The 55,650-nt window shown below is 43.8% G+C and carries 43 protein-coding genes (1 of these 43 cut by a window edge); 22 read left to right on the top strand and 21 right to left on the bottom strand.

Going from position 1 to position 55,650, the window contains the following annotated elements; all coding sequences use genetic code 11:
• The 5 genes from MWG72_RS03690 to MWG72_RS03670 form a co-directional block, all read right to left on the bottom strand.
• A protein-coding gene (locus MWG72_RS03690) for an IS3 family transposase (RefSeq protein WP_247143250.1) occupies positions 1-1,144 on the bottom strand; the annotation gives its coding sequence in 2 pieces (ribosomal slippage) (positions 1-910 and positions 910-1,144; 1,145 coding nt annotated over the 2 pieces). This gene is flagged as partial in the annotation.
• Positions 1,145-1,179: 35 nt separating this feature from the next.
• Positions 1,180-1,977, bottom strand: a complete 798-nt coding sequence (locus MWG72_RS03685) for a DUF2971 domain-containing protein (RefSeq protein ID WP_247143249.1) — start codon at positions 1,975-1,977, stop codon at positions 1,180-1,182.
• 228 nt (positions 1,978-2,205) lie between these two features.
• Positions 2,206-3,222 carry a ketol-acid reductoisomerase gene (gene ilvC, locus MWG72_RS03680; protein WP_004278368.1) on the bottom strand — a complete coding sequence of 339 codons (1,017 nt, stop codon included), beginning with the start codon at positions 3,220-3,222 and terminating at the stop codon, positions 2,206-2,208.
• Positions 3,223-3,328: 106 nt separating this feature from the next.
• Positions 3,329-3,820, bottom strand: coding sequence for an acetolactate synthase small subunit (gene ilvN, locus MWG72_RS03675; RefSeq protein ID WP_004278369.1), 492 nt, complete (start codon positions 3,818-3,820; stop codon positions 3,329-3,331).
• Positions 3,817-5,544 (bottom strand): acetolactate synthase 3 large subunit, encoded by a 1,728-nt coding sequence (locus MWG72_RS03670; protein ID WP_004278370.1) that lies wholly within the window; start codon positions 5,542-5,544, stop codon positions 3,817-3,819. Before MWG72_RS03670 ends, ilvN begins: the two co-directional genes overlap by 4 nt.
• Positions 5,545-6,230: 686 nt before the next feature.
• Here MWG72_RS03670 and MWG72_RS03665 point away from each other — a divergent pair.
• From MWG72_RS03665 to MWG72_RS03635, 7 genes are all read left to right on the top strand, one after another.
• Complete coding sequence (locus tag MWG72_RS03665) at positions 6,231-6,584, top strand: DUF4124 domain-containing protein (protein ID WP_005250747.1); 354 nt, start codon at positions 6,231-6,233, stop codon at positions 6,582-6,584.
• A 123-nt stretch (positions 6,585-6,707) separates the two neighbouring features.
• Positions 6,708-9,329 (top strand): leucine--tRNA ligase, encoded by a 2,622-nt coding sequence (leuS, locus tag MWG72_RS03660; RefSeq protein ID WP_247143248.1) that lies wholly within the window; start codon positions 6,708-6,710, stop codon positions 9,327-9,329.
• Between the two features lie 207 nt (positions 9,330-9,536).
• Positions 9,537-10,070 carry an LPS-assembly lipoprotein LptE gene (locus tag MWG72_RS03655; RefSeq protein ID WP_153567027.1) on the top strand — a complete coding sequence of 178 codons (534 nt, stop codon included), beginning with the start codon at positions 9,537-9,539 and terminating at the stop codon, positions 10,068-10,070.
• 9 nt (positions 10,071-10,079) lie between these two features.
• On the top strand, positions 10,080-11,066 hold the full coding sequence (holA, locus tag MWG72_RS03650) for a DNA polymerase III subunit delta (protein ID WP_247143247.1): 987 nt from the start codon (positions 10,080-10,082) through the stop codon (positions 11,064-11,066).
• 124 nt (positions 11,067-11,190) lie between these two features.
• Positions 11,191-12,552 carry a MacA family efflux pump subunit gene (locus MWG72_RS03645; RefSeq protein ID WP_191112064.1) on the top strand — a complete coding sequence of 454 codons (1,362 nt, stop codon included), beginning with the start codon at positions 11,191-11,193 and terminating at the stop codon, positions 12,550-12,552.
• A 2-nt stretch (positions 12,553-12,554) separates the two neighbouring features.
• Positions 12,555-14,531, top strand: a complete 1,977-nt coding sequence (locus MWG72_RS03640; protein ID WP_005245974.1) for a MacB family efflux pump subunit — start codon at positions 12,555-12,557, stop codon at positions 14,529-14,531.
• Positions 14,532-14,541: 10 nt separating this feature from the next.
• On the top strand, positions 14,542-15,960 hold the full coding sequence (locus tag MWG72_RS03635) for an efflux transporter outer membrane subunit (RefSeq protein ID WP_247143246.1): 1,419 nt from the start codon (positions 14,542-14,544) through the stop codon (positions 15,958-15,960).
• Positions 15,961-16,028: 68 nt separating this feature from the next.
• On the opposite strand, the gene MWG72_RS03630 is transcribed toward MWG72_RS03635, so the two are convergent.
• Positions 16,029-17,861 (bottom strand): tetratricopeptide repeat protein, encoded by a 1,833-nt coding sequence (locus tag MWG72_RS03630; RefSeq protein ID WP_247143245.1) that lies wholly within the window; start codon positions 17,859-17,861, stop codon positions 16,029-16,031.
• Between the two features lie 98 nt (positions 17,862-17,959).
• Positions 17,960-18,730, bottom strand: a complete 771-nt coding sequence (locus tag MWG72_RS03625) for a tRNA threonylcarbamoyladenosine dehydratase (RefSeq protein ID WP_114542006.1) — start codon at positions 18,728-18,730, stop codon at positions 17,960-17,962.
• A 182-nt stretch (positions 18,731-18,912) separates the two neighbouring features.
• On the opposite strand from MWG72_RS03625, the gene MWG72_RS03620 reads away from it, so the two are divergent.
• Positions 18,913-19,158 (top strand): hypothetical protein, encoded by a 246-nt coding sequence (locus MWG72_RS03620; RefSeq protein ID WP_005107898.1) that lies wholly within the window; start codon positions 18,913-18,915, stop codon positions 19,156-19,158.
• Positions 19,159-19,199: 41 nt separating this feature from the next.
• On the opposite strand, the gene orn is transcribed toward MWG72_RS03620, so the two are convergent.
• Positions 19,200-19,757, bottom strand: coding sequence for an oligoribonuclease (gene orn / locus MWG72_RS03615; RefSeq protein ID WP_005107901.1), 558 nt, complete (start codon positions 19,755-19,757; stop codon positions 19,200-19,202).
• Positions 19,758-19,882: 125 nt separating this feature from the next.
• On the opposite strand from orn, the gene rsgA reads away from it, so the two are divergent.
• The 4 genes from rsgA (at position 19,883) to secB (ending at position 22,216) form a co-directional block, all read left to right on the top strand.
• The gene (gene rsgA, locus MWG72_RS03610; protein ID WP_114542008.1) at positions 19,883-20,941 is read left to right on the top strand and encodes a ribosome small subunit-dependent GTPase A; all 1,059 of its coding nucleotides are present in this window, start codon (positions 19,883-19,885) and stop codon (positions 20,939-20,941) included.
• Between the two features lie 93 nt (positions 20,942-21,034).
• Positions 21,035-21,442, top strand: a complete 408-nt coding sequence (locus tag MWG72_RS03605) for a rhodanese-like domain-containing protein (protein ID WP_004278386.1) — start codon at positions 21,035-21,037, stop codon at positions 21,440-21,442.
• 21 nt (positions 21,443-21,463) lie between these two features.
• Entirely contained in the window at positions 21,464-21,718 is a 255-nt protein-coding gene (gene grxC / locus MWG72_RS03600; RefSeq protein WP_004278388.1) for a glutaredoxin 3, read from the top strand.
• A gap of 39 nt (positions 21,719-21,757) precedes the next feature.
• Positions 21,758-22,216, top strand: coding sequence for a protein-export chaperone SecB (gene secB / locus MWG72_RS03595; protein WP_004278389.1), 459 nt, complete (start codon positions 21,758-21,760; stop codon positions 22,214-22,216).
• A gap of 175 nt (positions 22,217-22,391) precedes the next feature.
• Here secB and MWG72_RS03590 read toward each other — a convergent pair whose 3' ends face one another.
• From MWG72_RS03590 to MWG72_RS03560, 7 genes are all read right to left on the bottom strand, one after another.
• Positions 22,392-23,198: an enoyl-ACP reductase FabI gene (locus MWG72_RS03590; RefSeq protein WP_005107902.1), complete on the bottom strand. Its 807-nt coding sequence runs from the start codon at positions 23,196-23,198 to the stop codon at positions 22,392-22,394.
• Between the two features lie 127 nt (positions 23,199-23,325).
• Positions 23,326-24,147: a TatD family hydrolase gene (locus tag MWG72_RS03585; RefSeq protein WP_247143244.1), complete on the bottom strand. Its 822-nt coding sequence runs from the start codon at positions 24,145-24,147 to the stop codon at positions 23,326-23,328.
• Positions 24,144-25,106 (bottom strand): RsiV family protein, encoded by a 963-nt coding sequence (locus MWG72_RS03580; protein ID WP_086044113.1) that lies wholly within the window; start codon positions 25,104-25,106, stop codon positions 24,144-24,146. Before MWG72_RS03580 ends, MWG72_RS03585 begins: the two co-directional genes overlap by 4 nt.
• Positions 25,107-25,150: 44 nt before the next feature.
• Positions 25,151-25,975 (bottom strand): hypothetical protein, encoded by an 825-nt coding sequence (locus MWG72_RS03575; protein ID WP_138743101.1) that lies wholly within the window; start codon positions 25,973-25,975, stop codon positions 25,151-25,153.
• Between the two features lie 111 nt (positions 25,976-26,086).
• Positions 26,087-27,679: a peptide chain release factor 3 gene (locus tag MWG72_RS03570; protein WP_004647433.1), complete on the bottom strand. Its 1,593-nt coding sequence runs from the start codon at positions 27,677-27,679 to the stop codon at positions 26,087-26,089.
• 143 nt (positions 27,680-27,822) lie between these two features.
• Positions 27,823-29,685 carry a putative bifunctional diguanylate cyclase/phosphodiesterase gene (locus MWG72_RS03565; protein WP_247143243.1) on the bottom strand — a complete coding sequence of 621 codons (1,863 nt, stop codon included), beginning with the start codon at positions 29,683-29,685 and terminating at the stop codon, positions 27,823-27,825.
• 435 nt (positions 29,686-30,120) lie between these two features.
• Positions 30,121-32,307 (bottom strand): carboxy terminal-processing peptidase, encoded by a 2,187-nt coding sequence (locus MWG72_RS03560; protein ID WP_004729560.1) that lies wholly within the window; start codon positions 32,305-32,307, stop codon positions 30,121-30,123.
• Positions 32,308-32,507: 200 nt separating this feature from the next.
• Here MWG72_RS03560 and nagZ point away from each other — a divergent pair, with 200 nt between their 5' ends.
• Both nagZ and MWG72_RS03550 read left to right on the top strand, forming a co-directional pair.
• Positions 32,508-33,530 carry a beta-N-acetylhexosaminidase gene (gene nagZ / locus MWG72_RS03555; RefSeq protein ID WP_247143242.1) on the top strand — a complete coding sequence of 341 codons (1,023 nt, stop codon included), beginning with the start codon at positions 32,508-32,510 and terminating at the stop codon, positions 33,528-33,530.
• A 123-nt stretch (positions 33,531-33,653) separates the two neighbouring features.
• Positions 33,654-34,517 carry a class I SAM-dependent methyltransferase gene (locus MWG72_RS03550; protein ID WP_247143241.1) on the top strand — a complete coding sequence of 288 codons (864 nt, stop codon included), beginning with the start codon at positions 33,654-33,656 and terminating at the stop codon, positions 34,515-34,517.
• A gap of 28 nt (positions 34,518-34,545) precedes the next feature.
• Here MWG72_RS03550 and MWG72_RS03545 read toward each other — a convergent pair whose 3' ends face one another.
• Positions 34,546-35,883, bottom strand: coding sequence for an alpha/beta fold hydrolase (locus MWG72_RS03545; RefSeq protein WP_247143240.1), 1,338 nt, complete (start codon positions 35,881-35,883; stop codon positions 34,546-34,548).
• A gap of 322 nt (positions 35,884-36,205) precedes the next feature.
• Here MWG72_RS03545 and MWG72_RS03540 point away from each other — a divergent pair, with 322 nt between their 5' ends.
• The 3 genes from MWG72_RS03540 (at position 36,206) to pta (ending at position 41,341) form a co-directional block, all read left to right on the top strand.
• A complete protein-coding gene (locus tag MWG72_RS03540; protein ID WP_004278400.1) occupies positions 36,206-37,471 on the top strand; it encodes a glutamate-5-semialdehyde dehydrogenase in 1,266 nt (421 codons plus the stop codon).
• A 456-nt stretch (positions 37,472-37,927) separates the two neighbouring features.
• The gene (locus MWG72_RS03535) at positions 37,928-39,148 is read left to right on the top strand and encodes an acetate/propionate family kinase (RefSeq protein ID WP_086044120.1); all 1,221 of its coding nucleotides are present in this window, start codon (positions 37,928-37,930) and stop codon (positions 39,146-39,148) included.
• A gap of 54 nt (positions 39,149-39,202) precedes the next feature.
• The gene (gene pta / locus MWG72_RS03530; protein WP_247143239.1) at positions 39,203-41,341 is read left to right on the top strand and encodes a phosphate acetyltransferase; all 2,139 of its coding nucleotides are present in this window, start codon (positions 39,203-39,205) and stop codon (positions 41,339-41,341) included.
• Between the two features lie 231 nt (positions 41,342-41,572).
• Here pta and MWG72_RS03525 read toward each other — a convergent pair whose 3' ends face one another.
• On the bottom strand, positions 41,573-41,812 hold the full coding sequence (locus MWG72_RS03525) for a DUF2171 domain-containing protein (protein WP_005107915.1): 240 nt from the start codon (positions 41,810-41,812) through the stop codon (positions 41,573-41,575).
• 734 nt (positions 41,813-42,546) lie between these two features.
• On the opposite strand from MWG72_RS03525, the gene MWG72_RS03520 reads away from it, so the two are divergent.
• Entirely contained in the window at positions 42,547-44,073 is a 1,527-nt protein-coding gene (locus tag MWG72_RS03520) for a fumarate hydratase (RefSeq protein ID WP_004278405.1), read from the top strand.
• Positions 44,074-44,141: 68 nt separating this feature from the next.
• On the opposite strand, the gene MWG72_RS03515 is transcribed toward MWG72_RS03520, so the two are convergent.
• The 4 genes from MWG72_RS03515 to tig form a co-directional block, all read right to left on the bottom strand.
• A complete protein-coding gene (locus MWG72_RS03515; protein WP_180087108.1) occupies positions 44,142-44,858 on the bottom strand; it encodes a DUF2846 domain-containing protein in 717 nt (238 codons plus the stop codon).
• A 169-nt stretch (positions 44,859-45,027) separates the two neighbouring features.
• Positions 45,028-46,338 (bottom strand): ATP-dependent protease ATP-binding subunit ClpX, encoded by a 1,311-nt coding sequence (gene clpX, locus MWG72_RS03510; protein ID WP_004278407.1) that lies wholly within the window; start codon positions 46,336-46,338, stop codon positions 45,028-45,030.
• 29 nt (positions 46,339-46,367) lie between these two features.
• Positions 46,368-46,973: an ATP-dependent Clp endopeptidase proteolytic subunit ClpP gene (clpP, locus tag MWG72_RS03505; RefSeq protein ID WP_004647427.1), complete on the bottom strand. Its 606-nt coding sequence runs from the start codon at positions 46,971-46,973 to the stop codon at positions 46,368-46,370.
• A 194-nt stretch (positions 46,974-47,167) separates the two neighbouring features.
• Positions 47,168-48,499, bottom strand: coding sequence for a trigger factor (gene tig / locus MWG72_RS03500; RefSeq protein ID WP_004647426.1), 1,332 nt, complete (start codon positions 48,497-48,499; stop codon positions 47,168-47,170).
• A gap of 266 nt (positions 48,500-48,765) precedes the next feature.
• Between tig and MWG72_RS03495 the strand changes: the two genes are divergently transcribed.
• The 4 genes from MWG72_RS03495 to leuA form a co-directional block, all read left to right on the top strand.
• Positions 48,766-51,021 carry a TonB-dependent receptor domain-containing protein gene (locus MWG72_RS03495; RefSeq protein ID WP_005245956.1) on the top strand — a complete coding sequence of 752 codons (2,256 nt, stop codon included), beginning with the start codon at positions 48,766-48,768 and terminating at the stop codon, positions 51,019-51,021.
• 314 nt (positions 51,022-51,335) lie between these two features.
• Positions 51,336-53,693 carry a TonB-dependent receptor gene (locus MWG72_RS03490; protein ID WP_247143238.1) on the top strand — a complete coding sequence of 786 codons (2,358 nt, stop codon included), beginning with the start codon at positions 51,336-51,338 and terminating at the stop codon, positions 53,691-53,693.
• Between the two features lie 71 nt (positions 53,694-53,764).
• Complete coding sequence (locus tag MWG72_RS03485; RefSeq protein WP_224216997.1) at positions 53,765-54,448, top strand: Fe2+-dependent dioxygenase; 684 nt, start codon at positions 53,765-53,767, stop codon at positions 54,446-54,448.
• A gap of 427 nt (positions 54,449-54,875) precedes the next feature.
• A protein-coding gene (gene leuA, locus MWG72_RS03480; RefSeq protein WP_247143237.1) for a 2-isopropylmalate synthase crosses the window boundary here: on the top strand, positions 54,876-55,650 show its beginning. It continues 923 nt past the right edge of the window; 775 of the gene's 1,698 nt are visible here — the first part of the coding sequence; it begins with the start codon at positions 54,876-54,878; its stop codon lies beyond the right edge, outside the window.

The following is a 55,650-nucleotide window of genomic DNA, read 5'->3' as shown; positions in this document are numbered from 1 at the left end:
ACAATCGATCCCTCTAAATTCTTGAAATATTTCTGTTCAAAGGCTTCTGGACTTAACCAGCCGTTTGCAGAATGCCTTCTGACCCGATTGTAATAAATCTCAATATAATCAAACAAGACCGCATTCGCCTCTTTTCGAGTCGAAAACACACTGCCATGTACCACATGACCTTTTAATGTATGAAAGAAGCTTTCAGTCACTGCATTATCCCAACAGTTTCCACGTCTAGACATACTCTGAGTACAATCATTTTTCAGTAACAGCGCTCTAAAATCACGACTACAGTACTGTGAGCCTTGGTCCGAATGAACCATAACACCAGTTGGATAACCCTGACGAGCCATTGCATAGTTAAACGTATCACACACCAACTGGCGGTCTATTCGATGGCTGGTTTGCCACCCCACGATACGACGGCTAAATAAATCTAGCATCACACATAAATACAACCAACCTTCTTTAGTGCGGATATAGGTAATGTCTGTTGTCCAGACTTTATTAGGCTGAGTAACTGTAAATTGGCGATCCAACAAGTTGGGTGCTGTAGGCAAACGATGGGTTGAATCAGTCGTATGCTTGTATTTACGCGCAATCCTGCTACGTAAACCAAGCTTTTTTAGCATCCTTCCAATAGTACGTTCGCTCATGTTGTAACCTAAATCATGCATGTCATGTACTAATGAAGGTGCACCCAATCGTGCATGATGCTGCCAATATACGGCTTTTAAGTCATTATATTTCTGTGCCGTATTGGCTTGACGTTTTCGCCAGGCATAATAGCCTGAAGTGCTGACACCTAGGTATTTACAGGCAGAAGATACGGTGACTTCATTCATATCTAGATCTTGAATTACCGTGTACTTTTCTTGGCATGATCTGTTAGAAAGTACACATGCGCTTTTTTTAAGATGTCATTGGCTTCCTTGAGCTGTTTGACTTCTTTCTCTAATTCCACGATCCGCTGTTGTTCTGGTGAAAGTTGACGTTTGCTTGAACCTGCCGGATTGGTTTCACGAATCCATTTATCTAATGTTGAATAACCCACACCTAATTTCTGGGCGATTGCAGCTACAGACTCGTGTGAGTTTGAAAGTGCATAATCAATCGCTTGCTGTTTAAATTCGGGACTAAAACGTTTAGCCATTTCTTGAATCTCCAAAGATTAAAGTTACGTTATCTTTAGAGGGACGTGCTGTCCATTATTTTGTCTAGGATCATATTTCGACTAAACTCTTTTAGCTGTTCGATTTTATAAACTTTATAATTATCAATTAAATTATTACATTGCCTTCTTTGATCACGATAACCATTTTCTCCAAGATATATCTCAACAAATGCATCTGATGGAATTTTTTTTAAGAAGATTCCCCTTAATCCAATATATTTTCTTCCCCACTTTTCTCCATCCAACTCAAATTCGTAATCATCTTTTGAATAATAAGAATGGTATTGATCACTTTCCAAGCATTTCACAACTCTTACTTCTTCTTCATAAGCCCAATGTAATTGCTTATAAAGAAAAGCATGTTTCAGTAATCTCTCATGAGATTCCCACCATATATGATGCTTACTTCCAATTTGCATTAATTGCACGGCATCTATTGAATTAATATGTTGTGGCACTGTATTCACATAAATCATCTCTCCTCTCTGAGCAGGAATCGTATAATTTTCAAAACTTTCTAAACCTGCCTTCTCTGTATCAATCCCGATCACCATTCCTTTATGACTATCTGCATAATGAGACCACATTAAAGGATTTAAGGGGGCTCGAGTTAAAGACAATACTGCATATTTATTGATAAACCGACTTCTTACAGCTTGCGTTTCTATACCAACATTTACCGTTTCCCCCATTAAAGCTAAAGCCGTCACCTCAAATGGATCATTAAAATCGCGCGGCAAAGAAAAGCCTAAAGTACTTGTTTCTAATATTTTTAAACCAGCATCAAAGCCAACATATTTATATAAAATCATTATTCTTATCCAATAAAAAACCCCGCTTTCGCAGGGCTTTTATAGCATACAAATCAGCCAATTAAGAGATTAGTTTTTCTCTTTATCAACGATTTTTTTGTTTGAATCCAAGGTATGAAAAAATGAAAAAGCACTGCTTTCCCATTTTTTAATGGCACGTAAACATAGAAATAAAAAACCCACTCAAATTAAGTGGGTTTTCGCATTCAAATCAATTGATTCGAGAAATTAATTTTTCTCTTTATCAACGATTTTGTTTGCTTGAATCCAAGGCATCATTGCACGAAGTTTGTTACCAGTTACTTCGATACCGTGAGCAGCGTTTTGACGACGACGAGCAGTCATAGATGGGTAGTTCAACGCACCTTCTTGAATGAACATCTTCGCGTATTCACCAGATTGAATACGCTTAAGCGCATTACGCATTGCTTCACGAGACTGTTCGTTGATTACTTCAGTACCCGTTACATATTCGCCGTATTCAGCGTTGTTTGACACTGAGTAGTTCATGTCCGCGATACCGCCTTCGAACATCAAGTCAACGATCAATTTAAGTTCGTGTAGACATTCGAAATACGCCATTTCTGGAGCATAGCCAGCTTCAACAAGAGTCTCGAAGCCCATTTTAACCAATTCAACAGCACCACCACAAAGAACTGCTTGCTCACCAAAAAGGTCAGTTTCAGTTTCTTCACGGAATGAAGTTTCGATGATACCTGTACGGCCGCCACCTACACCTGAAGCGTAAGAAAGAGCAACGTTACGCGCATTACCAGAAGCATCTTGGTGAATCGCGATAAGATCAGGAACACCTGAACCACGTTGGTATTCAGAACGTACTGTGTGACCAGGAGCTTTAGGCGCAACCATGATTACGTCTAAGTCAGCACGTGGAACAACTTGGTTATAAAGAATCGAGAAACCATGAGCAAATGCTAAAGTCGCGCCTTGCTTGATGTTTGGCTCAATTACGTCACGGTAAAGTTGAGATTGGAACTCATCTGGAGTCAAAATCATCACTACGTCAGCTTGTGCTACAGCAGCAGGAACTTCAGCAACTTTAAGACCTGAATTTTCAGCTTTCTTCCAAGAAGCAGAGTTCGCACGTAAACCTACAGTTACGTCAACACCAGAATCTTTCAGGTTAAGCGCATGCGCGTGGCCTTGTGAACCGTAACCAATGATCGCTACTTTCTTAGATTGGATGATAGATAAGTCACAGTCTTTATCGTAAAAAATTTGCATTGCTGTCTCCGCTTAAATGCTTGTTTGTCCGTTAAATCAGGCAATGACCCTTAAATTTACATTGCCTGATACCCTCTTCTTATTCAGATGAGGAAATACTTAAAATTTAGATGGTGAGTACTTTTTCGCCGCGTGCGATACCTGATACACCTGAACGAACCACTTCTAAAATCGTGTGTTCTGCAAGTGCATCAATAAACGCATCCACTTTTTCAGTGGTACCCGCGATTTGAATGGTATAGGTCGTTGGTGTTACATCGACAATCTGACCACGGAAAATATCTGCCGTACGTTTGATTTCGTCACGCGATGAACCCAATGCTTTGACTTTAATCAGCATCAATTCACGCTCAATATGTGCACCTTCAGACAGGTCAACCACTTTCACCACTTCAACCAACTTGTTAAGCTGTTTGGTAATTTGCTCAATCTTGTGATCATCACCATAAGTGGTCAATGTCAAACGTGAAAGCGTTGGATCTTCAGTCGGAGCAACATTCAATGTTTCGATATTGTAGCCACGCTGTGAAAACAAACCCACTAAACGGGAAAGCGCGCCTGATTCGTTTTCTACGAGTACAGAGATAATATGTCTCATTTCGTGCGCTCCCCTTTAGCCAACCACATATCCTGCATCGACTGACCCGCAATCAACATCGGATAAACGTGCTCGGTACGATCTACCATAACGTTAATAAATACGCACTTGTCGTTAATCGCCATCGCTTCTGCAAGCTTCGACTCTAGCTCATCGGCATGATTAATCTGAATACCGACATGACCATAGGCTTCCATCAGTTTGGCAAAATCAGGCAATGAATCTACATAAGAACTTGAATGACGTCCTTCATAGTTCATATCTTGCCACTGCTTCACCATCCCTAAAGACTGGTTATTCAGGCACAGGATTTTTACATTCAGGCCATATTGCTTACAGGTCGACAGTTCCTGGATACACATCTGAATCGATGCTTCACCGGTGATACACACCACTTGCTGTTCCGGGTATGCAAGCTTCGCAGCCATTGCATACGGCAAGCCTACACCCATGGTGCCTAGACCACCTGAGTTGATCCATTGACGTGGACGTTTGTATTTGTAATACATCGCACCAAACATCTGATGCTGACCGACATCAGAAGTAATGATCGCTTCGCCATTGGTCACTTTATCCAATGCCTGAACCACTTGTTGTGGCTTCATCACGCCATCAACACCCGCTTCAAAACGACCGCCATGAACCTTGCGCCATTCATTGATCTGTTTCCACCATGCCGCAATCGCTTCAGGATTTGGCTTAGAAACATTAAGCTGTTTCAACTGGTTCAACATCTCATTCAGTACAGGCTCTACAGCACCGACAATTGGAATGTGCGCCATAATGGTTTTTGAGATTGTCGCTGGGTCGATATCTATATGAATGACTTTAGCATTTGGACAGAATTTTGCAGGATTGTTGGTCACACGGTCATCGAAACGCGCACCCACACACAGAATTACATCTGCATTGTGCATGGTCATGTTAGCTTCATAAGTACCGTGCATACCCAACATACCGATGAACTGTTCATCATCACCCGGGAATGCGCCAAGACCCATCAAGGTATTGGTCACTGGATAACCCAATAGATGCGCAAGCTCTGTCAATTGTGCTGAAGCATTGCCTTGAACCACACCACCGCCTGAGTAAATAACTGGGCGTTTAGCATGGATCAGTTCTTCAATCGCTTTACGAATTTGACCTGAGTGACCACGGAACGGTGGCTGATACGAACGCATCTTCACTTTTTCTGGGTATTCGTAAGCAAATTTCTCTGCAGGATTGGTCGCATCCTTTGGAATATCAATCACTACAGGACCTGGACGACCTGAAGACGCAATATAGAAGGCTTTCTTGATAATCGCAGGAATTTCGCTGGCATGACGCACCTGGAAGCTATGTTTCACGATAGGACGTGAAATACCGACCATATCGGTTTCCTGAAATGCATCTTCACCAATCAGATGACTCGCAACCTGACCTGACAAAATCACCATCGGGATTGAGTCCATATAGGCCGTTGCAATTGGGGTCACCGTGTTGGTTGCGCCCGGACCTGAAGTCACCAGCACAACACCGGTCTTGCCTGTCACGCGTGAGTAAGCATCGGCCATGTGACCAGCAGCCTGTTCGTGACGTACGAGATAATGATTGATTCTGTCTTGTTGAAATAGCGCATCATAAATATGAAGAACTGCGCCGCCTGGGTATCCAAAAACATGTTCAACGCCTTCGTCCGCTAATGCGCGAACAAGCATTTCACCACCAGATAGAAGTTCCAACGTGATTCACCCTAATATTATTCACTGCACAAATGGGAGGCATTTGCAGTGTTTCATTTGTTAACTGTCTGCACTGTTATAGCACACAAACTTCATAGTTTTCATAGCAATAGGAAAAAAATCTGATCTCTTTGCTGTTCGAGCAATACAAGACCTAAAACATGTTGGGATAAACATATTTTGCTTAGCTTTGTTCAATTTCTCGGCTAGAGAAATCGCCCACTGCATGAAATGACACTTAGTCGAAGGGTGATCGATCTAAGGCATATAAAACTATTGCAGCATTCTTGTGTTTTCAGGCTTTAAAGTCAAGTTTAAAAAACAGGCAATCCATGTTTATAGCGCCTAGATCTGCTGTTTTTTACAGCAATATCAGTTTACAGCCATGCATTGACTCTCTTCTTTCTTAATCTAATCCAATAAAATTCATAGGGTTAATGGTTTAATTTTATAAATTTTTAATATGTCTTATATAAAAAAAATGAATGAATTTTTATTAAATGAAAGGAAATTGTTTATCAATAAATTTTGTATACGAAGATTTGTCTCTGATTTCTTATACGCTAGATTGAGCTTATTTAAGCAGTTAGCTTTGAATAAAGCAGATAAAAATCCATCATTTTTACTGAAAATATCACTACAATAATTGCAGTATTCCATGCCTAGCAAGCCGAGGCCCAAAAACAATGAAAATATCTTTTTTAACCGCCTTCAGTTTGAGTTGCGCAGTTGTTTTGAGCATCTGTAGCACCAGCGCTTCCGCGATCCAGTATCATAAATGGGTCGATGCGAAAGGTGTCACGCATTATACCAAGACGCCACCACCGAAATCTGCGAAAAAAGCCACCACAGTGGATACCTATGGCTGGAAAAATTCAGCACCAGCATCATCTAGAACGACTGAAACTGAAGTTCAAACCGAGAACACACCTCAAGAACAACAGCAACAAGCCCCTCAAGTTCCTGCGAATCAGGACCAGCAACAACGTGAAGCCAACGAAGCCTTGCAGCAATCTAAAAATCGTGCAGTTGCTTTATAAGACACCTCTATATAGAACAGCAGGTTTTTTCTTCGGGAAATGCCGGCGCAAAATTCACTTTTAGGTACATTTTGCGCTATGCTGTGCAACAGACTTTTTTCACCGTAATTCACTGATACGTTTATGACTACTCACATTGATTCCGAATATCAAGCCAGTGCGATTGAGCCTCAAGTCCAACAGGATTGGGAATCTCGCAAAGCCTTTAAAGTTGCCGACAAAGTAGAAGGTCCACGTCGTTATATTCTCTCGATGTTCCCTTACCCAAGTGGCAAGCTACATATGGGTCATGTGCGTAACTATACGATTGGTGACGTGATCAGCCGTTTCCATCGCTTAAAAGGTGAAACGGTCCTACAACCAATGGGTTGGGATGCTTTCGGTCTACCTGCTGAAAACGCAGCGATTGCACATCAGGTTGCACCAGCAAAATGGACATTTGAAAATATTGCTTACATGCGCGACCAGTTAAAAAAACTCGGTCTTGCAGTGGACTGGGATCGCGAATTTGCGACCTGTACCCCTGAATACTATCGCTGGGAACAATGGTTATTTGTTCAACTTTATAAAAAAGGCTTGATCTACCGTAAGCTTTCAACCGTGAACTGGGATCCAGTTGATCAGACTGTTCTTGCCAACGAACAGGTTGAAAATGGTCGCGGCTGGCGTTCAGGTGCATTGGTAGAAAAACGTGATATTCCAATGTACTACTTCCGCATTACCGATTATGCGCAAGAGTTACTTGACGACCTAGACACGCTTAAAGATGGCTGGCCACAACAGGTCCTGACCATGCAGCGTAACTGGATTGGCCGCTCACAAGGGATGGACATCACCTTCCCTTCAGCAAATCCAGAAATCTATGCAGACGGTTTAACGGTATTCACTACCCGTGCCGATACCTTGATGGGCGTGACCTATGTTGCAGTTGCAGCAGAACACCCGATGGCGCTGAAAGCGGCTGAAACAAACCCAGAATTGGCTGCATTCATTGAAGAATGCCGTATGGGTTCTGTGGCAGAAGCAGATCTTGCGACTGCCGAGAAGAAAGGCATGGCAACCGGTCTTTCTGTGAAGCATCCTGTGACTGGCGAAGAAGTTCCGGTCTGGATCGCCAACTATGTATTGATGTCTTATGGTTCAGGTGCGGTGATGGCAGTTCCATCACACGATGAACGTGACTTCGAATTTGCCAATAAATATAGTTTGACCATCAAGCAAGTGATTGATGCCAAAGGCGCAGATGATGCTGAGTTCTCTGAGACAGAGTGGCAAGAATGGTATGGCTCTAAAGAAGGTAAACTGGTTAATTCAGGCGAATTTGACGGTCTAGATTTCCAGGGTGCATACGATGCATTCCTTGCCAAATTAGAACCAACAGGCCTGGCAAGTTCTAAGGTTCAATTCCGTTTACGTGACTGGGGTGTTTCCCGTCAGCGTTATTGGGGTTGTCCAATTCCAATGATTAACTGTCCATCATGTGGTCAAGTGCCAGTACCTGAAGAGCAGCTTCCTGTGGTTCTTCCGACTGACGTTGTTCCAGATGGTTCAGGTAACCCGTTGAACAAAATGCCTGAATTCTACGAAACGTCATGCCCAAGCTGTGGTGGCGATGCTCGTCGTGAAACAGATACGCTAGATACCTTCGTGGAATCATCTTGGTACTATGCACGTTATGCATCTCCAGACTTTACGGGTGGCATGGTGAAACCTGAAGCGGGTCAAACTTGGTTACCTGTCAACCAATACATCGGTGGTGTTGAACACGCGATTCTGCATTTGCTTTATGCACGCTTCTTCCACAAATTGATGCGTGATGAAGGCGTGGTACAAGGCAATGAACCATTCACTAACTTGTTAACGCAAGGGATGGTGCTTGCAGATACCTTCTATCGTGAAGCTGAATCTGGCAAGAAAACCTGGTTTAACCCGGCAGATATCGAACTTGAAAAAGACGAAAAAGGCCGTGTGCTTTCTGCAAAATATAAAGAAGATGGCCAGGAAGTTGTGGTTGGTGGTCAGGAAAAAATGTCGAAATCGAAAAATAACGGTATCGACCCACAATCGATTATTGACCAGTACGGTGCAGATACGGCACGCGTGTTCATGATGTTCGCAGCACCACCTGATCAATCACTGGAATGGTCTGATGCCGGTGTTGAAGGTGCAAACCGCTTCCTGAAACGTGTATGGCGTTTAGCAACAGGTTTCCTTGAAAAAGCGAATACTGCTGCAAACATCGACAAATCGGCACTGTCTACGGCTGCGCAAGACCTACGTCGTAAGACACACGAAACCATCCAAAAAGTCGGTGATGACATCGAACGTCGTCATGCATTTAACACTGCCATTGCTGCATTGATGGAACTTCTAAACGCCAACAACAAGTTTGAAGCCCAAGATGACAATGACGTTGCTGTTGCACGTGAATCAATTACCACGCTGTTAACTTTACTTGCACCATTTGCACCGCATTTAAGCCAGACTTTATTGGCTGAATTTGGGATTGAATTGAATTCAACTTTGTTCCCTGCGGTAGATGAGTCTGCGCTGACACGTAATACGCAAACCATCGTGGTTCAAGTCAACGGTAAACTCCGTGGCAAGTTAGAAGTATCTGTAGATGCCTCTAAAGATGACATCTTGGCTCAAGCCAAAGCATTGCCTGAAGTTCAGCAATTCTTGACGGGTCCAACCAAGAAAGAAATTGTGGTACCGAATAAATTAGTGAATTTGGTGGTTTAAATCCTTAAGTTCCTTCTCCTCTCAGGAGAGGGCTAGGGAGAGGTAAATATATAACCCCTCATCCTAACCTTCTCCCAAAGGGAGAAGGAACTTTATGAAGGATTTCACAATTCCCAAACAAAGCCCGTTGCCAGCCAACGGGCTTTGACTTTACAATCCAGTTCAGGATTTCAAATATTCCCCTTCGGGAAGCATAGAGGGCAACACATGCATTTGGGCAAACGTTTAGCAGCAATTGTTTTAACTTGTGGTCTGAGTGCAGGCTTAGTCGGCTGTGGTTTTCACCTGAAAGGAACCAATCCGAGCTCCGCACCTGTTGCTTACTCTGTCATGAGCCTGTCTTTACCGCCCAACACTGAAGAACTGCAAGAGAAACTGGCAGTTTACCTCGGTGCTGCAGGCGTACAGCTAAGTAATGCACCTAAAGCTTATGTGTTACGTGTCCTGGATTACACTCCTCGCCGTCTGGAACTGAACGGTAAACTGGTTGAAACCTTATTACGTTTAAACGTGACTTTCCGGATTGAAGATGCACAAGGCAATCCGATCACTGAACCACGCACTGTCGTGGCAACACGTACGTATCAATATGATATTGAAACGGTCAACACCGATGACCAGGAACAAAAATATCTGAATCAGGTCATTATTGATGATGTGGCGCAGCAGATCGCGCGTCAGATTTCATCGAACCGCTTACCCTTAGCCAAACAAAATACCTCAGCGCAACCTGCTCAATAAGACCTCTTTATGAAACTTGATTATCTGCAAGCCCTGAAACGTGTCGATGAAGCTCGCGGTGCTTGGGTCTTGCATGGTCAAGAGCCTTTGCTGGAACAGAATTTAATTGATGCCTTTCGGGCCAGCTGGCAAAAGCAGGACATTGAACGTCAACGCTATGACATTAGTTCGGTCGCCGACTGGAAAACCGTCTTTAATGCCTTGAACAGCTTGTCGCTGTTTTCAACCCAGTTGGCGATTGAAGTACATGGCAATATCAAACCGGATGCCAGCGCAATCAAGTTACTGAAAAACTATTTGCAGCATAATGAACAAAACCTGCTGTTGGTGGTGATGCCCAAACAGGATAGTAACAGCCTGAAATCCAGTTTCTTTCAGCTGATTGATGCCAATGGTGTGAATGTTTCGCTGGTGGCCAATTATCCAAAAGACCGGCAGCAGATTCTGGGTATTGAAGCTGAAAAACTCGGCATTCGTTTAGCCAATGATGCCTGGCAATGGCTGGAACAACATCATGAGCACAACCTGCTTGCAGCAAAGAACAGCCTGATGCGGGTTAGCGATACCTTTGCTGAAGTCGATATCATTCAGGTTGATCATTTATATGCATGTTTACAAGATCAGTCACGTTATAGCACCTATGATTTGAGCGATGCCCTGCTACAAGGTAATCTTTCCCAGTCGATCAAAATTTTTCAGTATCTAGTCGTTTCAGGTGAACCGATGAGCCTGATTTTATGGAGTCTCAGCAAGGAAATGCGTCTGTTGATGCAGCTGTTTGAACAACCGCAAAATGCCTTGCAAATCGGGATCTGGAAAACCAAAGTCGGGTTATATCAACAAGCCTTGCGCCGTCTCAGCCCACAGACTTTTCTGGCCTGGCCGGAGTTATTATTAAGAATTGATGCCTCAATTAAAGGACTCGGACATGAAAATCCGGAGCATTTGGTACTACAGGCGATTTCCAGTATCTGTGGCAAGCCCCTATTTCACTAAGTCTTTGTCAAAATTCGAAAAATAAAATAATAATCATTCCTATTAGTTTAAAAAAATACACGATTTATCCTAATTTCGCTTTTATAATCGTTCACAATTCTCTGATTTTGAACCGATATTGATCATGCCAAAAATAAAACCGACGAAATTGATTATGGCCGCCGTGATTGCCATTGCGCTCATCGCTGCGGGGTGGTACTTCCTCAAACCCAAAGAACAGCCTCCGCAATATATTACGGCTGAAGTCACCCAGGGCGATATCGAAAGCTCTGTACTGGCGACTGGTATTCTGGAAGCGACCAAGATGGTCAGCGTGGGGGCGCAGGTTTCGGGTCAGGTCAGAAAAATGTATGTAGAACTGGGCGATCAGGTCAAGCAAGGTCAGCTGATTGCGCGGATTGACTCCGTTCGTCAGGAAAATGATTTAAAAACCGCTGAAGCCAGCATTAAAAATCAGATGGCACAACTTGCAGTAAGACAGGCGAATTTGGCTAAAGTTGAAGCTGAATACAACCGTCAGAAAGCCATGTATGCACAGGATGCCACTTCTCGCTCAGAGCTGGAATCGGCATTTGCGAACTATAAAACGGCGCAAGCGGATATCACCGCCATCAATGCACAGATTGAACAGTCGCGTTTGACGCTGGCGACTGCCAAAGAAGATCTTGGTTACACCCAGATTGTGGCGCCGATGGATGGCACGATTGTGGCGATTGTGACCGAAGAAGGTCAGACTGTAAACGCCAACCAGAGTGCGCCGACTATTGTGAAACTGGCAAAACTGGACACCATGACCATTAAAGCTGAAATTTCTGAAGCAGATGTCATGAAAGTTGAAGAAGGTCAAACGGTTTATTTCACTACCTTAGGCAATAACGAGAAAAAGATTTACGCCAAACTGCGTCAAGTTGAGCCTGCACCCAATTCAATTAATACCGATAGCAATACCTCAAGCTCATCGTCAAGTTCTGCGGTTTATTACAACGCATTGTTCGATGTCCCGAATGAAGATGGAAAATTGCGTATTGATATGACGGCGCAAGTTTATATCGTGCTGGATGAAGCCAAAAATGTACTGACCATTCCTGCTGCAGCCATTCAAGGTTCAAACCGTCTGCCACGTGCCAATCGTGGTGAAGCGCGTGGTGAGGGTTCTCGCGGTGAAGGCGGCCCGGCATCACGTTCTGAAGCTGAATCGGCTCAAGGCAACCGCCCTGCCGGTGAACGTCCAGCGCGTCTAAACCTGTCTGAAGCAGAACTTGCGCTGATTGAGCAAGGTAAAGCACAGCGTGGCATGGTTCGTGTCTTGCAAGCCGATGGTACTGCAAAACCAACCCCTGTATTAATCGGTTTGAATAACCGCGCGACTGCGCAAGTGCTGAAAGGTTTAAAACGTGGTGATCAGGTGGTGATTGCCGATGGTTCTGATACCTCCAATGATGCAGCAAAACGCGGTGGCAATAGCCGTGGCCCAATGAGAATGTAAGCATGAATTCACAACAACAGCCTCTCCTCGAGGTGAAAAATCTGGTTCGTGAATTCCCTGCGGGTGAAAGCACGGTCCAGATTTTAAAAGGGGTGAATCTAGAGATTTATCCGGGTGAACTGGTGGCGATTGTCGGTCAGTCCGGTTCCGGTAAATCGACCCTGATGAACATTCTGGGTTGTCTGGACAAACCGACCACGGGTAGCTACAAGGTCAAAGGCCGTGAAACCCGGGAACTGGAAGCGGATGAACTGGCGCAATTACGCCGTGAATATTTCGGCTTTATTTTTCAGCGTTATCATCTGCTGGGCGATTTAAATGCAGCAGGCAATGTCGAAGTCCCTGCGATTTATGCCGGTGCGGATTCATCTGAACGGCATGCGCGAGCCGTCAAGATTCTGACTGATCTCGGTCTGGGTGAAAAAACCCAGAACCGTCCGAGCCAGCTCTCTGGTGGTCAGCAGCAACGGGTTTCGATTGCCCGTGCGCTAATGAATGGCGGTGACGTGATTCTGGCCGATGAACCGACAGGTGCATTGGACAAGAACAGCGGTATTGAAGTGATGCGTATTTTGCGTGAACTGAATGCCAAAGGTCATACCATCATTCTGGTCACGCATGATCATAATGTAGCGAAAAATGCGACCCGGATTATCGAGATTTCAGACGGTAATATCATTTCCGACCAGCCCAATGTTCCTGAAGTCGAAGAGCATCTGGAAAAACAGCCGCTGATCCGCAGTGAACAAAAAAAGATTTCTTCATGGCGTTCTGCAGTTGACCGTCTGGGTGAAGCCTTCCGGATGGCCTTGCTGGCCATGAATGCACATCGCATGCGGACTTTCCTCACCATGCTCGGAATCATTATCGGTATTGCTTCGGTGGTCTCGGTGGTGGCACTCGGTAATGGCTCACAAAAGCAGATTCTGGAAAATATCAGCAGTCTGGGGACCAATACCATTACCGTATTTCAGGGTCGAGGCTTTGGGGATAATTCCAGATCTTCACAGTCCAAAACCCTGATTCCGGCCGATGCCGATGCGCTAGCTGAACAACCGTATGTCGATGGCGTCAGCCCATCGGTGAATAGCAGTGTCACCGGCCGTTATAAAGAAATCGAAGCTTCAGCTACGGTCAACGGCGTCAGTGAAGATTTCTTCTACGTGCGTGGCATGACTTTCCAGTCCGGTCAGCCTTTTGACCGCAGTAGCGTCATGCAACAGGCGCAAGATGTCGTCATTGACACCAATACCAAAAACACCTTCTTTAAGGATGGCACCAATCCGGTGGGTCAGGTGATTTTACTCGGGAGCGTACCGAGCCGGATTATCGGGGTGATTGACGCGCAAAAAGGCATGATGGGCAATAATGACAGCCTGAATGTCTATCTGCCGTATTCCACCGTCATGAGCCGTATGCTGGGGCAATCCAATGTGCGTAGCATCATTGTGCGGATTAAGGATGAATACCCAAGTGCGGCGGCTGAAAATGCGATTCTGAATCTGCTGGTACAGCGACATGGCGCGCAGGATGTGTTTACCCAGAATGCCGACAGTATTCGTGAAACCATTCAGCAAACCACGGCGACCATGACTCTGCTGATTTCAGCAATTGCGGTAATTTCACTGGTGGTCGGCGGGATTGGCGTAATGAATATCATGCTGGTATCGGTAACCGAACGTACTCAGGAAATTGGTGTGCGTATGGCGGTGGGTGCCCGTCAAAGTGATATTTTGCAGCAATTCCTGATTGAAGCCGTTCTGGTCTGTATCTTGGGTGGTATTTTGGGTGTGCTGCTTTCCCTCGGGATTGGCCAATTAATTACCCATTTTGCCGGCGGTACTTTCCAGATGGCGTATTCAACCACTTCGATTGTAGCGGCCTTTGTCTGCTCAAGCCTGATCGGGATTGTGTTTGGCTTTATCCCGGCACGTAACGCTGCTCGTCTGAATCCAGTCGATGCGCTCTCTCGCGAATAAGGAATCTGATATGCAAATGAATTTAACCAAGCTTGCCAGTGCCCTGTTGCTGGGAAGCTCGCTGGTCGGTTGTGCCGCAGTGGTGAAAACCCCCTATGAACAGCCTGCGATCAATATGCCGGGTAGCTTTCAAAACAATAAGGTGCTTAGTCAGCAGATTCATGCCGATATTTTGGCAGATCAATGGTGGACTTTATTTAAAGATCCGCAATTAAATAATTTGGTGAATGAAGTATTGGCGCAGAATACCGATCTGGCAGTGGCCGGCATCAGTTTACAACAGGCCCGTATTCAAGCCAGACAAGCTCAAAGTCAGCAAGGCGTTCGCGTCGGTGATGCAAGAATTTCAACGGGCCATCGTTTTAGCCTAGATGGTGGCGGCGATTCTTCGACGGGTCTTTCACTGGGTTATCCGGACTTAAGCTATGAGCTGGACCTGTTTGGTAAACTGGCCAATCAGACTGAAGCGGCACGCTGGGAAGCACTGGCCTCTGAAGAAGACTTGCAGGCAACCGCACAAAGCCTGATTGGCACCACGGCACAATTGTACTGGCAACTGGCTTATCTGAATGAACGTTATAGTGTGGTACAGCAAAATCTGGCGACCGCGCAAAAAACCTATGATCTGGTGCGGGTGCAATATCGTGCCGGCGCAGTATCCGGTCTGGATTTAACCCAGGCGGAACAGGCAATTCAAAGTCAACAGGCGACTTTAAGCCAGATTGAACAGCAACGTGTGGAAACACGTACCGGACTCGCGGTATTGCTGCACATGCCGGTTCAACAGCTCGCGATTCAAGAGCCAAGCCGTTTACCGAATATTCAATTGCCGAGTATTCAGGCTGACTTACCGGCGAGTTTGTTGTCACGTCGCCCTGACCTTCGAGCCACTGAACTGCGCTTGCGTAAGGCACTAGCCAATAAAGATGCCAACAAAGCCAGCTACTATCCATCCATTAGTTTGACCGGTAATCTGACCACCGGTATTGGCAGCAGTACTTCCCTCTCGAATGCCCTGAAAAATCCGGTTGCAACTTTAGGTGCTGGTCTGACTTTGCCTTTCCTACAATGGAATGACATGAAACGTGATCTACAAGTCAATGAGCTGGAATATGAAAAAGCCATTATCCAGTATCGCCAGACCATGTATGAAGCCTTTGCCGATGTGGAAAATGCCTTGTCGAATCGGACTGAGCTCACTAAGCAGGTGGCTTTGCAGCAACGCAATGTTGAGCTGGCAGAAAGAACTGAACGCTTGACTGAAGTGCGTTATCGTAATGGTGCAGTCGCTTTAAAGAACCTGCTGGATGCACAGGAAACTACGCGCAATGCGCGGCTGTCTTTGGTGCAAACCCGACAGAATCAATATAATGCCTATGTCACCTTGATGCAGGCATTGGGTGGTAGCCCGATTAAACAATTGCCTTAACAAAGCTTGATTCATAAAAAAACCGCTGTTAGACAGCGGTTTTTTTAGCTCGTATGATTTGAGCCAGTTTATTTCATTTGCAAATACGCATTCACATTTTTCAATAATTCAATTGATCGTTCATGTCCGAGCAAACTGCCCTTTTCCAGCCAGTCCCGTGCAATCCCAATATCACGCTCCACGCCAATGCCTTTGGTATATAAACGCCCAAGATGACTATAGGCATCTGCATTCACCTGCGCTGCCGCCTGCTGATAATACTGTACGGCTTGCTCAATATTATTCTCAACACCTTGACCTTGCTCATAGGCTTCACCCAGAGCATTTAGCGCCACACCATTCTGCTGAGCGGCTGCTTTTTGCAGATAGCTCAAGCCTAAGGCAATATCCTGCGCAATCTGTTGCCCTTCAAGATACTTCAAGCCCAATTCTGCTTGTGCCTGGGCATGACCCAATTGCGCAGCTTGATGCAGATAGCGATTTGCCAACTCTAAATTGTTCACAAAGACAGGATAAATACCTGACAGAGCCTGATACAGGAACCAGGCTGCTTCCTTGGAGCCTTTCGCAACCGCCTGATTCAGATACTGGACGGCTTTGTCGCGTGTCGGCAATGGATATTCCGCCAGACTATAAAAACGCCCGACGATATAAATTAAATCCGCTTCAGACTGAGCCACAATCTGCCAATAGTGCTGTGCCGCGCTCTGAATCATTTGTGTGGCTTTGGCAATGTCTTTTACTGTACCGACACCATTTAAATAACACAGCGCCAGCCCCATCTGTGCAGACACATCATCAGGACTAAGCTGATAGGCAGCCTGATATAACTCAAATGCTTTTTGCGGTTCGTTGGCCACCAGGTGCTGCTCAAAATACAGCGCAGCAATCATGCATAATGCAGGCGCATGCTGACTGTTGGCCGCTTCCGACCAGTAACGAAATGCCATGGTTTCATTTTTATCAACATACCAGCCATGAAAATAGGCCAGCCCGATTAAGGTCTTAGCGTGTGCATCGGCGTGTTCTTTGGACTGCTGTAATAAATGCTGGAACACGCGCTGACGCTGGTCGGTATCGATACGGCCCTGTAGCACACCGGCATAATAATCATAGAGACCTTTCTGGTCACCGAGACTGATACAGCGTTTAATAAATTGCAGCGATTGCTTCAGGTCTTGAGGCAGAATCTGGCCACGCGCATAAGAGTTCGCAATCTGCTGATTGGCAGCCAAATGATCTTGTTGCGCCGCCAGAAACAGATAATGAATTCCTTGCACTAAATCCTGGGTCGCTGAATCTGTTAAATAATATTGAGCCAGCTGATACTGCGAATTGGCATGACCCTGCCCGGCATTTTGTATTAACAAGGCCAGACGCTGTGTCTCTGCAGCGGTCTCATTTTGATGGTCTTCGGTCGAAGAAAGTTCAGTGATGCGGTACTGGGCATCCAGATTGCCACGTGCTACCGCATGTCGGTACCAATACAAAGCTTTTTCCGGGTCAGCCTGTTGATACGCCTCCCCTTCATGAATCTGCCCCAAATGATAGGCTGCATCATCACTGCCCAGACGAAAGGCTTTTTCTAGATAACTAATCGCCTTTTCGGTATTCTGCTCATGTCCCAGACCTTGCAGATGCATCAGGCCCATGCCTACATAAGCTTGTGGAATTTCCTGTTGCTGGGCCAGCCCCTGATAAATCTGATAGGCACGTTCATAATTCGGATGTTCCGGATCTGAACTCAAACGTGCTGCATGTTTCAGTTGAGCATCAATCTGCTCAATCCATAAATCATGTTGTACAGCCTTCGCCTGATCACGTTTCACCGGATCCGGACGTTTCCACATCCAGATCGCCAACGCCCCTATCCCCAAAATCAGTACCAGCAAGAACCACATAGCTGCTCCAAAACATTATTTTTGTTCTGCGAATGAATCCTTTCATTCTAAACGCCAGTTTAAAAAAAGCACATAGATTGTGCTTTTTATTTTTTAAATCAGGCTTTTGCTCTTTTATTATCGAGTTTTTTCAAGCCTTCTGCTACAGCGACCATGGCAAAGCTTGAAGTTACCACCACGGCAGAGCCATAACCACCACAGCGCAAGCCGGCACTGGCGCAGACATCGGCACTGGAGAATGGATTATCGATGGAATAGACACAAGTAATGCCGAATTTTTCTTTGGGCTTTTTGCAGATGCCTTTGCTGCGTAACTGGGCACGTAATTTGGCCAGCATCGGATCCTGTTCGGTTTTAGATAAATCGGCGACCCGAATTTTCAGCGGGTCCAGTTTACCCCCTGCCCCGCCCGATACAATTAAAGGAATCTTGTTAAAGCGACAATGTAGCATCAGAGCAAATTTGGCTTTGACATCGTCAATACAGTCGAGGATTAAATCTGGATCACCTGCTAAAGTTTCTTTGATATTTTCAGGCGTCAGGTAATCATCAATCAGATTAATTTTAATGCGTGGATTAATTGCGCGGCAACGCTCGGCCATGACTTCAATTTTTTCATGACCCAAGGTGGTACTCATGGCAGGTAACTGACGATTAATATTAGACGCGGCCACCACATCCATATCGACCAAGGTCAGCTCGCCCACACCGCTACGTGCCAGTGCTTCTACCGCCCATGAACCGACACCACCGATACCAATCACCATCACATGACTTTTTTCATAATGGTTAAAGCTGTCTTCTCCATAAATTTTGGCAACACCAGCAAAACGGCGGTCATATTCATCATCTTGAAGCAGGTCAGTCATAGGTCATCTATAGCAATAAAAATACCGGATCATTTTAGCAAAATCCGCTTTTCTTTACCGCCACTAAATTTTTGATCGATTTAAATGACATTCAGATTGGATGAGAGCGACAACCGACTCGCGATTGATTAAAATATCAACAAATTAATTCTATGTCATTTGGCCAAAAGGAGTGGAATGTCATGCTATTTAACACCCTTTTGGGTTTGAACATTGTTTGTATCGGGCTTTATTTTTATGTTCTGATCAGCCAAAAGAACAAAAATTATTATCTCAGCATTCTCATTCGTTTAATGACTTTAGGATTATTTGGCTTAGTTATTTTCGATCGTTATGAAACACAGAATCATCTGATTGTGTTATTACTCTTGTGGGTAGGCTTTGAAAGCATGGAGCAGTTTTACACTAGAAAAAATCCAGTTCAGTAAAATAAAAAAAGAGGCTTTCGCCTCTTTTTCATCTATCGGAATTAATCTTTATTCATGATGAAAAAATATTCACGATAGTATTTCAATTCCGCAATCGAATCACGAATGTCATCCATCGCCAGATGCGAGGCATTTTTCTTGAGACCGCTCATGATTTCCGGGCGCCAGCGTTTGGCCAGTTCTTTCACTGAAGATACATCCAGATTACGGTAATGGAAATACTGCTCCAGTTCAGGCATCAGGCGGTGCAAGAAACGGCGATCCTGACAGATCGAGTTACCACACATCGGTGAAGATTTTGGATTGACCCATTTTTTCAGGAATTCAATAGTTTGCTGTTCGGCATCCTGAGCGGTCAGTTTACTGCGACGTACACGTTCAATCAGACCAGACTGGCCATGCTGGCGAGTGTTCCACTCATCCATGGCATTTAACAGACGTGCAGGCTGATGTACCGCAAGCACAGGACCTTCTGCCAAAATATTCAAATTGTCATCGGTTACAATTGTTGCAATTTCAATAATTTGATCATTGTCTGTGTCTAGACCTGTCATTTCAAGGTCAATCCAAATCAGGCGGGTATCAGCGGTGCTGCTCATAAATGTGCAATCTTATTGGGTTTAAAAACAACTATAGTAGCAAATTAATTACATCTTGGGTGTCATTCGGGGGCTGCTTCATGCTATTTTTGCCATCTGATTTACCCGGTTTTTTTAGGATATGAATGGCCTTAATACGTAAGCGTCGTCTGACAGAGCAACAACAGCGCCGCATTCAGAAACAACAGAAAACACGTCAAGAAGATCTCGATACCTCCAGTGATCTTGAAGGTTTAGTGGTGCAACATTATGGCCGCCAACTTGAAGTGCAAGCTTTGTCTCGCCCTGACATTCACCCTGAAAAACCTGTGGTCGCCGATGGTGAGCCTGAACCTTTCTGGAAAGAGATTGAACTGGACAGCGTCTGGCGCTGTCATACTCGAACCAATCTGGATTTATTGGTCACGGGTGACCGGGTCAAATGGCAAGCCGATCCGAATACCGGTTTAGGAATTATCACCGCGATTCATCCCCGAAAATCCTTATTGACACGCCCCGACCGCTATCACAAGGTTAAACCGGTAGCGGCCAACATTTCACTGATTGTGATCGTGTTTGCACCATTGCCTGAGCCAGCGCCGGGCCTGATCGACCGTTATCTGGTGGCCTGTGCTGATGCTGATATTCCTGCGCTTCTGGTAATGAATAAAGCCGATTTGTTAAAAGAAAACGATCCGATTCTGACTCTGCTACAAGAATATCAAAACCTCGGTTATGAAGTAATGCAGACCCAATCCGATGGCGACCTAAGCGCTTTATCTAACCGTCTGGAAAATGAAACCGTGGCCTTTGTCGGTCAGTCCGGTGTCGGGAAAAGTACGCTGATTAATGCGATCGTGCCGGATGCGGCACAGAAAACCAATATTATTTCGGAAAACTCGGCGCTGGGTCAGCACACCACGACCTCAACGCGTTTGATCGGTTTTGGGGAAGGCGCGGCCCTGATTGACTCTCCGGGAATTCGTGAATTTGGCCTGTGGCATCTGACTTTAGATAAGGTACAAAGCGGCTTTCCTGAAATTGAAAATCTGCTCGGACATTGTCAGTTCCGTAACTGTACCCATAAGCATGAAAAACAATGTGCTTTACGCCAGGCCGCCGCAGCAGGTGAAATTTTACCGCGCCGACTGGACAGCTATTTACGTTTAATCGACGAAATCACTGAAGCACAGCAAAAAAATTAATTTTCTTAACCCTTGGCCCTTGAAGCGGTGATTTTGATCACCATATTTATGAGCTATACTCTTGGCAATTTTAAAATTGTAATTAGGTGAATTGTGGAACGTTGGTTCGAGTTTATGGGGAATCACCCCTTCTTATTTGGAACACTCGCGGTATTAGTGGTTTTGTTCTTCATTATCGAAGGTCAACGTAACGGTCGTAAAATTTCTCCGCAATCGCTGGGAATTTTAGTCAAAGCAAAAAATGCTATGCTGATTGATTTACGCGATGCCAAAGACTTCCGTGAAGGTCATATCAGCGGCAGCCGTAATATTCCATATAGCCAGATTACAAAACATGTTGAAGAGCTAAAAGCATCTGATCGCCCTTTGGTGTTCATTTGTAACCTTGGACAGGTGGCTGGTACTGCGTTACAGCAGGTCGGTCATGCCGATGCCTACCGTCTTGATGGCGGCGTCAGCAACTGGAAAGCTCAAGGTTTACCTTTGGTGAAAAGCAAATAATCCACGAACAGGAGATTGATCATGGCTGAAGTTACTATTTATTCGACGACAGTGTGTCCTTATTGCGTGCGTGCAAAACAGCTACTGGAACGTAAAGGTGTGGCATATAAAGAGATTAACTTGTCTCAAGAAGCACCAGAAGTCCGTCTTGAATTGATGCAGCGTACTAATCACCGTACCGTGCCACAAATTTTTATCAATGATCAGTTCATTGGTGGTTTTGACCAACTTTATGCTTTAGAGCGTGAAGGCAAGCTTGATGAATTGCTGGCTTAACTTTTATTAAAATTATCACTTCATATTAAGGATCAAAAAATGAGTGAAGAACAACAAGCTCAACCACAATTGGCATTAGAGCGTATTTATACCAAAGATATTTCTTTTGAAGTTCCTGGGGCGCAAGTTTTTACCAAGCAATGGCAACCTGAGTTAAACATCAACCTTTCTTCTTCTGCAGAAAAAATTGATGAAACTCATTTTGAAGTAGCTTTAAAAGTCGTGGTTCAAGCGACCAACGAAGGTGATACCGCGTTTATCGTTGATGTAACTCAAGCCGGTATTTTCCTGGTAGATGGCGTTGAAGAAGAGCGTCTGCCATATATCCTGGGTGCATACTGCCCGAACATCCTGTTCCCGTTCCTACGTGAAGCAGTGAATGATATGGTAACTAAAGGTAGCTTCCCACAGTTGCTACTTACACCAATCAACTTCGATGCTGAATTTGAAGCCAATATGCAACGTGCGCAAACCGCCGCTGTGGATGGTCAAGCTTAATCGCTATCCTTCAAATCTAAAAAAGACCGCTTATGCGGTCTTTTTTATTGCCTTGAGTGGCCTCCCCCTTTATCAAAGGGGGAATGAGGGGGATTTTAATCATTTCCTCACTCAGAGGAAGAAGTCATTTCCCTCTCTCTAACTCTCTACCTGAGGCAGAGAGAACTTATAGGATTTATTCCGAATCCGCCATTAAATCAGCGCTCATACCAACAGTGTTAAAGCCGGCATCAACATACAGGATTTCACCAGTGATTCCGTTAGCCCATGGCGAGCACAGGAATAATGCGGCATTACCGACATCTTCAATTGTCACATTACGTTTCAGTGGAGCAACTTTCTCATTCAGGTCAAGCATTTTACGGAATGATTTAATACCTGAAGCTGCCAAGGTACGGATCGGACCCGCAGAGATCGCATTCACACGAATACCTTCCTGACCCAAGCTAGACGCCAAATAACGTACGCCTGCTTCTAAAGAGGCTTTGGCCATACCCATCACGTTATAGTTTGGCATTACACGCTCAGAACCTTGATAGGTCAATGTCAGCAAACAGCCTTGACGGACTTGCAGCAAAGGTTTTGCCGCACGTGCCATTGCAATAAAGCTATAAGCACTGATGTCATGTGCAATATTAAAGCCTTCACGATCCGTGATCTCGGTGAAGTCACCATCTAGCGTATGTGCCGGTGCAAAACCGATAGAATGCACTACGCCGTCCAGACCATCCCAGTGTTTAGCCAGTTCGGCAAATGCATGGTCAATTTCAGCATCGACTGCCACATCACAAGGAAAAACCAGTTTCGAACCAAACTGTTCAGCAAAGTCATCTACCCGCTTTTTCAGCTTTTCATTTGGATAAGTAAAAGCCAATTCAGCACCTTCACGATGCAATGCTTGAGCAATACCAAAAGCAATCGATAATTTACTCGCAATGCCCGCGATCAAGAAGCGCTTACCCGCCAAAAGTCCTTGTGCCATGTGAATCTCACCTAAAAAAATGTATATGGCATGATGCCAAGTCTGGAGCATTTTAGAAATTGCATAATGCACCTTTTTTTCGATTTATGATGAACTGGGAATTTAAGACTGAGTTAAGAGTATTAACTTAAATGATCAAATGTAGGGCCTGATGAGTATTTTGCCAGAGCTGTTCAGCCAGTTCCTCTTTGTGCATATGTAGACTCTTTGCCAGTCCTTGCAGCACATAAGTTAAATTTGCAGGTGTATTTCGGGTACGTTGCTTGGTCGAGCTTTGACAACAGAGTGGCGTCATATCCGGACAGTCAGTTTCCAATACCAGATGTTCTGGCCCCACATACTGCGCCACTTGATGCAATTTTTTGGCATTTGGATTGGTGATTTGCCCGGTGATACCCAGTTTGAATCCCAGCTTGATAAAAGCTTTGGCTTCCTCAATTCCACCACCAAAGGCATGCGCAATGCCGCCCTGTTTAAATCGGTGCTGTTTTAAAATCTGCAAAACCTCCGCATGTGATTTGCGGATATGCAGCAAAACTGGCTTATTGAATTGTTGTGCCAATTCAAGCTGTGCAGTAAAAAAATCTTTTTGTTTCTGAAAAATTTCAGCCTGTTTGTGCTGTTTTAAAAAGGTATCCAGACCGATTTCGCCAATGGCAATACAATGCTCATTTTTAAGCAGCTGTTCCAGCTCCTGTAAATGATCAGTCTGATGCTGTTCAATATAAAATGGATGCAAGCCCGGGGCTAAATGACTTTGCGGTGCATTTCCCAGGTCATTGATAAAGTCGTGAGTTCCTAACAGATCAGCAAAACGGTTTTGCAAAAAACCAATTAAAACCAGATGCTCGACACCTGCCGCTTTTGCCGCATACGCCAACTGTTCCCGATCAGGATCAAAATCGGGAACATCAAAATGGGTATGCGTATCAAACAGTTTTAAGGTCATTTAGTTTTTTCAGCAGGCGCTGGCTGTGCCTCAGAGGCAGCTTTTTCAGTTTGAGGCAAATATTCAGGTTTCAGCACACCTTGTAGCTGTTCATAAGGAATCATTAAACGTGGCAAGCCAACTACATATGGCCCAATTTCATATTCGGCATATTGCAAGACCAGACCTTGCTGGGCCAGATAAAAATTATCAGTAAGCTTGAACTTCCAGGCTTGTTCATATTCCGCCACATCTTTGGCCAGATTGGATTCTACCACCCAGTTTTTAAACGCATCATAAGCACGCGCTTCCAGTTGGGCTTTCTGTTTGGCCGCAATAATGTCATCCAGCTTGACCAGTTTTTTCTGCTCCAGATCAAAATTATAATAAGTCTGTGCAGATGCGCCGTGTGCTCCTCCCAGATAATAACTGCTGTTCAGAACCACGGTCGCCAAAGGATCTCCTGAATTCAAAATCTTGGGCTTAATCATCAGGCTAATACTATGACTGGCACTCAGGGCCTTGAGCTCTTTATCCAGATTCAAGAAAGTTTGCATATAAGGTTGAGTTTGCTGCTCAAGCTGCTGTTTTGGTGTCACCACTGTTGCTAAAGCAGCTTTGGGTTCAGAGGCGGCAACGTCTGCTTCGCTGGCAGCGCTCACTTTTGCCGGTTCAATCGCATCAAGAGACAGGATATTTTTCAACTGTTGCAGAATCTGCTGGTCGATCCATTCATCAATAAAGCTCTGATTACTGTTCAGACGTTCGATCGAAATTTCCGGACAGCTTTTGTCTTCACATTCTGGAATCGCCAGCTTGAGCTTTTCGGTATCGCCACTGAGTTTAAGTGCTTCAGCTTCGGCTTGTAGTACCTCGGAAGCACTTGATTCTTCCGGCTCATTACTCTTCGGCTGACAGGCACTCAGCAAGATCGCTGATGCCAGGATGGATAGACAAAAGATATTCTTGTATTTTGGCATTCATTCACCTTTTTGGAACCTGTACGCTTGCAGGATCATGAGCTTTAAAACATATGCTGATAGATATCAGCTTTCAAGACCTGTTGTGTTTGTTGTTTTGTTAAATAAATATCCAGTTGTTTGGCATCTTTGCTAATTTCATGGCTGCGAAAATGCAGCCCAATGCCTTCCTGATCAAAGAACCAGTCAGCCTGTCCCCAATACAGTTTTTTCGGCGCTTTCTGCTGAACTTGCTGATCGTTTTCTTTGAGCCATGTATCATAGGCTTGCTGAATAATCTGATCCATTACTAACTGTTGCTTAGGATCGACAATATCCAGTGGGGTTAGCATTTTCTGCTGGCGACGATCAGCCACAAAAAAATAATAGCGCTCATGCACGCTGACATTTTCCTGTTTGGTATCGACCCCAATCTGCATCAACACATATTGATTGCGTTGGTAAGGAATACGGGTATATAGCGATAACTCATAAGCCTTGTTCAGATTGAGCTGCGCCTGCCACGCATCCGATTTTTTTACATAGGCATTGATCGCCTGCTGTAAATTCATGTCCTGTTTCAAGCCGATTTGATCCTGAATCACTTTGGCCTGCTGCTTTTCAATCCATTGGTTCATCCATGGATCAACCGTATGCAAGGTCTGAATATCCAGATTGATACAGTTTTTATTTTCACAAAATGGCAAGGCAATCTTGGCCGGCTGCTCTTGAATATTCAGATAAGGCAAAACATCTGCGGTCTGCTGAGCTGCGGTGATTTGCTCATTTTCCGGAGTATTAACAGGCTCTTTTTCGCTTTGATCACAGCCACTCAGGACAAGACTTAAACCAATCACAGAACCGAGGACGACTTCCTTGCTGAGCTTCATTCTCTTTGCTATATCTATCGAGTTATTAATTGCTTAAATGTAGCATAAAATAAAACAGCTTCCGGAGAAGCTGTTTGATATTTTTAAACTTTAGCTGCGGAACGTTAAAGTTTAGTGTTCACGCGTATTGTGGAACACGATGTCCGGATAACGTTCTTGCATCAGCTGCAAATTCACGCGGCTTGGTGCGAGATATGTCAAATGACCACCACCATCGACAGACAACTGGTCATGAGCTTTTTTCTTGAATTCGTTGAATTTCTTCTCATCATCGCAAGACACCCAACGTACTGTGTTGATGCTGACCGGTTCGTAAACACAATCAACTTTGTATTCTTCTTTCAGACGGTAAGCCACCACTTCAAACTGTAGCACACCCACCGCACCCACGATCAGGTCGTTGTTATTCTGTGGCATGAATACCTGGGTTGCCCCTTCTTCAGAAAGCTCTTTCAGACCTTTTTGCAGCTGCTTGGATTTTAATGGATCCTTCAAGCGGACACGGCGGAACATTTCAGGCGCAAAGTGCGGAATACCGGTAAACTGAAGTTTCTCACCCGAGGTAAATGTATCACCGATCTGAATGGTGCCATGGTTATGCAGACCAATAATATCACCCGGCCAAGCTTCTTCCAGATGCTGACGATCGCCAGCCAGGAAAGTTAAGGCATCGCTGATGCGCACATCTTTGTCCAGACGCACATGCTTCATCTTCAAGCCTTTTTCATACTTGCCTGAACAGATCCGCATGAAAGCAATACGGTCACGGTGCTTCGGATCCATATTGGCCTGAATCTTGAAGACGAAACCGGTAAAGCCTTCTTCATCCGCTTCCACAACACGATCTTGGGTCGGATGGGCTTTAGGAGATGGCGCATATTGACTGAAAGCATCCAGAACATGGTCGACACCAAAGTTACCCAAGGCTGTACCGAATAGAACAGGCGTTTGACGACCGGCCAAGAATTCTTCACGATCTAAAGGCTCATTGGCCATTTGTACCAGTTCCAGCGATTCTTCAAATGCCGCCCAAGCCAGCTCACCGACTTTCTCACGAAGATCAGGATAGTCATAACCATCTCGCACTTCGATCTCAGTAATCACTGAACCGAAACCGGCTTTATACACGTAGAATTTTTCTTCGATTAAATTGAATACACCGGCAAAATCACGGCCAGTACCGAGCGGCCAGGTGATCGGAACACATTTAATTTTCAGAACGTTTTCGATTTCATCCAGCAGCTCAAGCGGTTCACGAATTTCACGGTCCATTTTGTTGACGAATGAAATGATCGGTGTATCGCGCATTCGACACACTTCCATCAGTTTAATGGTACGGTCTTCGACACCTTTTGCCCCGTCAATCACCATCAGCGCAGAGTCTACTGCGGTTAGGGTACGATAGGTATCTTCCGAGAAGTCTTCATGTCCCGGGGTGTCCAGAAGATTGATCATCTTGTCTTTAAAAGGAAATTGCATCACCGAGGTGGTAATCGAGATACCACGCTCTTTTTCCATTTCCATCCAGTCCGATGTTGCGGCCCGGTCAGATTTACGGCTTTTTACCATCCCGGCCACCTGAATAGCCTGACCCCATAACAGCAATTTTTCTGTCATGGTGGTTTTACCGGCATCGGGGTGGGAAATAATAGCGAACGTACGTCGCTGGGCGACTTGTGCCGCCAGTTCTTGCTTAAAGCTCATGAAATACACCTACTGCTCAATGCACAGCATTCGAGATCAAATTCGATCAATATGAAAAAAATTGGCGATATTGTAGCAGAGTTTCAGGGTGGAGTTCCGTTAGCCATGTTGTCTATCCTGACGCTCAATGAATTAGAGCGCTATTAACGGAATTGTAAGTTTTCTAGTCGTTGTTCATCTACCGGCAAGCCCAGCAAAAAGCCTTGTAACTGTTCACAACCGAGCCGGGTTAAAATTTCTGCTTGCGCTTCTGTTTCAACACCTTCGGCGGTCACCACCAAGCCCAGTTTTATGGCCAGCTGAATAATGCTTTCCAGAATCATTTCCTCTTTGGAGCCGACTGCCAGATTTTTGATAAATTCCCGGTCAATTTTTAACTCATCTACGGCGAAATTCTTTAAATAGAGAAAACTGGAATGCCCTGTACCAAAATCATCAATGGCTAGACGGATGCCCATTTGTCTTAAGCGCTTAAAGCTGCGCATACTCACATCAATATGATGCATGGCAGTCGATTCAGTAATCTCGATCATTAAATGCTGAGGACTGATTTTATATTGTGCAAATAACTTTTCTAAAGTACTAAACAAATGCTTATGCTCAAATTGTACTGCAGACAAATTGACCGCGATAGGGAAAAATTCAGTATGTGTCTGTTGCCATTTTTGAATCTGCTGACAGGCCAGCTCCAATGCACAATAGCCCATTTGAATAATCAGTCCGGTTTTTTCAGCCGCATTGATAAACAGATTCGGGCCGAGCAAACCAAACTGGGGATGGTTCCAGCGAATTAATGCCTCTACCCCACACAAGCTACGGTCTTTGGTCCGAAACTTGGGCTGATAAAACAGCACAAACTGCTGCTCTTCCACGGCTTTATATAGGTCATTAATCAGGGTACTCTGGCTCTTGCTTTCATCCTGGTCGGTAGAATAATTAAAGACTGAATAGGTATTGCGCCCCTGATACTTGGAACTCAGCATGGCGGCATCAGCATTGACCAGCAGATCCTGTAAATTCTTGCCGTGTTCCGGATACATGGCAATGCCAATACTGCCCGAGATATGAATACTCTTGCCTTCAATCAGGAAACTTTCCTGAATCAGTTCAAGAATCTGTTCTGACATTTTTGCAGCTTTGGCGACAGATGTGTTTTCCAGTACCAGCAGAAATTCATCCCCACCAATTCTGAGCAGCTTGGAATGATGGCCTAATAACAGATGAATCCGCGTGGTCAATTGAATCAGCAACTGATCACCGACCAGATGGCCAAACACATCATTGACTGCTTTAAAACGATCCAGATCGATATATAATAAAGCAATTTCATGCTGCTGTTCGGACTGACCTGAAAACAGCAGATTTGCATATTCAGCCAGATACAAACGGTTAGGTAATTTGGTCAGATTGTCCTGAATGGTCTGATTTTCAATTTGTTGATTGGCCCATGCAAGCTGACGGTTGCGTAATCCCACACGCAGTTCGGACACGATGATACAAATCAGCGTTACCAGCAGCAATCCACTCATCAGTATCATGGCCAGAAATAGCTGATCATGTGCCTGAACTAATTCCGGTGACTGTTGCATATGGGCGGCAGTAAAATTGAATGACATCATGCTAATAGAGTGCATGCCAAAGATGCTGAGTGCGATCACACCTAATACGAGAACTGACCGGAAAAATGACCAGGTACTTCTGGTACTTCTGGTACTTAACCAGAGGATAAACATAGATGCAGTGCATATCACCAGAACAGACAGGAGCATCAGGCCCAAATCCATCTCATATTTATTCAGCACAAAACTTGCTGTCAGCCCAATAAAATGGATCAACCATATGAATAGGCCCAATAGCATGGCGGTTAGCATTAAATTGAAGGTTTTAAAGTTTAGCTGTAAAGCGCCTGAAGCAAATTTTTTAATCCGTGCGATGAGATAGCAAGCAACCAATGCAGAAAGAATGGACCCGATGAACAGACCAATATCATGCTGAATATCAATCATAAAAAATGTTCCCCATCGGTGATCATTTTTATTATGCTCTGCACTGATATTTCCATTTTCACCCGATCAAATTTGAACTCAGTAAAATCTCAAGACTGACTATCCATGCAAGCCAATTGGTCTGCAACAACATCAGTCTTAACTAAAATTTAGAATTTATATTTCTTTCTTTTGAAGTTGAGAATTGCCCCAAAAATAAAACTCAACAGAAAAATAAAATACAACTTATATATTAGAAGTGTTTCAAATTTAAGCAAATATTTAGCTTCATTTTTTTAGCTCATTTATTCGATCACCATCACAATTTTTTTCTTTTTATTTAGACAGATGGCACTTCATAGCAAAATTTTATTTGGATTTTTATGCAGATTTGCAAAATAAAAAAATAGCCTGTCGAAACAGGCTATTTTTATCAACGATCAATGAGGCTAAAACTTAGGGTTTTGCCTGTAATTTGGCATAGTCCAGTAACACATTTGCCGCTTCAATCACAAACGCTTCTTCTTCAGGCAGAGCCGGACGTTCTTTGGCCTTCATCTTGGCACGTGTTTCAATCAAGGCATCCAGTGAAGCCTGATAACTTTCCCAGTTTGGATAAGGTTTCAGACCTGTTGCAGCTCGACGAGTGTTTTCTGCGTCCAGCGTTTTTTGCTCCATGGCAATCAACTCAGCTTTACGCTGTTGCAAGTCCAGTACCTGACGTTTCTCTTCTTCGGCTTTCTTCATCACGGCTTTACGCTGTTCTAAATACTTGAACTGAGAATCCAGTGTGACCCGTTGCTGAGAAAGTTTGGCCAATTCAGGGACGTATTTCTGTACAGCCCCTTCACGTTTAAATGGTGCCGTTGGAATGGTATCCCACTGCAAGGCATTTTTAGCCTTACGCTCACCAAACTCTTCGTTATAAATATCGACCAGTTTAATGTCTGGAACGACCCCTTTATTCTGGGTACTGCCACCGGTCACACGGTAGAATTTACGCTGCGTCAATGTCGCCTGACCATGCGCCAGACTATCCAGTTGTACTTGTGCTGTACCTTTACCTGTGGTGGTACTGCCAATCACAATCCCGCGTTCATAATCCTGAATCGCAGCAGAGTAAATTTCACTGGCCGATGCAGAGGCCAGATTCACCATCACTGCCAATGGACCTGCATAAGTTTGTGCACCGCCATCATCATCTTCAAAGACGCTGACATTACCATTGCCATCACGGATCTGCACCACTGGGCCAGACTTGATCACCTGCCCCAACATACGTGCCACTTCTTCCAGTGAACCACCTGGGTTATTCCGTAAATCGATAATAATCCCAGCAACATTCTTCGCTGCCAGCTCTTTCAAGGCCTTGTTGGTATCTTCAGATACCGAGCGATAATCGGTACCAGCACGGCGTGCGCGATAGTTCAGGTAGAACGATGGAATTTCGATCACACCATATTGATATTTCTTGCCATCGCGTTGAATGTCGACCACACGTGTACGCACACCGGCATCTTCTTCCTGAATCACGTCACGGGTAATGGTCACATTACGTGCCTGCCCCATGGCAGCACCCGCACCGAGCAAGCGTAGAGTGACTTTCGTGCCACGTTTACCACGAATCAGACCGACAATTTCATTACTTGGCCAGCCAATGACATCGACCATTTGCTCGCCGTCTTGGGCTACACCAATGATACGATCACCTGATTTAACTTGACCGGATTTGCTGGCCGGACCACCTTCAACGATGGTTTCAATCTTGGTATAATCTTCATTGCCACGCTCCGGACGAATCGATACGCCGACGCCTTCCAGCTGTAAAGTGGTCTGACGATTCAGCTCCATCGCATCCACAGGCGGGAAGTAATTACTGTGGGGATCATAAGTCAGCATCATCGCGTTCAGTGTCTTGTCGAGCACATCATCACTTTTGACGCGGCTGAGACGTTCCAGTTGACGGGTATAACGCTTGGTCAAGGTTTGCGCAGGCGTTAGATCTTCAGGACCAGTCAGGTCTTGTCCATTGGCCAATTCCGGATTGGCTTTCAGCGCTTTCTGCTTGGCCAATTCCTCTTCTTTACTGATGGTCAGATTGATCAGCTGAGACACTAGCATTTTTGACCAGTGCGCACGCTGTTCAGCCTCAGTTTTAAAGAATGGCGCTTTCTCACGATCCGTTTCGATATAAACATTTGGCTGATTCAAATTCTGCGGTTTTTTCAGCTCATTCAACATATAGGTGTAGAACTGGTGCAAGCGCTGTTGATATTGCGCATGCATTTCATAAGGGCCAGACAAATTGCCGGCTTTCAGATTGGCACCAAAATTGGCACCATAGCGTTTCTTATAGTTTTCAACTTCTGGGGCCAGAAACAGACTGTGTTCCGGATCAAGACTATCAATATAGAAATCAAAAATACGCTGCGAAGTCTGGGCATCCAGACGCATATTTAAATAATGCTGACGGTCAACCAGGGTTGCCAGCTGACGTGACACCAGCGCCTGCTCTTGAGATGGCTGAATTGCTTTACTGACCACTTCATTACTATTGGCCGCAATCGCATCATTCACTACATGGGTAAAAAAGAATCCACCTGTCGCAATCGCAACTGCGCAAGCTATAGTTTGAAATTTCATAAATAATTCGTACTTCCTTGGCCTAGAGACCAATGTGACCGTGTTGCTTTTCGACCAGAATTTAACGTATTCAGCATCTTAAACAACTTAATATGTTTATGTCGTGTAGTTTTATCATATTCTGTGCTGAGAAAGTGTAGCAAATCATTGCAGAATTCAGGTATTGTTTTCTCCGAAAAACTCTAAAACGGATTCCGCATATGATTGGCGCATTGATGCTCGACATCGCAGGCACAACCCTCACTCAAGAAGATATTGAACTATTAAGTGCGCCGCAAGTCGGTGGAGTGATTTTATTTGGTCGCAATATCGAATCTCCGGCGCAAGTCCGTGCTTTGACCGATCATATGCGTCAGGTGCGTTCTGATATTTTAATTGCGGTCGATCAGGAAGGCGGTCGTGTACAGCGTTTAAGACAAGGCTTTACCCTGCTGCCTGCCATGGGTAAATTTGGCGAACTTTATACGAGCGATCCACAACGTGCCCTTGAACTGGCTGAAAAATGCGGTTGGCTGATGGCGACTGAAGTGCTGGCTGTTGGAATTGATTTCAGCTTTGCACCGGTACTGGACTTGAATGACATCAGTGATGTAATCGGTGATCGTAGCTTTGCCCAAAATATCCAGGACATTATTCCACTCGCCAGTGCATTTCTAAAAGGTATGAAACGTGCCGGTATGGCTTCAACTGGTAAACATTTCCCCGGTCATGGCTCGGTCAAAGCGGACTCGCATGTTGCTGCAGCAATTGATACGCGCTCCTATGCAGAGATCCAGCAAAAAGACATGCAAACATTTATCCAGTTACAACCACAGCTGGATGCTTTAATGCCGGCTCATGTCATCTATAGCCAGGTGGATCCCAATCCAGCCGGATTCTCTGAATTCTGGATTCAGAAAGTTTTACGTCAGGAGCTTGGTTTTGACGGTGTCCTGTTCTCAGATGATTTAAGCATGCAGGCCGCCTGTGTCGCAGGCGGTGCCGATGCCCGAATTCAGGCCGCACTCAAAGCGGGTTGTGATATGGGGCTAGTCTGCAATGATCGTGCAGCACAATGTATTGCACTGGAAGGGATTGTTGATCTGCCCCTTCCGAACCAGCAACGTCTGGAACGTATGCGCGGCAACATCCCGAACATCCAGATTGGGTCAGAGCTTGATCTGGGAGAAGCATGGCGCAATATCCGTGATGAAATAGTGGCGTTCAAACAGCAGATGAGCTAAAGCTTTTTAATCCAGTCAACACAAAAAAAAGGAACACGACAAAGTGTTCCTTTTTAATTATAGTAATGAAAAGGTTACACAATTATTTAATCAATTTAAAAATAACAATAAGGTAAGAACGATATGACAGAAACACTTTCACAACATCGCCATATTTCATTTACTGCGCACTATACCGGCTATATCTGGTATCAAATGGGGATCTCGCATCCAGCCTTTGCGACCACTAAAGGTAAAATTCTGGCCAAACTGCTTCACCCACTTGAATCCTGGGCAGAACGCCATGTCGGCGGTAGCATGCGTACGACACTTAAGCAGCGTCATCAAATGATTGATGAGCATTTGTGTCAACTAATTGAGCAACATCCACAACTTCAGGTTCTTGAAATTGCCTGCGGACTATCTCCCCGCAGCTGGAATTTCAGACAGAAATTTCCAGAGATTAATTATCGTGAACTGGATTTGCCTGATATGGCCAAGATCAAGACGCAGGCTTTACAGCAAATTGATCAGCATGCACCTGAAGTCCTGACTGCCGATATTTTTAGTGAAGAACTGGACTGTATTTTTCAGATGTTTGACCGCAACCAGCCCTTAGTGGTCATTAGTGAAGGACTGATTAATTATTTTGATCAGCAGATGTTACGCATTCTGATGCAGGGTATTACAGAAAATGCGCAGTATTTCCAGGCAGTTCACTATCTCAGCGATATTTACCCCGAACCGGTGAAAAATAAACTAGCGAACTTTATCTGGAGCAGTAGCCGTCTGCTTAAATTCATGTCTCGCAGTGCGTTTACCTTTCATTTTAAATCCCCTCAAGAACTACAGCACTTTTTTCAAGATGCAGGATTTGACCAGGTTGAGGTACAACAACCACAACGTTATTTTGCCGAGCCTCATCAGCCAAACCCGACTCATGAACAGGATGAACATTTAGGTGATCTGGTCTGGATGATTCATGCCGTGAAAAAAAACAGCGTTTAAGTACGCTGTTTTTTAATGCTGCTGTTTTTTAAATTGCTGCATCAAATACTTCAGTTTGTGACAGTACTTTTTGCATTTGTACAAAGCGTAATAAGCGTTCTGCGACTTCAAAACTGCCATGTTTGAATAAAGCACGCAGCTGAGTATCATCCTGTTCAAAGATCAGGCACTCAATCTGAAATTCCCCAACTTCATCTTCCAGATGCAAGGCCAGATCACGTGGATAAGCTGTTGCGCATACTGCCTGTTCTACATCTAACTCCAGCAATACCCCAAAGAAATTCATGTCCACGATCTCTGCTTTTAAAATGAGATCAGAATGACGATGACTGAGGAAACGCTGTGAATCTTGCACCTGAATCCGCTCTTCACCGCGACGTTCAAGCTGCTGTATCTGCTCAGGGCTAAACGGAATAATTCCCGGCAACTGATCGACCGGTTCATCACGTAAGAAGGTTGCAAACAGATGCATGGTTTCTTTACGACGTTGTAACTGCGGTACATGATCGGCGCCTGCAATTTGTACATACTGCATATTCGGACATTGCAGGGCAAAATTGGCATTCTCATGTGGCAAGGTAAAACTGTCATATTGCCCACATGCCACCAGCACTTTGCACTGTGGAATCGGCACATTGGTCAGACGCAATAAACGGTTGCAATTGATATCATAACGATCCTGTTCGGTGGCCGTAAATTCCGCCATCTGTTTAAAGAACAAACGCTTTGCAGTCGGTGACATCCGGGTTTCTGTTAAACGTGCATGATTCACCAGGTACAAAATGACGGCCTGACCAAATTCATCCATACGCTGTTCTTTCATTAGATGCAAAGACTCTTCCAGCAGCATCCGCCAGCTTTTACGGGTTTTCTGCATCACACCCATCAGGATCATCCGATCGACCAGTTCAGGACGCTGATCTGCCAAACAGGAAGCCACCACTGAACCCAAGGACATGCCTAGAATTGCCACTTGCGGCAGCTGCATCTGTTCCAGCCAGCGCCCCAGCATCGCAGCAAGGTCTTCAAGCTCCAGTGTTCCGGCAGACAGCCCCGTATCGACATTACTAATCTGCTGGTTGGCCCCCATGGACGGTAGGTCAATCAGAATGATGGGACCTGCATCAAAAAGCTGTTCTACACAATATTTGTAGGAGTTAAAATTCTGGAAAGCTCCCCCAATAATCACCATTGGTCTTAAATGTAAGGTATCTGGACGGGCGATCGCCATATATTCGATTTTCCAGCCATCCATCCAGGTGGTGCGTGGCGGCTGCTTAAAACTGTGCTTATCATAAAGATCAAAAAAGCCCTTATGGCTAGGTTGTTCCAATACATGGGCATCCATATGAATGATGGAATTCATATTCCTTTTCCTCCGTCCTTGCCTTATTTTTATTGTGCAAGTCATGCTTAACAGATCTTATATTTCAGGCGCATTCCGGTGTGCCTGAACACGCATCCTGCTCTTTAATAATTATAAATGACATCAATGCCGCGTGTTTCATTCTATACAGAGCTGCTTTTCACAAGCAACCGCTTCAGTGACCACTTATCTACTTTTAAACAGAAAACAATTTCAAAATGTTTAGAAGTCTGCGAAAACGGATGATTTTTAATAGATGGGCTTCATTGTGCAGCAGCAGGCTGTTAATATCGAAATGAAATTTCTAAGTGATCAAACCGCTATGCAAGAGTCTATTGAACAATACATGCAAACGGTAGGACAGCAGGCACGCCAAGCGTCTCGCATTTTGGCTCGCGCGTCCACCCAAACTAAAAATAATGCGTTATCCGCTATTTATACGGCTTTGGAAAATAGCCAAGCTGCTATTTTGGTTGCTAACCAGAAAGATATGACTAAGGCGCATAATAACAATCTGGACCCTGCCCTGCTTGATCGCTTAGAACTCAACCCCGCGCGCTTTAAAGGTATGTTACAGGGCCTGAAAGATGTCATTGGCCTGAAAGATCCGATTGGTGAAATTAGTGATATGGCTTATCGCCCATCCGGGATTCAACTGGGCAAGATGCGTGTGCCTTTGGGTGTGGTCGGCATGATCTACGAGTCACGTCCTAACGTCACGTTGGAGGCGGCATCACTCGCGCTCAAATCAGGCAATGCCATTATTTTACGGGGCGGCTCAGAAGCTCTGGAATCGAATCAGGCAATTGCAGTCGCGATTCAGCATGGCCTGAAAGTCGCAGGCTTGCCTGAGGCTGCCGTACAGGTCGTGAATACGACTGACCGCGCTGCAGTGGGCCAGTTGATTACCATGACCGAATATGTGGATGTGATTGTGCCTCGTGGCGGCAAGAGCCTAATCGAACGAATTACCGAGGAAGCACGCGTACCGGTCATTAAACATTTAGATGGCAACTGTCATGTGTATGTGGAAGCTCAAGCAGATTTGTTGAAAGCATTGCCTATTGCGCTCAATGCCAAAACCCATCGCTATGGTGTATGTAATGCCATGGAAACCCTGCTGGTCGATGAAAAAGTCGCTGAAGAATTCTTGCCACGCATCGCAGAGCTTTACCAAGAGAAAAAAGTTGAACTGCGTGGTTGCCGGGAAACCCAGCGTATTCTTGGAGATGCAGTTATTACGGCCACTGAAGAAGACTGGTATACCGAGTATCTGGGTCCGATTCTGGCGATCAAAGTTGTTTCTGGTATAGAAGAAGCCATTGAGCACATCAACAAATATGGCTCGCATCATACCGATTCCATCATTACGGAAAACTACAGTCTGGCACGTGAATTTCTGGCAGGTGTAGATTCAAGTTCGGTCATGATCAATGCCTCTACTCGTTTTGCAGATGGTTTTGAATATGGCTTAGGCGCAGAAATCGGGATTTCGACCGATAAAATCCATGCTCGTGGCCCAGTCGGACTTGAAGGCCTGACTTCGCAGAAATGGATTGTCTTTGGTGATGGTCAGATTCGCCAATAAGTATTCAGATCGCGCATTTAAAACAGCCTCATTTATGAGGCTGTTTTTTTATGGACAGAAAAATTGAAACGGAAATAGATGGATTAGAACCTTCGGGTCATTTTATTAATGAATCTCTTTATAGAATTGTATTTAGAAACAATATTTGCCTTTTCAGGCGCTAAACTTAAAAATTAATCTGTTGCAAAATAAACTTTAAGCAGGATTTAGAATTTTGTTGATATTGATTATATTTTCAGCATCATTTTATTTATAAATGAAAACTATGAACTGATAAATTTTAGTTATTATTGTTAAATCGGTCGATAATGCTTAAGTCTAATCTGCTAAAGTCTATCTAGGACAGAAAAAAAACAAATGTTAAAACATATTCATTGATCTGGATTGCTGCTTCATTGTTCGCAATTGGGTCAAGCAAATGGACGAGAATTTTAATTAAAAATTGGGTAATCAATCGTGTCTAAATCAGTATTAGTTATTAATTGTGGCTCTTCTTCAATCAAGTTTGCATTACTTCTTGAGGAGCAGAATTTCCGTATTCATGGTTTAGCTGAGAACTTAGGCACAGAGAATGCTCGCATTAAAGGTGTGACAGTTGGCAATGAGCCGGTCGATATCCACATTCCATTTGCTGACCACAAAAAAGCACTCGAAGTGGGTCTGGAACGTCTGGCCAACTACCGTCCGGACGCGATCGGTCACCGTGTCGTACATGGTGGCAGCCTGACCAAGGCTGAACTGATCAATGACGAGATTATTGAAAAAATTCGTGAAGCAACGCCGCTTGCACCATTACATAATCCGGCACACCTGATTGGCATTGAAGCCACTAAACGTTTATTCCCGGAATTACCACAGGTTGCGGTATTTGATACTGCCTTCCACCAAACCATGCCAGCGCATGCTTATCGTTATGCCCTGCCGAAATTTTTATATACCGCCCATGGTGTGCGTCGCTATGGTTTCCACGGGACTAGTCATGCCTATGTGTCAGAGCGTGGTTCTGAACTGGCAGGCAGTTTCAAACAAGGTGGCTGGTTAACCGCGCATTTAGGTAATGGTAGCTCGACCTGTGCCGTTTGGAATGGGAAAAGTGTAGATACCTCAATGGGTTTAACTCCACTTGAAGGTATTGTTATGGGCACACGCAGTGGCGATGTTGATCCAAGCCTGCACAGCTTCCTGGCGAAAAACCTGGGTTGGGATATTTACAAAATTGACAAGATGCTGAATAGCCAAAGTGGTCTTTTAGGGCTGTCTGACCTGTCAAATGACATGCGTACCCTGATTGAAGCTTCAGAACAAGGCAATGAAGATGCTGCATTGGCGATTGAAGTATTCTGCTACCGTTTAGCTAAGTCTCTGGCAGCGTTGAGCTGTGGTCTGCCACGTCTTGATGGCCTGTTCTTCACGGGCGGTATTGGCGAGAATTCGGCATATATCCGTGAAAAGACCATGACTTACCTGCCTCATTTTGGTTTCAATCTGGATAAAAACGCCAACAATGAATTGAAACGCGGTACCGAAGGCCGAATCGATTCAGGCACAGGCCCACAAATCTGGGTAGTGCCAACAGATGAAGAAGGCCGTATTGCTCAGGAAGTTCAAAGTGTTGTTGAACTTGAAGTGGAGCGAAATACTGCAAAAAAGTCTAAAGCTGAGGTAACGCCTGCATAAGCAGGCTTAGCCACTTTTTAACTGATTTTTATTATTCTGCGACTGACATAACTTATGAAAACAATTTTATTGGTTCCCACTGGGGAAGGCGTAGGCTTAACTTCTGCATGTTTGGGCCTGATTTATGCACTGGAATGCCAAGGGGTAAAAGCTGGTTTCCTGAAACCTTTTGCTCAGGAATTGAATGAAATCGAAGACCGCACCACGGCTTTGTATCGTCATATTTCTCAAAGTGAAACTGTTGAACCCATCCGTTATAGCAAAGTCTTGCAGCAGATCAATCTGGGTGAACAGGATGAGTTGCTTGAAGAAGCAGTACGTCTGCATCGTCAAATTGCCAAACAGCATGACCTGATTATTGTCGAAGGTTTGCTGCCAAATACTCAGGACAGTTTTGCCGATGATTTGAATGCTTCACTAGCGCAGGCTCTTGATGCCAAAGTTATTGTCGTCAGCAATGCCAATATTCAGCAGCCAAGCCAAACCGCGGATAAAGTTGAACATCAGCTGCGTAATTTTGGTGGCGCTAGCTCTACCCGCCTTGCGGGCATCATGTTGATGCGCACCAAAGGCCTGCCTGAAGAATCTGCGCAGATTCCTGTCACGCTGAATCCGGATTTACGCCTTAAAGCTGAAACCGCCGAATTTATTACAGCTATTCAGCAGACGCATCCGCATATTGGTTCTGAAAAATTGCCAGTGATTGGCTTGGTGCCTTTCAGTAAAACCTTAAGTGTGCCACGCATGTCTGATCTGGCTGCCCATATTTCTGCCTACTGGATCAACGAAGGCGAAGCCAAACAGCGCCGTGTGCAACACAGCAGTCTGATTTCAGCCAATATTGAACATGAACTACATAAGTTTGTAGCTGGCGAATTAATTATTAGTGCCTCTGACCGGATTGATGTATTACTGGCAAGTAGTCTGGCCAGCAGTAATGGGATTCCTTTGGCCGGTCTGGTGCTGACTGAACATCAACAGCCAAATGATCATGTACTGGAATTCTGCCAGGCTGCCATCAAGCAAGGTTTACCGATTTTACATACACCACTCAGCACGTTTGAAACCGCACAAAAACTGGCAAATCTCAGCAATGAAATTCCAGTGGATGATACCGAACGTGCAGATCAGGTGACACGTTTTGTTTCAAGCCATATCAATCCGGAATGGCTGAATCAAATGTTGAATGGTTCTTATAAGCCACGTCTGTCACCTTCCGCTTTCCGTCATGAACTGGTACAGAAATCGATTGCTGCGAAAAAACGTATTGTACTGCCAGAGGGTGATGAACCGCGTACCGTACAGGCTGCGGCCATTTGTCAGGCGCGTGGTATTGCACAGTGTATTTTGCTGGCCAAGCCTGAAGCTGTGCTAGAAGTAGCCAAAGCTCGCGGTATTGAATTGCCTGAAGATCTGGAAATTCTTGATCCGGATCTGGTGCGTGAAAACTACATCGACAAGATGGTGGAGCTGCGTAAAGGCAAGCTCAACGAACTACAGGCCCGTGAACAACTGCAAGATACAGTAGTACTTGGCACCATGATGCTGGCGCTGGATCAGGTTGACGGTTTGGTGTCGGGTGCAGTGCATACCACGGCGAATACGGTACGTCCTGCTTTCCAGCTGATTAAGACTGCTCCGGATTACTCACTGGTATCTTCCGTATTCTTTATGCTGTTGCCAGATGAAGTCTATGTGTATGGTGACTGTGCGATCAATCCGGACCCTGATGCAGAACAGCTGGCCGAAATTGCAATCCAGTCCGCCGATTCTGCCAAAGCCTTTGGTATAGATCCACGCATTGCCATGATTTCCTATTCGACAGGAACTTCGGGTACTGGCGCTGATGTGGAAAAAGTCGCGGAAGCTACACGCATTGCCAAAGAACGTCGTCCTGACCTGTTGATTGATGGGCCATTACAATATGATGCAGCATCGGTGGAAAGCGTGGGGCGCCAAAAGGCACCTGATTCACAAGTGGCTGGACGTGCCAATGTATTTATTTTCCCGGATCTGAATACCGGTAACACGACCTATAAAGCGGTACAACGTGCTGCCAATGTAGTCAGTGTCGGGCCAATGCTGCAAGGCTTGAATAAGCCGGTCAATGACCTGTCGCGTGGTGCCTTGGTCGATGACATCGTGTTTACCATTGCCTTAACCGCGATTCAGGCCGAGCAGCAAGAAGCTTAATACTTCTTGAATTTAAGTTTTCCAAACCATCTGATTGAAAAATCAGGTGGTTTTTTTATAAAAAAACACTCATAGCTTCAATAAATTCAGCACGCGATCATTATCTCGTTTTAATAAACAATAAAAATGCCAGTCTTTCGAACTGGCATTTTCAACGATTACCCATAAAGTCTGTGACATAAAAAATTAAGCTGAGGCAGCCCTGTTTTTCAGTCCACTGACTTTAGTTTTTTATAAGGTGGTCCACTCTTTATGCACGTCTTCCGCCGTTTTATTGAGCACGACGCTATCGTCTTTGATTTCACTTACCCAACTCAAGGGAATCAGATGATGCTCATTATTTTCATCATCACTTCTTGTTAATTTAATTGAATCCTGACCTTCTAAATGGTCCACCTTCCCGACTTGAGTACCACATGAAGCAATGACTGAAGCATGTTCTTTAATATCACTTGCATTAAAATTGTTCATTCTACTTGCCTGTTTCTAGAAGTTGAGAGAAACAGTCTAAGCAATAAAAAATGCCGCATGTGTAAGGGTTTTCAGGCTTTGAGTTTTTCTGGGTTAAAAATGTAAATGGTCAACATGGCTTGAGTAAGCTATAGGAGAGATACTTTTTAAATTTGAGTTTTCAAATATTTTTATAACTGGATTTGAAGATTTGAAGATTTGAAGATTTGAAGATTTGAAGATTTGAAGATTTGAAGATTTGAAGATTTGAAGATTTGAAGATTTGAAGATTTGAAGATAGGTTAATTCTTTGAGGTCTTAAAATAAAAAAGAAGATAAAGCTTAGGCTTGATCTTCTTTCTGACCGTACATCCAAGTTGCAGCGATATATACACAAAAACCAGCTGCCATCAAAATACCTGTAACCATTGTTAGGATCTCCCGTTTCAATAGCTGCATTATGTAAAAGTTTTATGACAGTTATATGACAATCTGTTTTTTATTAAATTTAAAATAATTAATAAAATTCAACTACTTAATATGGAATAAGCAAAATTATGCGTATTTTTTATCTGAAATATGACATTGAATATGACAACTTGCTGTCATATTTGACCCATGGAATAGCTAAAGTCCTTGCTCAGATTGCTTAAACTATAAACTTTCGGCCAATGCTCGTCCAAAATGCCCACAACCCGATTCTTTTGTCTTATAATTTAGCCCGCTAGCTATCAGCCCGCTCAAGAGATATTTGTATGACAACTATTATCAAGCAAGATGACTTGATCACATCGGTTAAAGATGCGCTTCAGTTCATTTCTTACTATCACCCACAAGACTTTATCCAAGCGATGAGCCGTGCGTATGATCGTGAAGAGAACAAAGCTGCTAAAGATGCGATCGCACAAATCTTAATTAACTCACGCATGTGTGCAGAAGGCCACCGCCCAATCTGTCAAGATACCGGTATCGTCAACGTATTTGTTGAAGTGGGCATGGACGTTAAATTCGATTTAACCATGAGCCTGGATGATGCAATCAATGAAGGCGTACGTCAAGGTTATTTAGAAAACTCGAACGTGCTTCGTGCATCAGTTCTGGCTGATCCTGCATTTGGTCGCAAGAACACCAAAGACAATACCCCTGCCGTGATTTACCACAAGCTTGTGCCTGGTAATAAAGTCGATATCACTGTGGCAGCCAAAGGTGGCGGTTCAGAAAACAAATCTAAACTGGCAATGTTAAACCCGTCTGATTCAATCGTGGATTGGGTACTGAAAACTGTTCCGACCATGGGTGCAGGCTGGTGTCCACCAGGTATGCTGGGAATCGGGATCGGTGGTACTGCTGAAAAAGCCATGATGCTTGCTAAAGAAGCATTGATGGAAGAGATCAACATGGACGAATTGCTTCGTCGTGGTCCACAAAGCAAAATGGAAGAGCTTCGTATCGAAATCTTCGAAAAAGTAAATGCTCTGGGTATTGGTGCACAAGGTCTTGGCGGCTTAACCACTGTTCTAGACATTAAGATCAAAGATTACCCATGTCATGCTGCGGGCAAACCAGTCGGTATGATCCCGAACTGTGCTGCAACTCGTCATGCACACTTCCAGTTAGATGGTACAGGTGTTGCACACATTCAAGCACCTAAACTTGAAGACTACCCTGCTGTGACTTGGGATTCTTCATCTTCTAAACGTGTTGACCTCGACACGATTACCCAAGAAGAAATGAATAGCTGGAAACCAGGCGATACTCTGCTTCTTAATGGTACAATTTACACTGGCCGTGACGCTGCGCATAAACGTATGGTCGACATGCTAAATAACGGTGAAGAACTTCCTGTTGACTTGAAAGGCAAGTTTATCTATTACGTAGGCCCTGTTGATCCAGTCGGTGATGAAGTAGTTGGTCCTGCAGGTCCTACAACTGCAACGCGTATGGACAAATTCACACGTCAAGTTCTTGAAGCGACTGGCATGTTTGGCATGATCGGTAAAGCGGACCGTGGTCCTGCTGCCGTTGAAGCCATTAAAGACAACCAGGCAACTTACCTGATGGCTGTCGGTGGTGCTGCTTACCTCGTGTCTAAAGCTATTCGTGAAGCTGAAGTGGTTGCCTTTGCTGACCTGGGTATGGAAGCAATTTACAAGTTTGTGGTAAAAGATATGCCGGTATCTGTAGCGGTTGATGTGAATGGTACTTCTATTCACGCGACTGCACCTAAAATCTGGCAAGCAAAAATTGGCAAGATTCCAGTAGTTGACGCTGCTGCGGGCTAATTTTTACTGCAATAAAACAGCACCTTGAATGGGTGCTTTTTTATTATATTTTCTCAATAAAATATCAATTACCAAGTCCGCGGATCCCAAAGTTTAAAAGGTGCTTCCAACTGTACATCTAATGATGGATCATAAGCAGTCGGTTCAATTTTTTGGGCTTTTTTACGAATCTGGCCTGTTTCCTGATCTTGTGCCACGAAGTTAAAACTGTCTGATTTTAGCTGAGTAAAAGCAATTTCATTCAGGCCAACTTTTTCCGGCATCAGCATGAGCGGCCCGGAAACACTCCGGCGTGTACTGATATTCTCTTCATCATATTTAATAAAATAAGACTGTCCCGCTTCGACAGTAAAATCCAGATATTTAGGTTTCTGGAAATGCAGCGCGCCTAGCGGTCGACTGGTACTCAAACGATACGTCCCTGCAGGCACTTCAATCCAGTAATAATGGTTGTGCAATAAGCTTGGAATATGTTCTTGATTGATAAACAGGCTGGCAGCGACAATTTCCTGACGGTTCCATCTAGAATCGGGCCGGTATAAATATACAATAGCGGCTTCATCATGCTGTGGTTTCACCGTCTGAAACTGGTTGCCCTGCTTTTGATTGACCCAACCGCCAATGGTAAACATACCGATACGATGCTGCTCGACAAAGCCCGGTTTTTTTTCAAGATCGATATTTTTTAAAGTGCTGAGTGGCTGTGTAGGCTCAACGACGGCTTTCTTACCATGACACCCCAGCAATGCCAAACTGCTGATGAGTACAATTGCGACTCCACGCATGCTTATCCCTCACTGCGTCTTTATTCTTTTGTATGCAAGTGCTTTGCGATTTGTTTTTATAAGTTTTAGGCATCCACGCCTAGTGAACCAGATTAACACCGAGTTTTATTTTTGGAAATAAAAAACGTGCGAAAACACGGAGTTTTCGCACGTTTCGGACGAATAGCAATTAAGCAGATTTGCTATTTACGACCTTTAAATCTATTTTTGTTGCTGTCTCTTGCTGATCATGTGGCTGACGCTCGGCACGGTATTCCGGCTCTGCTTCACCTTTAATCACAGCTTCATTGATGACGACAGTGCCGACATCGCTACGGCTTGGCAAGTCATACATGGTTTCCAGCAATGAATTTTCTAGGATCGAACGTAAACCACGCGCGCCTGTATTACGCTCAACTGCTTTCTTAGCCACTGCGCGTAATGCCGATTCTTCAAAAACCAGATCCACATCTTCCATATCAAACAGATGTTGATACTGACGGGTTAACGCATTCTTCGGCTCAGTCAGAATCTGCATCAGTGCTTCTTCATCCAACTCGTCTAAAGTGGCAATCACTGGCAAACGACCAATAAATTCTGGAATCAAACCAAATTTTACCAGATCAGTTGCTTCAACTTGACGGAACAAGTCGGACAGTTTCTTGGTTTCATCTTTTTTACGCACTTCTGCAGTAAAGCCGATGCCACCTTTTTCCTGACGTTGCTGTACAATTTTCTCAAGTCCTGAGAATGCACCACCACAGATAAACAGGATGTTCGAGGTATCAATCTGAATGAATTCCTGCTGCGGATGCTTACGTCCACCTTGTGGCGGAATTGATGCAACCGTGCCTTCAATCATTTTCAATAATGCTTGCTGAACCCCTTCACCTGATACATCACGTGTAATGGATGGGTTTTCAGACTTGCGGGTAATCTTGTCGATCTCATCGATATAGATAATGCCCTTTTGCGCTTTTTCGACATCGTAATCTGCTTTTTGCAAAAGCTTCTGTACGATGTTTTCTACATCTTCACCCACATAACCTGCTTCGGTCAGTGTCGTTGCATCTGCCATGGCAAATGGAACATCAAGAAGACGTGCCAGCGTTTGTGCAAGCAAGGTTTTGCCCGATCCTGTCGGACCAACCAACATAATATTACTTTTTGAAAGCTCGACTGAATCATCAGCTTTCTTGCCATTATTTTGCACTTTCAAGCGCTTGTAATGGTTATAGACCGCAACTGACAAGGTTTTTTTCGCGACGTCCTGACCAATCACATATTGATCCAAGGCCGCACGAATTTCATGCGGTTTCGGCAAAGGACGATTGGCCCAGTCATTGGTTTCCACCTGCTGACTGGTTTGAACCAAATCTAAGCATACGTCCACACATTCGTTACAAATGTATGCGTCCTCGCCTGCAATCAGCTTCCCGACTTCAGACTGCGTTTTACCGCAAAATGAACAATGCTTTTGTCCTTGAGGATGTTCGGACATATTTACTCCACTATCTCAATCTTTAAAACTTATGGACGTTTAGTTAAAACTTCGTCCACAAGACCGTATTCTTTCGCTTGCTGAGCAGTCATAAAGTTGTCACGGTCTGTATCACGTGCAACTTTCTCGTAATCCTGACCGCTGTGTTCAGCCATTAAACGGTTTAAACGTTCTTTAATAAACAGGATTTCACGTGCATGAATTTCAATATCTGAAGCCTGACCACGGAAACCACCTAAAGGCTGGTGAATCATGACACGGGCATTTTCAAGGCAATAACGCTTGCCTTTGGTACCGGCATTCAGCAGGAACGCCCCCATTGATGCTGCCTGACCCATGCAGTACGTTACGACATCAGGTTTGATAAACTGCATGGTGTCATAAATCGCCATACCTGCAGTTACCGAACCGCCTGGTGAGTTGATATATAGATGAATATCTTTATCTGGATTTTCCGCCTCTAAAAACAACATTTGCGCAACGATCAGGTTCGCCATGTTGTCTTCAACTTCGCCCGTCATAAAAATTACACGTTCACGCAAAAGGCGTGAATAAATATCAAAAGAACGCTCACCACGAGAGGATTGTTCTACCACCATTGGCACTAAAGCGTTTTCAATCGTTGGAACATACATACGTTTATTTATTCCTAAATTTTTTGTGACCTAACCCATAATCACAATATGAGGGATAATCACTGAAATTGCAAAAAATTCGCCAACAAATCCATTATATTTTTTGCATTAGTTTTGTGAAAAACAGAAATGCTTTTTTCAGGCATCAATATGAAAAAAAGGCGCATTAAGCGCCTTTTTTATCGAAAGCTAAATTAGCCTTGTTGACGAGCTTGCTGCTCTTTCAATAAGTCTTCATAGCTTACAGTCGCATCAGTTACTTTAGCAGAAGCCAAAATGTAATCAACAACTTGGTCTTCTAGTACAACTGCTTCGATTTGGGCACGTTGTTGCGCATCGTTTTTGAAGTATTCAATTACTTCGTTTGGATCTTCATAAGAAGAAGCCATGTCTTCGATGTACGCTTCAACGCGTGCAGCATCTACTTCAATTTTCGCATCAGCTAAAACACGGCTTACAAGTACGCCAAGTTTTACAGATTTTTCAGCTTGTTCTTTGAACAATTCGTCTGGAAGCATGCTTGAATCAAATGCTTTCGCACCTTGAGCACCAAACTGCTGTGTGAACTGCTGGATCATTTGTTGACGTTGACGGTCAATTTCTTGAGCAAGCATAGCAGCTGGAAGTTCAACTTCGTTTGCAGCTACAAGTGCATCGAAAGTCGCGCCTTTAACCTGGTTGCGAAGGCCATTCTTCACTTCACGTTCCATGTTTTTACGAACGTCAGCTTTTAACTTCTCAACGCCTTCTTCTTCAGATACACCGAAGATTTTCAGGAATTCAGCATCGATTTCTGGAAGTTTTTGCTTTTCAACAAGCTTCACAGTGATTTTGAATTGAGCTTGTTTACCAGCAAGGTTTTCAGCTTGGTAGTCTTCAGGGAAAGTTACATCAATCACTTTCTCTTCGCCTTTCTTCATACCAACGATACCGTCTTCGAAGCCAGGGATCATACGACCAGAACCAAGTACTAGTTTGAAGTCTTCTGCAGAACCGCCTTCAAATTTTTCGCCGTCGATTGAACCTTCAAAATCAAAAGTTACTTGCATGTCTTTTTTAGCCATGCCTTTTGTTTCAGCCCAAGCAGCACGTTGTTTTTGAAGATTTTCAATCATCTTCTCAACGTCTTTGTCATTTACTTCAGCTGCTTTACGCTCAACTTCCAAACCGTCGAATTTCACTTCGATTTCTGGATAAACTTCAACAGTCGCTGTATATACCAGCGCGTCGTCTTTCATTTCAGTTTTTTCGATGTTTGGCATGCCCACAGCATTGATTTTTTCTTGCTGGATCGCTTCGAAAACTGTGTCACGAATAATATCGTTTACTACTTCTTGGTAGATACCCGCGCCGTATTCACGACGAACTACGTTTACAGGCACTTTACCTGGACGGAAGCCGTTGATCTTCGCAGTTTTAGCAGTGCGCTTTAAACGAGCTTCAAATTGCTCATTAATACGGCTCGTCGGTACAGAAACATTTAAACGACGGGCAACGCCCGAAACCGCTTCAGAAGTTACTTGCATGGCTTCCTCTATATATTAGGTTATAACAGGTTTATAAAAATGTGCCACATTATATGACAACATTTAAGGATATACAAAAAATACGCGCGAGTTCCAGTTTTTAAGCCCTTTTTTCACTTGAATTGCCACCTTTCCAGATACCTAGTCAACCCAATTTAAATAGAGAAAATGTATATTTTTATTGCAAATGATAAATACTATCATTAATATCCAGTTTCTTATTTGAGCAACAATACTAATTTATTCTTCGGTTCGGGAATCTGGTCATGCATAGTTTTAGTCTTCGTCCACTTACATTGGCAATTCTTGGGGTTACAGCAACATCTACTTTTGCAGAGACTGTGAACGAGACAGCGACTCCTACAACAACACATCAAATGTCTACGATTGTGGTTTCAGCGGCGGGTTTTGAACAAGATATTAAAAATGCGCCTGCTTCAATTAGTGTAGTAACCGCAGAAGAATTAAAGAAAAAAGGTATTACCAGTATTGCAGATGCGCTCAGTGAAGTACCAGGTGTCGACGTACGAAATGGCCAAGGCAAAACTGGTGGTTTAAATATCCAAATGCGTGGTCTGAATCAATCTTACACTCTTATTTTGATCGATGGTCAGCGTCAGAATACTTCTGGTTCAATTGGTCCAAATGGTTTTGGTGAATTTAGTACAAGCTTTATGCCACCATTAGCTTCTATTGAACGTATTGAAGTCATTCGTGGTCCTATGTCTACCCTTTATGGTTCTGATGCCATGGGCGGTATCATTAATATTATTACCAAGAAAGTTGCATCAGAATGGAATGGTAACGTTTCTGTTGAACAGAATATTCAAGAAAATTCTGATATTGGTAATAACTGGAAAACCAGTGCAGTTGTTAATGGTCCAGTGATTCAAGATAAACTTGGTATACAAGTACGTGGCGAGTTTTTCCACCGCGATCAATCAGATCGACTTGTTACCCCCGCAAAAACTATTGATGAAGGTAGCCAAGGTCGTGACCCACGTACAGTAGAAGCAAATAATTATGCTGTGGGTACAAAACTTACGCTAAATGTAAATGATAATGTCTCTACTTGGGTAGACTTTGATCATGCTAAACAACGTTTTGATAATAGTGATGCCCGTTTAGGTGAACTTTACGAATTCAACCGTACGACAGGTTTACCATCAGGAATTGGTTCATATAAAGACGAGATCAAATTCTTAAGAGATCGTATTTCTGCAGGTGTAGATGCTGAGCTTAGCTTAGGTCAATGGAAAACATTTGCAAACTATGTTTCTTCTGAACAAGAAGGCCGTCGTCTTCCAAAAGGAAATGTACCTGAATACAATTATTATTCAGATGGTACACAAGATCGTATTTTAGAAAATAAAGACCTAACCGTTGATTCTCGTATTATTTCAACACTTGGCAACCATAAACTTACAGCTGGTGTTGAATATAAAGATGGTGAAACCATCGATAACTCAGCAGGTAATGGAGTTGCTTTTAAACAAGATTCTTGGTCTGTGTTCGCTGAGGATGAATGGAATCTAACGGATTCTCTTGCATTCACTTTCGGTGGTCGCTACGAAGACCATAGTGCTTTTGGTGGTCACTTTACACCTCGCGCATATTTAGTTTGGAACACCAATGATCAGTTGATTTTAAAAGGTGGTATAAGTACTGGCTATAAAGTTCCAACAGCGAATGACCTTCATAATGGAATCAATGGTTTTAGCTCACAAGGCCGAAACGTGACTTTGGGCAACCCAGATCTTAAGCCTGAAGAAACCACAAACTATGAACTTGGTTTCGTTTACGACAACTTGTCTAATTTCTCTTTAGCTACCACTGCGTTCTTTACTCAGTTTAAAGATATTATCATCAGTGATGCACGCGTCGTTGAAAACTGTTTATGGGCAGGTCGCCCAACAGGACAAGCACCTGCAAACAACTGCATGACTGTAGGCAGTTTTGATAATCAGCAAAACTTTAGCTTTAAAGGCAATGCAGGCGAAGCTGAAAGCTACGGTGTGGAACTTAGTGCTAAATATGAAATTTCTCCAAGCTTTGATGTAAAAGCAAACTATACTTGGTTAGAGTCTGAAATTACCGAAGGTGAAAATAAAGGTAATCCTATTGAAAATACACCTCGTCACGCTTTGAACTTCACAGGAACTTGGTATGTGAATGATAAGTTCACTACCTGGTTAGAAGCTGAATATAAATCTGACCGTGTACGTTTCATAGATCCTGATTTAAGCGATGTCAATGTAAGTCGTGAAATTGATGCTGTCGGCAATAAGTTAAAAGCCTATGAGCTATTTAATTTAGGTGCATCTTATAAAGTCAACAATCAAGTTACTGTTTCAGGTCGTGTGAATAACTTATTGAACAAAGACTTTGGCGACTATAAGTCATTTATTAATAGTGATAACGAAGTTGAAAATGCTTTCCTATATACTAAAACGACGAGTGGTTTAGCGGGTACTTATATTCCAGACCGTAACTACTGGCTATCTGTTTCATATGACTTCTAATATTTAAGTGAAAGTTATTTAAAACCCTGCCCTGGCAGGGTTTTTTATTATCGCTAGATTAGTACTCCACGAAAAATCCCTAATTTATGTCCCTTTATAGACATCATTATTCTCAATAAAAATTTAATAATCAGATTGATTTATCAATATTTATTAAAATCAAAAACTTAAGTAGATATTGTTATATCATTACATTTAAAAACTCATTTAATATTTTCTTAAAGATCATGAATTCCCATGATAAAAAGATAAAAATAAAAACAAGAATCATTATTATTCGCATACATTTTTAGCATTCATTTATTAGGTTTAACATGACCTTCATTAAAACACGTAAAAAAATCGTTTCCTCTGCAATTGTTTCATCTTTATCAATGGTAGCTGCATCTGCGATGGCAGAAGAACAGGTGATCCAGTTAGAGACTATTCATCAAGAAGTCAAAGCTGAAAAAGCACCCAGCTTAAAAGTAGATCAATCTGCGAATAGCAAATTTGTTGCGCCTTTACTCGACACCCCCAAGTCAGTTTCAGTGATTTCAAAACAGCTGATTACCGATACACAAGTGACGACTTTAGCTGATGCACTGCGTACAGTTCCGGGGATTACCTTGGGTGCAGGTGAAGGTGGTAATCCGAATGGTGACCGTCCATTTATTCGTGGTTATAACTCTGAAAGTTCGATGTATGTAGACGGCGTTCGTAATGCCACCTCACAAAACCGTGAAATGTTTGCGGTAGAACAAGTTGAAGTGACCAAAGGTTCTGCTTCTGCCATGGGCGGTGCAGGCACCACTGGCGGTAGCATTAACATGATTTCTAAAGTCGCTAAAGCAGGCGATTTTCTAGAAGGTTCGGTCGCTGGCGGCACAGATAATTATCAACGTATTACTTTAGATGGTAACAAAGACTTTGGTAATGGTATTGCGGCACGTGTGGCAGTCATGGGGCATCAAAATGAAAAAGCCGGCCAGAAAGACGGTGCAGAATATAAACGTGCCGGTATTGCACCGAGTATTAGCTTTGGTCTGGACACCCCTACTCGCGCGACTCTCAGTTATTACTACTTAAAATCGGACGATACGCCTGACTCAGGTATCCCGTATAACAACCCATTTGCTGCTCCAAGAACTGCAACAGCAACTGACTATCGTCCATTAAATGGAAATGGCAAGCCAATTGACGTTAAACAAGGTCAATATTACGGCTGGAAAGATCGTGATTTCCAAAAACAAGAAAATCAGATCGGAACCATCAAATTAGAACATGACTTAACTGACAATCTAACCATTAGCAATACTGCTGTGTATGGCAACTCTAAGAATGATTACCTTTGGACCAATCCAGATGACTCTCAGGGTAACTTTTACAACAAAGCAGGTTTTACAAGTGAATTAACAGGAAATGTTTGGGCACGTGCCAACTCACGTGTAGCAGATACTGATGCTTTTACCGACCAACTTGCTTTAACCGGTAAATTTAATACCGGTATGCTTAAACATAGTTTTAATCTAGGTGCCGAATATTCAGATCAGGAAACTGATCGTACGCAATATATTATTAATGGCCTAAATGCGACAGGTAGCGCGTATGCTGCTTGCGGTGATGTCACCAATATTGCATCAGGTTGGTGTACTTCTGTACAGAACCCTAACCGTGCTCCATGGACAGGTATGTTAAGTACCAATGGTGCTGACCGTTACAATATCGAGAGCAAATCAAAGTCTGTTTATTTTCTGGATAGTATTGAATTCACCCCTCAGTGGCTTTTAGATTTGGGCGTTCGTTGGGATGACTACTCAACTGAGCAAACCATGACTTATGGTGCACGAAATAATGCAGTTACTGGTGCAAACAATACACCGATTACAGCAAGTGCTGGCGATCAAGTTACGATTAAAAATGATAAAGATTTCATCAACTATCAAGCCGGTCTTACTTTTAAACCAGTTGAAAATGGCAGTATCTATGCAAGTTATGCGACTTCGTCTAATCCAGTCGGTGTAGATGGTGGCGATGGTTCTGAAGGGATTACAGCTGCAATAAATAATCTTAAACCTGAAGAAGTCCGGACCATAGAGTTAGGAACTAAATGGGATGTCTTGAATGATAAGCTCAACCTGACTGCAGCTATTTTCCGCACGGAAAAAACCAATACTCGTGCGACCGGAGATGATGGCACCACAAGTAATATTGGTGAAACTCGTGTCGATGGTATTGAGCTAGGCGTAAACGGTAATATCACGGATAAATGGGCAGTTTCTGCTGGTTATACTTATTTAGACAGTGAGTTAGTTGATGGTGGTTATGAAAATATTGGCACTACAGCAGCTCCAATCTACATTTCCAATAGAAGTAATGGTAATCAGGTTCAAAACGTCGCGAAAAACAGTGCAACCCTTTGGACTACTTATGCAGTAACTCCTGCTTTAACCCTAGGTGCTGGTGCCGTCGCAATGGACAAAGTCTATGGTAATGCTACTAATACCAAGTTTGTACCGGGCTATGTTCGCTATGATGCCATGGCGCGTTATAACGTGAATGAAAATGTTGATTTGCAATTAAACGTCAACAACCTGTCTGATGAACGCTACTTCACAAAAGCCTATTCATCTCATTATGCGACCGAAGCAGAAGGCCGTAGTGCAGTGTTAGCAGTCAACTTTAAATATTAATTCAATGCAACCGCATAGCCTCCTGATGGGGGCTATGTTATTTTTAAAAGACGATTATTCAGGGGTTTCTCGTGCTGCATCATATTCCAAATGTACTGAGCAAAGAACAGGTGCAATATTTCCGTGAGGAGATGAATAAGATTGAGTGGGTCAATGGCAAGGTTACCGCGGGTACGCTCTCTGCGACGGTGAAACAGAATCAGCAATTACCTGAAGATCATCCCCTGACCCAGCATTTAAGTACGATCATTCTTGAATCGCTGGGACAGCATGCTCTGTTTTTATCGGCGGCGATTCCACTGGATATTATTCCCCCGCTTTTTAACCGCTATGAAAATAATGAATCTTTCGGCTTTCATGTCGACAATTCGATTCGTCGTATTCGCGGCAGCAATGAACGCCTCAGAACGGATTTATCCTGTACGGTTTTTTTAAGTGAGCCGGACGAATATGTCGGTGGTGAACTGGTGGTCGAAGACACTTACGGTTATCACGAAGTGAAACTTCCTGCCGGTGATATGATTCTGTATCCGTCGACCAGCTTGCATGAAGTCACGCCAATCACTGCCGGTTGTCGAATTGCTTCATTTTTTTGGGTACAAAGCATGATCCGTGATGATGCAGAGCGGCATATGCTGTTTAATCTGGATCAGAGTATTCAAAATCTGAGAATGCAGCTGGGTGATCAGCATGCAGAAGTTATGAAACTGACCAATCTGTATCATAATTTAATGCGTAAATGGGCTGAACTTTAAAAGATGCCCTGACTTCAATGATCTTTGGAAATCACTGGATTTATTTTTTATTAAAATATACTGCGTTATGGCACTATTGAACGTAATAAATAACGCATTATGTCCAAATCAAGAAAATATAAAATACTATATTTAAAATAAGTGAAAATATTTTTCAATACTTAAACTTTATAAGAAAATCTTTATTACCATACGACTAAAATCCATAAAAATAGCAAAAACTTTTCGGGATAAGTGGATTAAACTTTAAATTATAAGTAAGGCATTTAGTGCATTTGGTAGAGCTAAACCACCAATATTTAGACCATATTTCAGGTTTGAACCAGACTGTCACTAAAACCCAATGAATAGACAAAATCTATGCCGCTGACCCACGCACCGCTTTAACCAAGATTACGGTACCCAAGTTAGCATAAGGAGCTCTCTCATGATGTTGGCTGATCCAAGTAAAAAATACCGTCGCATGTATCAACGTGTGGACTTACCAGACCGTCAATGGCCGAACAATGAAATCAACAAAGCGCCAATCTGGATGAGTACTGACCTGCGTGACGGTAACCAAGCGATCTTTGAGCCAATGAACATGGAGCAGAAATTCAAGATGTTCCAGATGTTGGTCAAAATCGGTTTCAAGCATATTGAAATCGGCTTCCCGTCAGCATCACAAATTGACTTCGATTTCACCCGTAAATTGATTGAAGAAGGTCATATTCCGGATGACGTTTATATCGAGGTCTTGGTTCAGGCACGTGATCACTTGATTCAACGTACCTTTGAATCTTTACAAGGTGCGAAACGTGCCATTGTACATATCTATAACTCTAACTCGCCGACATTCCGCAATAAAGTTTTGAATGTTGATGTTGAGGGTGCAAAACAGTTAGCCATTAATGCTGCACAAAAAGTGAAAGAATATGCCGCAAAACAGCCGGAAACTGAATTCGTATTTCAGTACAGCCCAGAATGTTTTACTGCAACCGAATTAGAAGTCGCGAAAGATGTCTGCGATGCCGTCACTGAAATCTGGGAAGCATCTCCAGAGAATAAAGTGATCTTAAACTTACCTGCAACGGTAGAAGTTTCAGGTCCACACGTCTATGCCGATCAGATTGAATGGATGCACCGCAATATCCAGCGCCGCGACGGCGTGATCATTTCTGTACATTGTCATAATGACCGTGGTTGTGGCATCGCGGCATCTG

This window comes from Acinetobacter lwoffii, from assembly GCF_022967985.1.
Taxonomy (GTDB): Bacteria; Pseudomonadota; Gammaproteobacteria; order Pseudomonadales; family Moraxellaceae; genus Acinetobacter.
This window is presented reverse-complemented; position numbering and strand designations above follow the sequence as displayed.

What these genes read in the sequence shown, in the direction of transcription:
- MWG72_RS03565 (WP_247143243.1), bottom strand. Translation starts at nt 29,685, where the DNA reads ATGATTGATATTCAGCATGATATTGGTCTGTTCATCGGGTCCATTCTT.
- MWG72_RS03590 (WP_005107902.1), bottom strand. Translation starts at nt 23,198, where the DNA reads ATGGCACAAGGACTTTTGGCGGGTAAGCGCTTCTTGATCGCGGGCATT.
- grxC (WP_004278388.1), top strand. Translation starts at nt 21,464, where the DNA reads ATGGCTGAAGTTACTATTTATTCGACGACAGTGTGTCCTTATTGCGTG.
- ilvC (WP_004278368.1), bottom strand. Translation starts at nt 3,222, where the DNA reads ATGCAAATTTTTTACGATAAAGACTGTGACTTATCTATCATCCAATCT.
- pta (WP_247143239.1), top strand. Translation starts at nt 39,203, where the DNA reads ATGAAAACAATTTTATTGGTTCCCACTGGGGAAGGCGTAGGCTTAACT.
- clpP (WP_004647427.1), bottom strand. Translation starts at nt 46,973, where the DNA reads ATGTATGTTCCAACGATTGAAAACGCTTTAGTGCCAATGGTGGTAGAA.
- MWG72_RS03640 (WP_005245974.1), top strand. Translation starts at nt 12,555, where the DNA reads ATGAATTCACAACAACAGCCTCTCCTCGAGGTGAAAAATCTGGTTCGT.
- MWG72_RS03495 (WP_005245956.1), top strand. Translation starts at nt 48,766, where the DNA reads ATGCATAGTTTTAGTCTTCGTCCACTTACATTGGCAATTCTTGGGGTT.
- MWG72_RS03585 (WP_247143244.1), bottom strand. Translation starts at nt 24,147, where the DNA reads ATGACCTTAAAACTGTTTGATACGCATACCCATTTTGATGTTCCCGAT.
- MWG72_RS03550 (WP_247143241.1), top strand. Translation starts at nt 33,654, where the DNA reads ATGACAGAAACACTTTCACAACATCGCCATATTTCATTTACTGCGCAC.
- holA (WP_247143247.1), top strand. Translation starts at nt 10,080, where the DNA reads ATGAAACTTGATTATCTGCAAGCCCTGAAACGTGTCGATGAAGCTCGC.
- rsgA (WP_114542008.1), top strand. Translation starts at nt 19,883, where the DNA reads ATGGCCTTAATACGTAAGCGTCGTCTGACAGAGCAACAACAGCGCCGC.
- MWG72_RS03490 (WP_247143238.1), top strand. Translation starts at nt 51,336, where the DNA reads ATGACCTTCATTAAAACACGTAAAAAAATCGTTTCCTCTGCAATTGTT.
- secB (WP_004278389.1), top strand. Translation starts at nt 21,758, where the DNA reads ATGAGTGAAGAACAACAAGCTCAACCACAATTGGCATTAGAGCGTATT.
- nagZ (WP_247143242.1), top strand. Translation starts at nt 32,508, where the DNA reads ATGATTGGCGCATTGATGCTCGACATCGCAGGCACAACCCTCACTCAA.
- MWG72_RS03575 (WP_138743101.1), bottom strand. Translation starts at nt 25,975, where the DNA reads ATGAAGCTCAGCAAGGAAGTCGTCCTCGGTTCTGTGATTGGTTTAAGT.
- MWG72_RS03560 (WP_004729560.1), bottom strand. Translation starts at nt 32,307, where the DNA reads ATGAAATTTCAAACTATAGCTTGCGCAGTTGCGATTGCGACAGGTGGA.
- MWG72_RS03665 (WP_005250747.1), top strand. Translation starts at nt 6,231, where the DNA reads ATGAAAATATCTTTTTTAACCGCCTTCAGTTTGAGTTGCGCAGTTGTT.
- MWG72_RS03645 (WP_191112064.1), top strand. Translation starts at nt 11,191, where the DNA reads ATGCCAAAAATAAAACCGACGAAATTGATTATGGCCGCCGTGATTGCC.
- MWG72_RS03570 (WP_004647433.1), bottom strand. Translation starts at nt 27,679, where the DNA reads ATGAGCTTTAAGCAAGAACTGGCGGCACAAGTCGCCCAGCGACGTACG.
- MWG72_RS03625 (WP_114542006.1), bottom strand. Translation starts at nt 18,730, where the DNA reads ATGACTGACCTGCTTCAAGATGATGAATATGACCGCCGTTTTGCTGGT.
- MWG72_RS03545 (WP_247143240.1), bottom strand. Translation starts at nt 35,883, where the DNA reads ATGAATTCCATCATTCATATGGATGCCCATGTATTGGAACAACCTAGC.
- MWG72_RS03540 (WP_004278400.1), top strand. Translation starts at nt 36,206, where the DNA reads ATGCAAGAGTCTATTGAACAATACATGCAAACGGTAGGACAGCAGGCA.
- MWG72_RS03655 (WP_153567027.1), top strand. Translation starts at nt 9,537, where the DNA reads ATGCATTTGGGCAAACGTTTAGCAGCAATTGTTTTAACTTGTGGTCTG.
- orn (WP_005107901.1), bottom strand. Translation starts at nt 19,757, where the DNA reads ATGAGCAGCACCGCTGATACCCGCCTGATTTGGATTGACCTTGAAATG.
- tig (WP_004647426.1), bottom strand. Translation starts at nt 48,499, where the DNA reads ATGCAAGTAACTTCTGAAGCGGTTTCGGGCGTTGCCCGTCGTTTAAAT.
- MWG72_RS03620 (WP_005107898.1), top strand. Translation starts at nt 18,913, where the DNA reads ATGCTATTTAACACCCTTTTGGGTTTGAACATTGTTTGTATCGGGCTT.
- clpX (WP_004278407.1), bottom strand. Translation starts at nt 46,338, where the DNA reads ATGTCCGAACATCCTCAAGGACAAAAGCATTGTTCATTTTGCGGTAAA.
- MWG72_RS03520 (WP_004278405.1), top strand. Translation starts at nt 42,547, where the DNA reads ATGACAACTATTATCAAGCAAGATGACTTGATCACATCGGTTAAAGAT.
- MWG72_RS03635 (WP_247143246.1), top strand. Translation starts at nt 14,542, where the DNA reads ATGCAAATGAATTTAACCAAGCTTGCCAGTGCCCTGTTGCTGGGAAGC.
- MWG72_RS03525 (WP_005107915.1), bottom strand. Translation starts at nt 41,812, where the DNA reads ATGAACAATTTTAATGCAAGTGATATTAAAGAACATGCTTCAGTCATT.
- MWG72_RS03515 (WP_180087108.1), bottom strand. Translation starts at nt 44,858, where the DNA reads ATGCGTGGAGTCGCAATTGTACTCATCAGCAGTTTGGCATTGCTGGGG.
- MWG72_RS03685 (WP_247143249.1), bottom strand. Translation starts at nt 1,977, where the DNA reads ATGATTTTATATAAATATGTTGGCTTTGATGCTGGTTTAAAAATATTA.
- MWG72_RS03580 (WP_086044113.1), bottom strand. Translation starts at nt 25,106, where the DNA reads ATGCCAAAATACAAGAATATCTTTTGTCTATCCATCCTGGCATCAGCG.
- ilvN (WP_004278369.1), bottom strand. Translation starts at nt 3,820, where the DNA reads ATGAGACATATTATCTCTGTACTCGTAGAAAACGAATCAGGCGCGCTT.
- leuS (WP_247143248.1), top strand. Translation starts at nt 6,708, where the DNA reads ATGACTACTCACATTGATTCCGAATATCAAGCCAGTGCGATTGAGCCT.
- MWG72_RS03630 (WP_247143245.1), bottom strand. Translation starts at nt 17,861, where the DNA reads ATGTGGTTCTTGCTGGTACTGATTTTGGGGATAGGGGCGTTGGCGATC.